The following is a 54,680-nucleotide window of genomic DNA, read 5'->3' on the forward strand; positions in this document are numbered from 1 at the left end:
TACTCGCGCGCGGCGTGGCGGGGGACCTGCAGGCGCCGGGCCAGTGCTTCTTTCACCGCCGCGGGCGCCTCCTCGGTGGTCAGCGCAGTCTTGGCCTGGCTTAAATGGTGGGCCAGAACCACGGCCAGGACATCGCCGGTCACCGGGCTCAGGCTCAGTGACTGCTCGCTCTGGTCGTTAATGGCGAAGCAGCGGGTCAGTTCCGCTTGGTTGGCGCAGCGTAGCAGCCCGCCGGCTTCACCCGGCCAGTACAGCAGCAGGCTCTGCGGTTTGTCACCGTCCTGCAGGGTCACGACCAGGCAATCATTGAGGGTGGTGCTGGTAGAGATTTGGACGCCATTGTCCATCGACGTTGTGTTGAGCACTGGATGCGCCGCGACAATACGGGAGCCCAGGCGCGGGAAGGTGTCGGGTTGATCGAGAAGGCTTTCGAGCCACCTCAATTCTTCGTTATCGATTTGCCCCAGCAGGTTCTGCAAGCGCGCGTGGGCGCGCAAGCCGTGGTAATGCGCCTGGAGCAGCGCAGCATTGGCGGCGGGGGATTGCTCCTGTTGCCAGGTGTCGGTCTTCAGTTGCTGCTCAATGGCCTGTTCCGCTTGTTGGCAGGCATCGCCAAGAGTTTGCTGATGATCCTTGAGCGCTTGCAGATCGGTTTCGGCAATGCTGGCCATTAGTGCCCGCTGGGTGTTGATCTGTTGCAGGCGGATGGAATAAGGGATGTCGAGGTTCAAGCTGCCAAAGTCGTAGAACGAACGCTGCGAGGCGTCTTCGCTGTCGGTTGATTCAAGGGCAGGCGGCAGGCTGAAGATGCTTGAACTGCGCTGCTGAGTATCGACCCAGTGGACCATCGACAGCGCAAGTTCGCCAAACTGGCGGATATCTTCGCCGGGCTTGAAGTCCAGCGCGCTCAAACGCTCATTGAGCAGGCTGTTGAACAGCGGGCTGAAACCGCCCGAAAGGCTGTCGTGGCTTTCATAGCTGACGCTGGAGGCCGTGGCGCCAATGGCCGCCTCCAGGTCCGCCTGGGACGCGTGGGTACTGAAGCCGCTGCCGGGGCGATACAGCATCAGTTGTGGTTCGTCTTCGGTTTTGAACAGCAGCGCTCCTGGCATTACCTGGTCGTCTATCGCGACGGTCTGGATCTCGATACCTTGCTGGCTATGCCATTCAGGGTTGTCGAGCACCTCTTTGACCGCGCGTTGCTGTTGCCTATCGAATTTGCCGGTTGCCAGCGCCACATCCCAACTGGCCTTGAAAATATCCAGGTACTGGTTCTGGGCATGGGTACGGCGGCTGACGGCGGTATCCGAGGCCCGCGCTTGCCAGTAGCGATCCCACTGGTGTCGGACCGCCGCGGGAAGGTCCAGTTGCGCAAGCCTGGCGAGCAGTTGCGTGGGTGTCAGGCGCAAGGTCGGATGATCGGGGCCCTGAGCGGTCACCCGGGCGTGCTGGTCAAGATCAGCGGGCGGCTGGGGATACTGGCGCGTGTGTAGCGCCAGGGCGACCAGGCTGACATCGCTGTCATGTGTATCGGAGATACGAAATCGCAGGGCAGTGCTCAGTGGATCGACACCCAGCTGTTCGCGTACTACGTCCTGTAGTGTCTGGTAAACGCCGGGTGCTTGTGCAAGCAAGGTGGTGAAAGTATCGCGATGGTCTTTCCAGCGTTTGCTGGCATCTGCCAGCAACGCAGTGTCGTGGTTTATGACTGAAATGAAATCCACAGGAGAGTGAGGGGCGGGAATTTCTGGCAAGTCGCTCATGGGGTATCCCAAACGTGAAGTTATGGCCGGAAATGGCGTTCACATTGGGCGCGAGGCGTTGCCGCTAGATGCGGTACATAGGTACTGCGGATAACCGTCGGGCGACATTCATCAAACTGTCACGCAACTGTGGCAGCGCGCTTGAACGAATTTCATCAGACTCGCGCTCTACTGGGGATTTGCATTCTGGTGTTTCGCTCATGCGGGCTTTGGTTTTTTTTCTGGCGCTGATGTGCGCCATTCCTTCTTTTGCAGCGTCGCGTTGCGACGTCAACGTGCCCACTGAACGGGTCGAGCTGGCGCAGGTCAGCCTGGCTTACCAGAGCATCGGGCGTGATTCGGACCCGGTCTTGCTGCTGGTCATGGGCCTGGGCGGGCAACTGATCCACTGGCCCGATGAAGTGGTGGTGGCCCTGTGTCAGCAGGGCTTTCGGGTGATCCGCTACGATAACCGTGATGTCGGCCTGTCCAGCTGGAACCAGGCGCCAGACGACGCCAACCTGACCTTCGAAGTGCTGCGCTACAAGCTGGGTTTGCCGGTGGCCGCGCCTTACACCCTGAGCGACATGGCCGAAGACGGCCTGGGGTTGATGGATGCCCTGCAGGTGGAGCGCTTTCATGTACTGGGCGTGAGCATGGGCGGCATGATCGCCCAGCATCTGGCGGCGCTGGCACCGCAGCGGGTCGAGAGCCTGACCCTGATCATGTCCAGTTCCGGTGCCCAGGGCCTGCCGGCACCAAGCCCGGCGCTGGTGCAGTTGCTGGCCAGGCGCGGCGCGCCGAATCGCGAGGTGGCGCTTGAGCAGCAGGCCGACTTGCTGGCCGCCTTAGGCAGCCCCGAGGTCAAGGATGATCGCCAGGCGCTGCTTGAGCAGGCCGCGATCGCCTACGACCGCGCCTTCAACCCCGAAGGGGTCAAGCGCCAGATCATGGCGATCCTCGCCGAACAGAGCCGGGTTGAGCTGCTCAACAACCTGCGCCTGCCGACCCTGGTGGTGCATGGCACCGCCGACCCGCTGCTGCCGGTGATGCATGGCGTACACCTGGCAGCGCACATCAAGGGCAGCCAGCTACGCCTGATTCCAGGGTTGGCGCATCGCTTTCAGGAGCAGTTCAAAGGGCCGTTGCTGGGTGCGGTGTTGCCGTATCTGAACACGCAGCGCCTGGCCGATACCCATGTGGCGGTGTATTGAGACTGCTGCTGCCCTGAACAGGTCAATGCAATCTGACCCAGACACTCACCAGCACCGTCGCCGCCACCAGCCAGGCCAGGGTCGCCAGGGCCAGCGAAGTTTCCAGGCGCAGGCGCTCGACCAGCAGGTACAGCGTCGCCAGGTAAACGAAGTAGGGGATGATCGACCACGCACTGAACAGGATGGTGGTCTTCAGGTCCTCCAGTGAACGCCCCTTGCCGACGATGTAGTGGGCGATCAGGGCGAAGGTCGGGAACAACGGCACCAGGCCGGCTATGTAGTAGTTGCGGGTCTTGGCCAGGGCGGCAAGGATCACCACCACGGCCGCACCCAGGCAGGCTTTGAGGATCAGGTCCACGTTTTGTTCCGTTTCTGCGGCCGGTCAGCCCAGGCCATACTTTTTCACTTTGTCGAACAGCGTGGTCTTGGCCATGCCCAGCTCCTGGCTGGCCTGGCTGAGGTTGCCGCCGGTACGTTGCAGGGCATCGCCGAGCAGGTTGCGCTCGAAGGCCTCGACCGCTTCGGCAAAGCCCAGGCCCTGGTTGGCGCTGGCACCGGCCTTTTTGAATGCCGGCAAACCCAGGGCATAGCGCTCGGCGACGTTGCGCAGTTCGCGCACGTTGCCTGGCCAGTCGTGGGCCATGAGCCGCGACAGGGTCTGGCTGTCCAGTTGCGGGACTTCCCGGTCGAAGCGCAATGACGACTGCTGCAGGAAATGTTCGAACAGTTGCAGGATGTCTTCGCGACGCTCGCGCAGTGGCGGCAGTTCCAGGGTCACCACGTTCAGGCGGTAGTACAGGTCGCTGCGAAATTGCCCGCTCTGGCCCAGGGTGTCGAGGTCGGACTTGGTCGCGGCGATAACCCGGCAGTCCACGGCAATGCTCTGGTTCGAGCCCAGGCGCTCCAGGGTGCGCTCCTGCAGCACGCGCAGCAGCTTGATCTGCAGGTTCAGCGGCATGCTTTCAACCTCGTCGAGGAACAGCGTGCCGCCGTTGGCGTGCTCGATCTTGCCGATCCGGCGTTTGCCGGCGCCGGTAAAAGCGTTGGCTTCGTGGCCGAAGATTTCGCTCTCGAACAGGTTCTCCGGCAGGCCGCCGCAGTTCAGGGCCACGAACGGCGCGCCCTGGCGGCGGCTGAAATCGTGCAGGCAACGGGCGACCAGCTCCTTGCCGGTGCCGGTCTCGCCTTCGATCAGCACATTGGCCGAAGTATCGGCGACGTTGGCGATCAGTTCACGCAGGTTCTGCATGGCCGGCGAGCGGCCGATGATTCGCCCTTCAAGGGTACTCTGCCCGGCCAGTTGCCGGCGCAGGGCAAACACTTCGCGGGACAGCCCGCGCTGCTCCAGGGCACGGCGCACCACTTCGACCAGGCGCTCCGGGGCGAAGGGTTTTTCCATGAAGTCGTAGGCGCCGTTGCGCATGGCGCCGACCGCCATGTCGATATCGCCGTGGCCGGTGATCAGCACCACCGGCAGGCTGCGGTCGCGGGCCTTGAGGCGGCTGAGCAGTTCCAGGCCATCGATGCCGGGCAGGCGTATGTCGCTGACAACGATGCCGGCAAAGTCATCGCCGATGCGCTGCAGGGCCTCTTCGGCGCTGCCAACGCCTTCGCAGGCAATGTCTTCCAGGGCCAGCGCCTGCTGGCAGCCGAGCAGCACATGCGGGTCGTCTTCGACGATCAGGACAGTTAGGGGCGCTTGGTTCATAGGGACTCGGCTGATTCTGTGGGGGCATTGACCAGCGGCAGGCCGAGCACGAACGCAGTGCCGCCGCTGGCGGGGTGTTCGACGCTGAGGCTGCCCTTGGCGGCGGCGGCGAGGCTGGCAGACAAGGTCAGGCCCAGGCCCAGGCCGTGCTCTCCCGGTTTGGTGGTGAAAAACGGTTCAAACAGGTGCTTGCGCGCTTCGTCATCGATGCCGTGACCGTTGTCGCGCACGCGCAGGCGGTACTTGTCGCCCTGCAGCTCGCCTTCCAGCCACAACTGCGGCATGGGTTGCGCGGCCATGGCATCGAGGGCGTTGCCGATCAGGTTGACCAGGATCTGCTCCAGGCGGGTCTGGTCGATGGCCAGCTTCTGGTCTTCGTAGTTGCTGTGCAACTGCAGGTGACAGCCGGCGATGCGGTTGCCCAGCACCTGCAGGCTGGCCTCGACGGCCTTGCCTAGCGAGGCCTTGCCGCTGTCTTCGCCACGGCGGGCGAAGGAGCGCAGGCTGGCGGTGATGCGGCCCATGCGGTCAATCAGGTCGTTCATGGTGCGCAGGTTGGTGCTGACGGTTTCCAGCGCGCCGCGTTCGAGGAAGCGCACGCTGTTGCCCGACAAAGTGCGCAGGGCCGCCAGCGGCTGGTTCAGTTCGTGGGCGATGCTGGTCGACATCTGGCCGATGGCGGCCAGCTTGCCGGCCTGGACCAACTCGTCCTGGGCGTGGCGCAGGGTCTGCTCGGCATGCCGGCGTTCGCGGATCTGGCCCTTGAGCCGGTCGTTGCTGGCGCGCAGGTCGGCGGTGCGTTCGGCGATCTTGCGCTCCAGCTGGCTGTTGGCTTCTTCCAGCGCTTCACGGGCGGCCAGGCGCGTGGCGATCACCTTGCGTCGTTCGTTCCAGGCAATCAGCAGGATCGCCAGCAGGGCAAAGGCGACGCCGACCAGGATGCCCTGGACCATGGATTCGCGGCGTAGATCCTGCAGCGGCGTGAGCAGGGTGAAGTGCCAGGGGGTGTCGCTCAGGCGCCGGGTTTGCGCCAGGTACGCCACTTCGCGGCGGCCATCGCCGAGTTCGGCATTGGCCGGGAAGCTCAGCTTCTCGACGCCGTCGGCGATTTTCTCCCGCGACAGCGGCTCCAGTTCATTCAGCGGCCACCAGTAGTACTGCAGGCTGCGCGCCAGGCGTTCCTTGATTTCCGGGGTCAGCGGGCGCACCGACTTGAGCCGCCGTGCCGGGTCGCTGGAAAGGATGATGATGCCGTTCTCGTCGCTGACGAACGCCTCCAGGCGAGCCCGTTGCCAGCGCTCTTCCATGGCCTCAAGGCGCACCTTGATCACCGCCACGCCGATGATCTTGCCGTGTTCTTCCAGGCCGTGGGCGAGGAAATAACCCGGCTCCCCGGTGGTGCTGCCGATGCCATAGAAGCGCCCCGGCTGGCCGCGCACGGCGTCCTGGAAATAGGCACGGAACGACAGGTCTTCGCCGAGGAAGCTGTCGACATCGCGCCAGTTGCTGGTGGCCTGGACCCGGCCGCTGGTGTCGAGGACGAAGATCGCCCGGCTGCGGCTGCGGCGGTTCAGGCCTTCAAGGTATTCGTTGACCGCCTGGCGGTGTTCGCCATCGGTTTCGGTGAGCAGGCTGGAAACGCTGTTTTCAAGCTCCAGCAGGCTTGGCAGGTAGGTGTACTTGCTGATCTCGCTCTCGACCGCGCGCGCGTGCAGCTCGAGCTGTCGCTCGCCGTTTTCGCTCAAGGTGCGGATGCCGTTGTGTTCGCTGATCATGAAGCCGGCCACGCCCAGGCCGATCATCAGCAGGATGATCAGTGGCGGTAACAGCAGCTGGCGAATCAGACGGGGTTTCACGGCAAGGGCAGGCTTGGCAGGGCGAAAGAGCGTAGGGTCGCATTTCATCACAGTAGCCTTGGTACGGCCAGCACGCTCTGCCGGCGTACACCGGACAGAGCGTGATGATCACCTCAGTGTTGCAGGATCTTGCTGAGGAAGTGCTGGGTACGCTCGTCGCGCACGCTCTGGTCACCAAAGAACTCTTCCTTGGTGCAGTCTTCGATGATGTTGCCCTTGTCCATGAAGATCACCCGGTTGGCGACCTTGCGGGCAAAGCCCATTTCATGGGTCACGCACATCATGGTCATGCCTTCGTTGGCCAGCTGGACCATGACGTCGAGTACTTCGCTGACCATTTCCGGGTCCAGTGCCGAGGTCGGTTCGTCGAACAGCATGATGATCGGGTCCATGGCCAGGGCGCGGGCAATCGCCACGCGCTGTTGCTGACCACCGGAGAGCTGGCCCGGGTGCTTGTGGGCATGCGCCGAGAGGCCGACCCGCTCAAGCAGTTGCAGGCCCTTCTTGGTGGCTTCTTCCTTGCTGCGGCCGAGCACCTTGATCTGCGCGATGGTCAGGTTTTCGGTGATGGTCAGGTGCGGGAACAGTTCGAAGTGCTGGAACACCATGCCGACCCGCGAACGCAGCTTCGGCAGGTTGGTCTTGGGATCGGCAATCGAGGTACCGTCGACCACGATGTCACCCTTCTGGAAGGGTTCCAGGGCGTTGACGCACTTGATCAGGGTCGATTTGCCCGAGCCCGACGGACCGCAGACGACAACCACCTCGCCTTTCTTGACCTCGGTGTTGCAGTCGGTCAGAACCTGGAAGTCCCCGTACCACTTGTTGACGTTCTTGATGGAGATCATACGGTTATCCTTTTCTGCAGACGCTTGACCAGGAAGGAAGCGGAGAAGCTGATGACGAAGTACACGGCGCCGGCAAATACCAGGAACTCGTTGGAGCGCCCGATGATGTCGCCACTGGCCCGTGCCGAGTTGAGGAAGTCGACCAGGCCGACGGTGTAGACCAGCGAGGTATCCTGGAACAGGATGATGCTCTGCTGCAGCAGCAGCGGGGTCATCTTGCGAAACGCCTGGGGCAGGATGATCAAGCGCATGGTCTGGCCGTAGGTCATCCCCAGGGCCTGGGCGGCGCCCATCTGGCCCTTGGCGATCGACTGCACGCCGGCGCGGACGATTTCACAGAAATACGCCGCCTCGAACATCATGAACGCCACGACGCAGGAGGTGAACGCCCCGATCGGGGTGTCTTCGCCAGTGATCCAGCGCAGCACGAACGGTACCGCCAGGTAGAACCAGGTGATCACCAGCAGCAGCGGGATGGAGCGAAAGTAGTTGACATAGGCGCCGGCCACGTTCGACAGCAGCTTGTTCGACGACAGGCGCATCAGGGCCAGGATGGTGCCCAGTACGATACCGCCGACAACGCCCATGACCATCAGCTGCAGGGTCATGAGCATGCCGTTCCACAGGCCCGGCAGGGCAGGAATGATTCCACTGAAGTCCATTATTTACCCCCCACGGAGATCAGGCCGGGCACGGCGACTTTCTTCTCGACCAGGCGCATCAGCAACATCAGGCCCATGTTCAGGGTGAAGTAGATCAGGGTCGCCAGGGTGAAGGCTTCAAACAGGTTGGCCGAGAACTCGGCGGTCTGTTTGGTTTGCGCCAGCAGCTCCATCAGGCCGATCAGCGAGGCCACCGAGGAGTTCTTGAACACGTTCAGAAATTCCGAGGTCAGCGGCGGAATGATGATCCGGTAGGCTTGCGGCAGCAGCACGTTCCAGTACACCTGCGGCAAGCTGAAGCCCATGGCGCGGGCGGCGGCTTCCTGGCCGCGGGGCAGCGCCTGAATGCCGGTACGCACCTGCTCGCAAACACGCGCGGCAGTGAACAGGCCCAGGCAGACGATCACGCTGATCAACGCCGAGGTGGTCGGGTTGAGGTCCTGCTTGTACCACTCCTGCAGGTTCTCTGGCAGCAGGTCGGGTACCAGGAAGTACCAGATGAACAGCTGCACCAGCAGCGGTACGTTACGAAAGAGTTCCACGTAGGCGGTGGCAATGCCCGACACCAGACGGTTTGGCACGGTACGCATGACGCCGAGTATCGAACCCAGCAGCAAGGCAATGATCCAGGCGGCGATGGCAATGGCGATGGTCCAGCCCAGGCCGGTGATGTACCAGTCCAGATAGGTTTCGCTGCCCACGCCAGTGGACTTGAAGAATACGCCCCAGTCCCAGTTGTAATTCATCGGGATCTCCCCTCAGATCAGTTTTTCACGGGCACCTTCGAGCATCCGGGGGTGCGCGAGGCACCCTCGGATGAAAGGTTAGACACTAACTAGCTGGGGATCAGGACTTCTTTTCGTCTGCAGCTTTGTCGGTAGGATTGGCGATCAACGCCTTGAGCTCGTCGCTCATCGGGAACTGCAGGTTCAGGCCTTTAGGCGGGACTGGCTGGTTGAACCACTTGTCGTAGATCTTGTTGATCTCGCCCGACTTGTAGAGGTTGACGATGGCCTTGTCGACCGCAGCCTTGAACGCCGGGTCTTCCTTGCGGACCATGCAGCCGTAGATTTCATAGGACTGCGGCGTACCGACGATGGCCCAGCCCTTCGGGTTCTTGGCCTTGGCCATTTCACCGGCGAGCAGTGCGTCATCCATCATGAAAGCCACGGCGCGGCCGGACTCAAGCATCTGGAACGACTCGCCATGGTCCTTGGCCGAGATGACGTTCATCTTCATCTGCTTGTCGGCGTTCATGGCCTTGAGGATGCGCTCGGAAGTGGTACCGGCGGTGGTCACCACGTTCTTGCCGGCCAGGTCCGCGAAGTCCTTGTACTTGGCGTTTTCCGGCTTGCCGCCTTCTGCTTTGGTCAGCAGGCGGGTGCCGACTTCGAAGATGCCGACCGAGAAGGCCACTTGCTGCTGGCGCTCGACGTTGTTGGTGGTCGAGCCACACTCGACGTCAACGGTGCCGTTCTGGACCAGCGGGATACGGGTCTGGGAGGTAACGAGGTTGTATTTGACTTGCAGGTCCGGCTTGTTCAGGTCCTTTTTCAGGGCCTCGACGATTGCCAGCTGAATGTCATGGGAGTAACCGACGGGTTTGCCCGAAGCGTCGGCGATGTAGGAGAACGGAATGGAAGCGTCGCGGTGCCCCAGGGTAATGGTGCCCGACTCGTTGATCTTTTTCAGGGTGCCGGTCAGTTCGGCAGCGAAGGCTGGCGCGCTGATCAAAGCGGCCGCAACAGCGGCGCCCAACAGATGGGGAACGATACGCATCAAAATTTCCTCGACGTTGTTTTTTTTATGGAGCCGTTGGCCGGCTCTTTCGTTCAGCGAACACTGCAGTGAAGCGTTTTGCGCATTCGGGTACTGAGTGTAGAGCATGACTCGTGCCAAGCCGTGATTTCGATCATAACGCCATGAAAAATCGGGGGATTAATCTTTTTTGACGGTTTGCGGAAGGTAGGATTCGTCCGGATGGCCGAATGGGAGGGTGTTTAGTGTTCGGAAATCCGAATGAATGGGTTCATCGCGGGGCTTTGCCCCGCGATGATGTTCAGCGATCAGGCCGCCTGAACCCGCGCGCGGTTCAGTTCAAGGCGCTGCAGGTAATCCTGCAACGCCTGTTGTTCGGCGGCGGTAGTGAACAGCCCCAGCTTGCTCCGGCGCCAGAGGATGTCGTCGGCATTCACCGCCCATTCCTCGCTGCACAGGTAATCCACCTCGCGGGTGAACAAGCCGCCGCCAATCGCTTCACCCAGGTCTTGCGGGCCCTGTACGCCTTCGAGCAGGCGCCAGACGCGGCTACCGTAGGTGCGTGCCCAGCGCTTGGCAATCTCCACCGGCAACCAGCCACAGCGGGCCAGGATGGCATCCACCAGCGCCTGCGGGGTGCTCATGTCTTCACCGCCCGGCAGGGGAGCGCTGGCGGTCCAGCTGCCGCGCATCTGGGTGAAGAACGGCGCCAGTTCGCTCATGGCCGACTCGGCCAGTTTGCGGTAGGTGGTCAGCTTGCCGCCGAACACCGACAGCAGCGGTGCTTCGCCGGTGCTGGCCGACAGCGCCAGGGTGTAATCGCGGGTGACGGCCGACGGGTTGTCGGATTCGTCGTTGCACAGTGGGCGAACACCGGCATAAGTGTGGAGGATATCGGCGCGGCTGAGCTGGTGGTTGAAGTGCTCGTTGACCACTTTCAGCAGGTAATCGGTCTCGCCCTCGGTGATAGCTACCTTGGCCGGGTCGCCGGTGTACTCGCGGTCGGTGGTGCCGATCAGGGTGAAGCGTTCCAGGTACGGAATGGCGAAGACGATGCGCTGGTCTTCGTTCTGCAGAATGTAGGCATGTTCGCCGTCGTACAGCTTCGGCACGATCAGGTGGCTGCCCTGGATCAGGCGGATGCCGTACGGTGCATCGAGCTTGAGGTCGTCCTGGATAAACTTGGCCACCCACGGGCCCGCGGCATTGACCAGCGCGCGGGCCTTGATCGACTGCTGGCTGCCATCGGCGTTTTCCAGTTGCACGTTCCACACCCCATCGACCCGGCGGGCGCTGATGCAGCGCGTGCGGGTCCGGATGTCGGCGCCTTTTTCGCGGGCGGCCATGGCGTTGAGCACCACCAGGCGGGCGTCATCGACCGCGCAGTCGGCATATTCGAAGCCACGGGTAATCGCCGGTTTGAGCGGGTTGCCCGGGCCAAAACGCAGGCTGCGCGACGCACCGAGCTGCTTGCGCTTGCCCAGGTTGTCGTAGAGGAACAGGCCGGCGCGGATCATCCAGGCCGGGCGCAGGTGTGGGCGGTGCGGCAGCACGAAGCGCATCGGCTTGACGATGTGCGGCGCCTTGGCCAACAGCACTTCGCGCTCGGCCAGAGCCTCACGCACCAGGCGGAATTCGTAATGCTCGAGGTAGCGCAGGCCGCCGTGGATCAGCTTGCTGCTGGCCGAGGAGGTATGGCTGGCCAGGTCGTCCTTTTCGCAAAGGAACACCGAAAGACCGCGTCCGGCTGCATCGGCGGCAATCCCCACACCGTTGATGCCACCGCCGATTACAGCGAGGTCATAGATTTCGGCAAGGGCGGGCGATGGCAAGCTGGATTGGGACACGGGTGGCCTCCTGAAGGTCTTTCCGACATCGAATCTGAACATTAATGTTCACTTTCGAAAATACTAGCGCAACAGAATGCGGCTCGCCAGTCACTTCCCATAGAAAATACTGATCAGATGACAAATAAATGAAAAATAACGAACATTCGAGCTGCCACCGTTGCGGTGGCAGCGTGCGCCGGCTCAGACCACTTCGAGGCGGATCTTGTACTGGTTGAGCAATTGGCTGAGGGCGGGGACCGGCGCCTGGTCGGTCACCAGGCAGTCGATCAGGCTGATCGAGCCCAGGCGCACCATGGCATTACGGCCGAACTTGCTCGAGTCGGCGGCCAGGATCACCTGGCGGGCATTGGCGATGATCGCCTGGGAGACACGCACTTCCTGGTAGTCGAAATCCAGCAGGCTGCCGTCCTCGTCGATGCCGCTGATACCGACCAGGGCGAAATCGACCTTGAACTGGTTGATGAAGTCGACACTGGCCTGGCCGACCACGCCGCCGTCACGGCGCACGTTGCCGCCGGCCAGCAACACTTCGAAATCGTCCTTGGCACTGAGGATCGACGCCACGTGCAGGTTGTTGGTGATGATTTTCAGGTGGTTGTGGTTGAGCAGGGCGCGGGCGATGGATTCGGTAGTGGTACCGATATTGATGAACAGCGAAGCGTGGTCGGGAATCTGCGCGGCAATCGCTTCGGCGATGCGCTGCTTTTCATCGCGCATCTGATCGGCGCGCATGGCATAGGCGGTGTTTTCGATGCTGGAATCGTAGGCCGCGCCCCCGTGGTAGCGGCGCAGCAGATTGACCTCCGCCAGCTGGTTGATATCACGGCGGATGGTTTGCGGGGTGACGACGAACAGCTGCGCCATTTCTTCGATACTGACATAACCGCGTTCGCGGACCAGTTCGAGGATTTGTTGTTGGCGAGGGGGCAGATTCATGGGCGGTCCTTTGGGGCAGCCGGGCAAATTGCGCCATGAAAACAGCTCAAGCTACAAGCTGCAAGCCACAAGATGATTCGCGTCTTACGCACTTGCAGCTTGTAGCTTACAGCTTGCGTCTACTGCCTACTCTTCGTGCGGTTCCCAGTCGCGGGTGCGATCCACGGCCTTCAGCCAGCCGGCATACAGCTTCTCTTTGGCCACTTCGTCCAGTTGCGGAGTGAACTCGCGCTCGATGATCGCCTTGCCGCGCAGTTCATCCAGGCCGCTCCAGAAACCGCAGGCCAGGCCCGCCAGGTAGGCGGCGCCGAGGGCGGTGGTTTCGCGCATTTGCGGGCGCTCGACACAAGTGCCGAGGATGTCGGCCTGGAACTGCATGAGGAAATTGTTGGCGACAGCGCCGCCGTCAACCCGCAGTTCGCTCAGGCGCTGGCCGCAATCCTGCTGCATGGCGTCGAGCACGTCGCGGGTCTGGTAGGCGATCGACTCCAGCGCCGCGCGGATGATGTGATCGACCTTGACCCCGCGGGTCAGGCCGAACAGCGCGCCGCGGGCGTACGGGTCCCAGTACGGAGCGCCGAGACCGGTGAAGGCCGGCACCAGGTATACGCCGTTGCTGTCCTTGACCTTGCTGGCGAAGTACTCGGTGTCGTGGGCATCGTTGACGATCTTCAGTTCGTCACGCAGCCACTGAACGGTAGAGCCGCCGTTGAACACCGCGCCTTCCAGGGCGTAGGCCACTTCGCCGCGCGGGCCGCAGGCGATGGTGGTGAGCAGGCCGTGGGAGGAGGTCACTGCCTTGTCGCCGGTGTTCATCAGCAGGAAACAGCCGGTGCCGTAGGTGTTCTTGGCCTGGCCGGGCTCCACGCACATCTGGCCGAACAGCGCGGCCTGCTGGTCGCCAGCGATACCGGCAATGGCGATACCGCTCTTGGTGCGGCCGTAGACTTGCGAGGAGCTGCGCACCTCGGGCAGCATCTGCCGAGGGATGTTCAGCACCTCGAGCATCTTCTCGTCCCACTCCAGGGTGTGGATGTTGAAGAGCATGGTGCGCGAGGCGTTGGTGTAGTCAGTGACGTGCACTTTGCCGCCGGAGAATTTCCAGATCAGCCAGCTGTCGACGGTGCCGAACAGCAGGTCGCCACGCTCGGCGCGCTCGCGGGCGCCTTCAACGTTGTCGAGAATCCACTTGAGCTTGGTGCCGGAGAAGTAGGGGTCGGTGACCAGGCCGGTGGTTTCGCGGATGTAGTCCTGCAGGCCGTCACGCTTGAGCTGCTCGCAGATCTCGGTGCTGCGCCGGCATTGCCAGACGATGGCGTTGTACACCGGGCGGCCGGTCTCCTTGTCCCAGACCACGGTGGTTTCACGCTGGTTGGTGATACCGATGGCGGCGACCTGGTCATGGCTCAGGCCAGCCTGGGCCAGGGCTTCGACCATGGTCGCGCTCTGAGTGGCGAAGATTTCCATCGGGTCGTGCTCGACCCAGCCGGCTTGAGGGTAATGCTGTGCGAATTCGCGCTGCGAGGTGCCAACCACGTTGGCGTCACGGTCGAAAATGATGGCCCGCGAACTGGTCGTGCCCTGGTCCAGGGCAATGATGTAGTTCTTGTTCTGGGTGTCTGTCATGTCGTTGGCCTTGCACTAAATGGGGTAGAGATCAGGGTGGGGCGAGCCTGGCTCGCCACCGCAGGCATCAGGATGCCTGGGTCTTGCCCTGAGGGTTGGCGTCGGTCTGGGCGTTTTCGCTCTCGGCAACCGGCAGGTTGCGGGCGATCACGCCGCGGTACAGGGCGGCCCCAAGGCTCGCTCCTATGATCGGCGCAAAAATCGGAATCAGGAAATAGGGAATATCACGACCGCCAGTAAAGGCGACTTCGCCCCAGCCGGCGAGGAAAGTCATCAGCTTGGGCCCAAAGTCCCGCGCCGGGTTCATCGCAAAGCCGGTCAGCGGGCCCATGGCGCTGCCGATCACGGCAATCAGCAGGCCGATCAGCAGGGGTGCCATGGCGCCACGCGGCAAGCCGTTGTTGTCGTCGGTCAGGGCCATGATCACCGCCATCAGTACGGCGGTGATGATCACTTCGACCAGGAAGGCCTGGCTGGTGGACAGCGCCGGGTGCGGGTAGGTGGAAAACACCGAGGCCAGCTCAAGGCTGGCCTGGCTGCCGCGGATCATTGCGTGGGCCTGTTCGAAATCGAAGAACAGGTTGCTGTACAGCGTGTAAACCAACGCCGCGCCACAGAAGGCGCCGGCGATCTGGGCAACGATGTAGAACGGTAGTTTGTGCTTCTCGAAACCGGCGAACAGGCACAGGGCGATGCTCACGGCCGGGTTCAGGTGCGCGCCGGACACCCCGGCGGTGAGGTAAATCGCCATGCTCACGCCGACGCCCCAGATGATGCTGATTTCCCACAGGCCGAAGCTGGCACCCGCAACCTTGAGCGCAGCAACGCAGCCAGTGCCGAAAAAGATCAGCAGTGCGGTGCCGAGAAATTCGGCCATGCACTGGCTTGAAAGTGTTGGTTGTCGCAGAGCAGTCGTCATTCGTTACCTCGGTTCTTGTTGTTGTGAGGCGCAGTGAGCGCTCGACAAAAACCCGACAGAAATCCCCATTTCGGTCGGGCGGCGGCAGGAAATGCACCTTATCGGGGCATAGCTATATTCAGAATCGAAAAAATATAGACAAGAAACGCTTATGTCAAAGGTCGAAAGTGAACCACCGTTCACAATCTGACTATTGGTGGCGCTGATGGGCGTTGGTTGCGCCTGGGCTTTTGCCCTAAAGTAACCGGCGAAATGGCATTCACCCTTCTGCTTGGAGTCCTGCATGACCCCCGCCCTGGATCTGCTGAAAAAGGTTCGCGCCGAACACCACATCCACAGTTACGAACATGACCCCAAGGCTGCGTCCTACGGCCTGGAGGCGGCGGAAAAGCTCAACCTAGAGCCCGCACGGGTGTTCAAGACCTTGCTCGCCAGCAGTGAAAAGGGTGAGTTGCTGGTAGCGGTAGTGCCGGTAGTCGGTAGTCTGGATCTGAAAGGCCTGGCCCATGCGGCCGGGGTGAAGAAGTGCGAGATGGCCGATCCGGCGGCGGCGCAGCGTTCGACCGGTTACCTGTTGGGCGGGATCAGCCCCTTGGGACAGAAAAAGCGCCTGCGCACTTTTATTGATGAAACCGCTCAAACCTTTGAAACAATTTTCGTCAGCGCTGGCCGCCGCGGCCTGGAAGTCGAGCTAGCTGCGGCAGTGCTGGCCGAGCATACCCAGGGTAAATTCGCCGCCATTGGCCGCGACTGACATCTGTATGCTCAAAATCGCTTGATTCTGTCTCTGTCGGCCGAGGCTGTCTGGCGGGCATGCTCTGCGGCCCGCCACTCTGAGATTCACCTCATGCCGCTTGAATTCCATCAGGTCGATGCCTTCAGCGACCGTCCTTTCGCTGGCAACCCGGCCATGGTCTATCGCCTCGACAGCTGGCTCGCCGATGAGCTGATGCAGCAGATTGCCGCCGAACACAACCTGGCCGAGACCGCGTTCGTCGTCCCCCATGCCGAAGGCTGGCAGATCCGCTGGTTTACCCCGAGCACCGAAGTGCCGCTGTGTGGCCATGCAACCCTGGCCAGCGCTCATGTGCTGTGGGAGGTCTATAAAGAGCCGGGTGAGCGCTTGTTGTTCCAGAGCAAGTCCGGTCCGCTGAGCGTCAGCCGTGACGGTCCGCGCCTGCAACTGGATTTCCCCCGGGTCGAGCCACAGCCGTTGAATGAAGCGGTAGCGGTGGCCGAAGCACTGGGCTGCCCGGTGCTGGAAGTGTGGAAAACCAGTGAGCTGCTGGTTCGGGTCGAATCCGAGCAGGTGTTGCGTGCCTGTACCCCGGACATGACGGCACTGGCGCAATTGCCGGGGCTGGGGGTGATCGTTACCGCGCCGGGTATCGAACACGATTTTGTTTCGCGCTACTTTGCGCCGGGTATCGGCATTCCTGAAGATCCGGTGACCGGCTCTACCCATTGCAGCCTGATCCCATACTGGGCGCAGCGCCTGGGCAAGAATCAGCTGCGGGCGTTCCAGTGTTCGAGTCGCGGCGGCGAATTGTTCTGCCGGCTGGAGGGGGAACGGGTGAAGATTGCTGGGTATGCCAGGCTGGTGGCCAGTGGGACTTTGATGCTTTGAAAGCATCGCGGGGCAAGCCAGCGCCTACATTGACCTTTGTAGGAGCGGGCTTGCCCCGCGATTGGCCCTGCATCAGACCGCCGAGCTATACCGCCGAACGCCGTTCTCCGGCACCGGCAACTGCGCTGCGACACTGCCAGGCACGGCAAACACCACCAGGTGATCCGCCGCCACTTCGATCCCCACTTCGCTGCCGACCTGATGGTCATTGTGGCTCGGGAAAATCGCTTCCAGCTGGCTGCCGGTCGGCAGTTGCAGGCGGTAGAGGGTCGAGGCGCCGAGGAAACTCTTGCCGACGATCAGCGCTTTGAGCTCGCTGTCCGGTGCATGAATGATGTCGTCCGGACGCAGCAGCACATCCACGGCGCTGCCGGGCGTCAGGGTATAGGCGCGGTTGCCGCGCAGCTCGCCGAGCTCGGTGCGTACCGACTCCGGGCTGGTCAGCTGGCCACGAATGAAATAGCCCTGGCCGATGAAGCTGGCCACGAACGGTGTCAGTGGTTCGTGGTAGAGGTTGTAGGGGGTATCCCACTGCTCCAGACGACCTTCCTTGAACACCCCGACGTGATCGCTGACGGCAAAGGCTTCTTCCTGGTCGTGGGTGACCAGGATTGCGCTGGTGCCGCGGCTTTTGAGGATGTCGCGCACCTCGTGGCTCAGGCGTCGGCGCAGCTCGACATCGAGGTTGGAGAACGGCTCGTCGAGCAGCAGCAGTTGCGGCTCGGGCGCCAGCGCGCGGGCCAGGGCCACGCGTTGCTGCTGGCCACCGGAAAGCTCGTGCGGGTAGCGTTTGCCCAGGCCGCCGAGCTTGACCAGCTCGAGCATCTCGTCGACCACCTGGCGCTGCTGCGGGTGCTTGCCGATGCCGAAGGCGATGTTCTCGGCCACAGTCAGGTGCGGGAACAGCGCGTAGTCCTGGAACACCATGCCAATCCGGCGTTTCTCCGGTGCCAGGGTGAACCCGGCTTTGGAGATGACTTCGCCGCCCAGCTGGATTTCGCCCTCGTGCACCGGCTCGAAACCGGCGATGGCGCGCAGGGTGGTGGTCTTGCCGCAGCCGGAGGAGCCCAGCAGACAACCGATGTCGCCGGCGTTCAGGTGCAGGTTGAGGTTCTGGACGATGCGCTGCTCGCCATAGCCACAGGCGAGCTCGCGCAGGTTAAGCAGTAAAGGTTGACTCATGCGTGGTGATAGGCCGGTTCAACAAGAAATTCGAGAAGCGCCTTCTGTGCATGCAAGCGGTTTTCGGCCTGGTCCCAGGCGACCGAACGGGGGTCGTCGAGCAGGTCCAGGCTGATTTCCTCGCCGCGATGGGCGGGCAGGCAGTGCATGAACAGGGCATCGGGTGCTGCCAGGTCGAGCAGTTCGCGGGTTACCTGGTAAGGCGCGAACAAGGCCAGGCGCCGTGCAGTTTCCTCTTCCTGACCCATGGAAGTCCAGACATCGGTGCTCACCAGGTGGGCGCCCTGCAGGGCTTCTTTGGGTTCACGGAAGATTTGCACGCGGTCACCGGCCTGGGCCAGGAACTGCGGATTGGGCTCGAATTCGGCCGGGCAGGCGATGCGCAGCTGGAAGTCGAACTGGATGGCCGCTTCTATATAGCTGTTGCACATGTTGTTGCCGTCGCCGATCCAGGCCACGGTCTTGCCCTGGATGGCGCCGCGGTGCTCGAGGAAGGTCTGCATGTCGGCCAGCAGCTGGCACGGGTGCAGATCGTCGGACAGGCCGTTGATCACCGGTACGCGTGAATTGGCGGCGAATTCGGTCAGGGTGCTGTGGGCAAAGGTGCGGATCATCACCGCATCGAGCATACGCGACATGACGATGGCGCAATCGCCGATCGGCTCGCCGCGGCCCAGCTGTGTGTCCCGTGGCGAGAGGAAGATGGCCTGGCCGCCGAGCTGGATCATGCCGGCTTCGAACGACAGGCGGGTGCGGGTCGAGGACTTCTCGAAGATCATCCCCAGCACGCGATTTTTCAGCGGTTCGAACAGTACGCCGCGGTTACGCAGGTCCTTCAGCTCGATACCTCGACGGATCACACTGAGCAGTTCTTCGGGTGTGAAATCCATCAGGGAGAGAAAGTGCCTAGCGCTCATGTTTGACTACCTTTTTGCAACAGACCGCAGATCAGCCATACCGGTTTTTTTTAACAACGGAAGTGACCTGCGGCGAAAGCCGCACGGGGCGACGAATTAGGGGAAGACGCAATACTATAATTAAATGTCGCGTCATACCAAGAGGGGGTTTCGTCGCCGATGTTTCAGGCAGTGTCGTAACCCATTGGGCTGAAGCTTTTTTTATACGCTGCACAAGGGTTTTACACTGCCTGCCAGCGCCTTGGCAAACCCGGTAGCGGGCCTGCGCTGAATCGCCTTGCCTGATGGACGAAGATTCACGCGACGAACCTCACTGGCCGCAAGCTCGGGTCAGGCTCATAGTCGGTTGATCCCAGACACCCGAGCAAGAGGTGGCCATGAACAAGACCCAGCATCACCGTGCCTGTCATCTGTGCGAAGCCATCTGCGGCTTGACCCTGGAAATCACCCACGAGCCCGACGCCCCACTGCGTATCAGCTCGATCAAGGGCGACCCCGAAGACAGCTTCAGTCGCGGCCACATCTGCCCCAAGGCGGTGGCCCTGCAGGATATCCAGAACGATCCTGATCGCTTGCGCGCGCCGCACAAGCGCGTCGGTGACAGTTGGCAAGCCATCAGTTGGGAGGAGGCCTTTACACTGGCCGCGCAAAAGCTCTGGGCCATCCAGCAGGCCCATGGGCAGAACGCCGTGGCGGTCTACCAGGGCAACCCCAGCGTGCACAACTACGGGCTGATGACCCACAGCAACTACTTCCTCGGCCTGCTCAAGACCCGCAATCGTTTCTCCGCCACCTCGGTGGACCAGCTGCCGCACCACCTGACCAGCTACCTGATGTACGGCCACGGCTTGTTGTTGCCGATCCCTGACATCGACCACACCGAGTTCATGCTGATTCTGGGCGGCAACCCGCTGGCCTCCAACGGCAGCATCATGACCGTGCCGGACGTCGAGAAACGCCTTAAGGCGATCCAGGCCCGTGGCGGCAAGTTGGTGGTGGTCGACCCGCGCCGCAGCGAGACTGCGGCGATGGCCGACCAGCATGTGTTCATTCGCCCCGGCACTGACGCGGCGCTGCTCTGTGGCCTGCTCAACACCCTGTTTGCCGAAGGCCTGACTCGCCCCTCGGCCTTGCCGGTGGATGGCCTGGACAGGGTACAAGCGGCCATTGCGCCGTTCACCGCCGAGGCCATGAGCGCCCTATGCGGTGTCGACGCCACGGTGATACGCCAGTTGGCGCGGGATTTCGCCAGCGCCGACAAGGCCGTCTGCTACGGGCGCATGGGCGTCTCGACCCAGGCCTTCGGCACCTTGTGCCACTGGCTGGTGCAGTTGCTCAACCTGGTCAGCGGCAACCTCGACCGTGTCGGTGGCGCGCTGTGTACCGAGCCTGCGGTGGATCTGGTGGCGAGTACTTCAGGCGGGCATTTCAATGCCTGGCAGAGCCGGGTCTCGGGGCTGCCCGAGTATGGCGGCGAATTGCCGGTGGCGGCCCTGGCCGAAGAGATGCTGGTTGAAGGCCAGGGGCAGGTTCGCGCGCTGGTGACGGTGGCGGGCAACCCGGTGTTGTCCACGCCCAATGGCCGCCAGCTTGAACGCGCCCTAGACGGTCTTGAGTTCATGCTCAGCATCGACCTGTACATCAACGAGACCACCCGTTACGCCGACCTGATCCTGCCGTCCACCTCGGCATTGGAGAACGATCACTACGACACCACCTTCAACCTGTTTGCGGTGCGCAATGTCAGCCGCTTCAATCGGGCCATCCTGCCCAAGCCCGAAGGTGCCTTGCATGACTGGGAAATCTTCGTCGGCCTGGCCAAGGCCTTTGCTGCCCTTAGCGACAAGCCTTTGAAACCGACCCTGCCGCCGGCACAAATGATCGATATCGGCCTGCGCCAGGGCCGCTATGGCGAGGCCTCGGCGTTCAAGCTGTCGCTTGAGACCCTCGACCAGCACCCCCATGGCATCGACCTGGGCCCGCTGCAGCCCAACCTTGCTGCACGCCTGAAGACGGCTAACCAACGGATTCAGGCCGCACCCCAGGAAATCCTCGGCGACCTGCAGCGCTTTGCCGGGCAGCCGCCGCTGGCGGCGGGTCAACTGCTGCTGATCGGGCGCCGCCATGTGCGCAGCAATAATTCATGGATGCACAACTATCATCGCCTGGTGAAAGGCAAACCCCGTCATCAGTTGTTGATGCACCCGGACGACCTGGCGGGTCGCCAGTTGCAGGATGGCCAGCGTGTGCGCGTCAGCTCGCGGGTCGGCGAAATCGAGGTCGAAGTGCAGGCCAGCAGCGACATGATGCCGGGGGTGGTCAGCCTGCCGCATGGCTTTGGCCATGCCCGTGCCGGGGTGCGCATGGAAATCGCCCAGGGCCAGCCCGGCGCCAGCGCCAACGACCTCACCGATGAGCGCCAGCTCGATGCGGTGTCGGGTAATGCGGCGCTTAACGGCGTGCCAGTGCAGGTGGTTGCGGCCTGATATCGGCAAGGCCGAGCGTCCTGCTCGGCTTTCCGATACAATGCGTCACCGTGCCGACAACCAGGTCGGAAAGTTCAGCCGCGAGGTGCTTCATGGATATCATCGAAACAATCAAAGAGCAGATTGCCAACAACACCATTCTGCTTTACATGAAAGGCTCGCCGAATGCCCCGCAGTGCGGTTTTTCGGCCAAGGCGGCGCAAGCCGTGATGGGTTGCGGCGAGAAATTCGCTTACGTGGATATCCTGCAGAATCCGGAAATCCGCGCCAACCTGCCAAAATACGCCAACTGGCCGACCTTCCCACAGCTGTGGGTTGCCGGCGAGCTGGTCGGCGGTTCCGACATCATGGCTGAGATGTTTGCCAACGGCGAACTGCAGACCCTGATCAAGGACGCTGCAGCCAAGGCTGAGGCGGCCAAGGCCTGACCCCAGGTTTGGTCAAAAAAAGCCCCGCAGTGCGGGGCTTTTTTGTGCCTGTAGGGCAGGGCAGCGAACTTACTCGCCCATCTGCGACTGCAGGTAGTTCTCCAGGGAGACTTTGTCGATCAGGCTCAGCTGGGTTTCCAGCCAGTCGATGTGCTCTTCCTCGGCTTCGAGGATGTCTTCGAGCAGCTCACGGCTGCCGAAGTCGCCGACGGTCTCACAGTGGGCGATGGCGGCCTTGAGGTCGACCAGGCCTTTTTGCTCGATCTTCAGGTCGCACTCGAGCATTTCCTTGGTGTGTTCACCAATCAGCAACTTGCCCAGGTCCTGGACGTTGGGAATGCCTTCGAGGAACAGAATACGCTTGATCAGTTTGTCAGCGTGTTTCATCTCTTCGATGGATTCTTTGTACTCGTGCTTGCCGAGCTTCTCCAGACCCCAGTCTTCGTACATGCGCGCATGCAGGAAGTATTGGTTGATTGCGACCAGCTCGTTTCCGAGGATCTTGTTGAGATGCTGGATGACGCTAACGTCGCCTTTCATGATGGGGTCCTGCCCTGTAAGTGTGTCTATAAAGGCAAGTCTGAGCCCCGCAACTTCTACTGTCAAACCTAAGTTATTGAATAATAAATGAAAATTAATCGGAATAAGAATGTTTGTGTTCCGCGTTAAACCCCTAACTACTTGAATTACAGGCATAAAAAAACCGGACACTGGGTCCGGTTCTTGGAATTCGTTGAATTATGCTGCAGTAAATTCTACAGGATAGGGCAGGGCAGCCTGGCTGACCTGAAGCTCGGTGAGGGTTTCGCGCACCACCTGCTTGGCCAGGCAGGCACATTTGCCACACTGGCTGGCCACGTTGGTGGCGCTTCTGACTTCCTTGTAGCTGCAGCATCCTTCATAGATCGCATCGCGGATCTGTCCGTCGGTCACACCAACACAAAGACACACATACATAGGGCTGACCATCGCTGGTTAAGGCTCAATGCGAAGAAGCTTAATGTTAATGAGAATGCTTGTCAAAACTCTTTCTGTAATAGGCGAACTAGAGCGACCGACGGCAGATTGTCGAGCGTTCGGACTGAAATTCGGCGAGCGGCGCCGGGCGGTGTATGATGGTCGGCCATTTCGCTGCCGGGCCAGTGCATGCTGGCCTGTGCAAGATGATTCCACCCCATCAGGAGATATCGCATGAGCGTACTCGTTGGCAAAAATGCCCCGGACTTCACCGTTCCAGCTGTTCTGGGCAACGGCGAAATCGTCGACAGCTTCAACCTGGCTTCGGCCATCAAGGGCAAGTACGGCCTGGTGTTCTTCTACCCGCTGGACTTCACCTTCGTCTGCCCGTCCGAGCTGATCGCCCTGGACCACCGCATGGCCGAATTCAAGGCGCGTAACGTTGAAGTGATCGCCGTGTCGATCGACTCGCACTTCACCCACAACGCCTGGCGCAACACCCCGATCAATGCCGGCGGCATCGGTCAGGTCCAGTACATCATGGCTGCCGACATGAAGCACGACATCGCCAAGGCCTACGACGTAGAGTCCGAAGGCGGCGTAGCTTTCCGTGGCGCGTTCCTGATCGACGACAAGGGCGTTGTCCGCTCGCAGATCGTCAACGACCTGCCACTGGGCCGTAACATGGACGAACTGCTGCGTCTGGTCGACGCCCTGCAATTCCACGAAGAGCACGGCGAAGTCTGCCCTGCCAACTGGAAAAAAGGCGACAAGGGCATGACCGCTTCGCCAGAAGGCGTTGCTGCTTACCTGAGCGAGAACGCTGGCAAGCTGTAATTTGCCAGGCAAAAAAAACCGGCCTTGATGGCCGGTTTTTTTATGCGCGGTGCACAGGCTTCAGTCGTTGAAGTCCTGCCAGCCGCCCATTTCTTTCCAGCGGTTGACGATGCCGCAGAACAGCTCGGCAGTCTTCTCGGTGTCGTAACGCGCCGAGTGCGCCTCACGGCCATCGAAGTCGATGTCGGCGCTCTGGCAGGCCCGCGCCAGCACGGTCTGGCCATAGGCAAGGCCGGCCAGGGTGGCGGTGTCGAAGCTTGAGAACGGATGAAACGGGTTGCGCTTCATGTCGTGGCGGGCCACGGCGGCATTGAGGAAGCCCAGGTCGAAGCTGCTGTTGTGGCCGACCAGGATCGCCCGTTTGCAGCCATTGGCCTTGAGCGCCTTGCGCACGCCACGGAAGATGTCGGTCAGTGCCGACTCTTCGCTGACGGCCATGCGCAGCGGGTGATCGAGCTTGATCCCGGTGAACTCCAGAGCCGCTTGCTCGATGTTGGCGCCTTCGAACGGCTCGACGCGGAAGAAATAGGTGTGTTCCGGGAACAGGAAGCCCTTTTCATCCATGCCGATGGTGACCGCGGCGATTTCCAGCAGGGCGTCGGTGGCGCTGTTGAAACCGCCGGTCTCGACGTCGACCACTACCGGCAGGTAACCGCGAAAGCGTTCAGCCATCGGGTGGCGCGGACCGCCGCCATGACCTTCCTGGTCGTCTTCGTACTGATCTTCGCTCACGCAGTTTCCTCCAGCAGGCGCCAGCGCAGTTGCTCACCGGCGCGCAGCGGGATAACGGTCTGCTCGCCGAACGGCAAGCTGCTTGGGGCGGTCCAGCTGTCGCGGACCAGGGTAATCGTATCGGTGTTGGCCGGTAGGCCATAGAAGCTTGGGCCGTGCAGGCTGGCGAAGCCTTCGAGCTTGTCCAGCGCGTTACGCTGCTCGAATGCCTCGGCGTACAGCTCGATCGCGGCATAGGCGGTGTAGCAGCCGGCACAGCCACAGGCGGCTTCCTTGGCGTGCTGGGCATGGGGCGCCGAGTCGGTACCGAGGAAGAACTTGCTGCTGCCGCTGGTGGCGGCGTCCAGCAAAGCCACCTGGTGGGTGTTGCGCTTGAGGATCGGCAGGCAATAGAAGTGCGGACGAATGCCGCCCACCAGCATGTGGTTGCGGTTGTACAGCAGGTGCTGGGCAGTGATGGTCGCGCCGACGTTGGCCGGGGCCTCGTTGACGAACTGCACGGCTTCGCTGGTGGTGATGTGTTCGAACACCACCTTGAGGGTCGGGAAGCGCTCGACCACACGGCGCAGGTGCTCGTCGATGAACAGCTTCTCGCGGTCGAACACGTCGATCTCGGGGCGCGTTACTTCACCGTGCACCAGCAGTGGCATGCCGACCTCGGCCATGGCTTCGAGCACCGGGAAGATCTTGTCGACACTGGTGACGCCGGAATCGGAGTTGGTCGTCGCGCCGGCTGGATACATCTTGGCGGCATGGACAAAACCGGTGGCCTTGGCCGCGCGGATTTCCTCGGGCTGGGTGCGGTCGGTGAGGTACAGCACCATCAGCGGCTCGAAACGGCTGCCGGCAGGGCGTGCGGCAAGGATGCGCTCACGGTAGGCACCGGCTTGGGCGGCGTTGCGCACCGGTGGTACCAGGTTGGGCATGATGATTGCGCGGGCAAAGGTGCGCGCAACGTCACCGACGGTATGCGGCAATACAGCGCCATCACGAAGATGGATGTGCCAGTCGTCGGGACGCAGGAGGGTCAGGCGGTCGGACATTGGGGATTCCAGGCGGGTCGAACTCAAGGTGAATGCTACCGGAAAAGCCGGTTACGAGCACTCGCTATCAAGTTTTGCCGCGACCGACCGATAGCGTGCAGGTATACCGTGAAAATCTGTGGAGCCGCCCGTGCGCCAGCGTTATCTAGCCCTGCTCAGTGTGTTTGCCAGCATGCCCGCCATGGCACTCACTTTCCAGACCCGTCTGGAGAACGTCGAGTGGAAGGTCGAAGGCGATCAGTTCGAATGTCGGCTGGTTCAACCCATTGCCGATTTCGGCAGCGGCGAGTTCGTTCGCCGGGCCGGCGAGCAGCCAACTTTCCAGCTTCGCTCAAGCAGTAACGTCCTCGGTGCCGGTTCCGCCACCCTGCTGGCGGCGGCCGCGCCGTGGCAGCCCGGACGTGGCGATATCAACCTGGGCGCGGTGCGCATGGCCCGCAGCGGCGTGCTTTTTACCAGTTCCCAGGGCCAGGCCAGCCGCTTGATCAACGGCCTGCTCGATGGCCGCAGCACCGTGGTGCGCAACTACGCCGGTGAAGCCGGGCGGACCATGGAAGTGCGGGTGTTGCCGGTCAAGTTCAGCAAGGCCTACGGCGACTATCAGGCCTGCGCGGCAAAACTTTTGCCGATGAATTATGACCAGGTGCGTCAGGCGCGGGTCGGCTTCCCGGGCGGCGGCATTGACCTGGATGCCGATGCCCGGGCACGCCTGGACGTGATCCTCGACTTCCTCAAGGCCGACCCCACTGTTAACCATATCGAACTCGACGGCCACTCCGACAACAGCGGCAACCGCCTGACCAACCGCGACCTGTCGCGGCGCCGGGCACTGGCGGTGATGGAGTACCTCAAGGCCCACGGTATTCCCGAAGAGCAGATCACCGTGCGCTTCCATGGCGAGCGTTATCCGCTGGCGCGCAACAACAGCGCAGCCAACCGCGCGCGCAACCGACGGGTGAATATTCAGCTTGATCGGGTTACGCCTGTCGAAAAACCGCTGGAAAAGCCCGTTGAACCTGCAGCCAAACCACCGGCCGCACCTGCTGCCGCAGCCAGTACCGCGAAGCCCGTCGCCACGTCCTGAGGTGCGACCGTCCGTCGCGCTCTCGACAGTTCCTGTCGCTTTGTCGTCACAAGCTGTCGCCCCACTGTAAATTTTGTCGCAAGGCCGGTAGAATCGACGGCTTTCCGTACAACCCCGTGGAGTGATGGCATGGCGGACGTAAAAAAGGTCGTACTGGCGTATTCCGGCGGCCTTGATACTTCGGTGATTCTCAAGTGGCTGCAGGATACCTACAACTGTGAAGTGGTGACCTTCACCGCTGACCTTGGACAAGGCGAAGAGGTCGAACCGGCCCGCGCCAAGGCCCAGGCCATGGGCGTCAAGGAAATCTACATCGATGACCTGCGCGAAGAGTTCGTACGCGACTTCGTGTTCCCGATGTTCCGCGCCAACACCGTCTACGAGGGCGAGTACCTGCTGGGTACTTCCATCGCTCGTCCGCTGATCGCCAAGCGTCTGATCGAAATCGCCAACGAAACCGGCGCCGATGCCATTTCCCATGGCGCCACCGGTAAAGGTAACGACCAGGTCCGTTTCGAGCTGGGCGCCTACGCCCTCAAGCCAGGCGTCAAGGTCATCGCGCCGTGGCGTGAATGGGACCTGCTGTCCCGTGAAAAACTGATGGACTACGCCGAGAAGCACGGCATCCCGATCGAGCGTCACGGCAAGAAGAAGTCGCCGTACTCGATGGACGCCAACCTGCTGCACATCTCGTATGAAGGCGGCGTGCTGGAAGATACCTGGACCGAGCACGAAGAAGACATGTGGCGCTGGACCAAGTCGCCAGAAACCGCTCCGGACGTGCCGACCTACCTGGAACTGACCTACCGCAACGGCGACATCGTTGCTCTGGACGGCGTTGAAATGTCGCCGGCCACGGTGCTGGCCACCCTCAACCGCATCGGCGGCGAGAACGGTATCGGTCGTCTGGACATCGTCGAAAACCGTTACGTCGGCATGAAGTCCCGCGGCTGCTACGAAACTCCAGGCGGCACCATCATGCTGCGCGCCCACCGGGCGATCGAGTCGATCACCCTGGACCGCGAAGTCGCTCACCTCAAAGATGAGCTGATGGTCAAGTACGCCAGCCTGATCTATACCGGCTACTGGTGGAGCCCTGAGCGTCTGATGCTGCAACAGATGATCGACGCTTCGCAGGTCAACGTGAACGGTGTCGTGCGCCTGAAGCTGTACAAAGGCAACGTCATCGTCACCGGCCGCAAGTCCGACGATTCGCTGTTCGACGCCAACATCGCCACCTTCGAAGAAGATGGCGGCGCCTATAACCAGGCCGACGCAGCGGGCTTCATCAAGCTCAATGCCCTGCGCATGCGTATTGCTGCGAACAAGGGCCGCAAGCTGGTCTGAAGCTTGTTGTGCAGAAGAACCCCGGCCTGTGCCGGGGTTTTTTTTGCCTGAAGATTAGTGTGCCGGACCATTCAACGGCCGCGTCAGCAACACGGTTTGCCTCCTGCTTTCGAGATTGCACAAAATCCATTTGCTGTCCGGTGCGGGCGGGGATTTGAGTGCGTGCAAGGCGAAGTAGCTTATCAAGTCAGCCGCTGCGGGGCCGCGCAGGGTAATCGTGATGGTAGTGCATCCGCTATTAATGGCGGGTACTTTCGCTGTTTCGATTGCTTTCGGAGTTTCTATGGGGCGGTCGGCTGGAGTATCAACCGGACTGGTAGTAACAAGGGCGGGTACTGGAGGCTCAAGAGTAGTTTTTGCATCGGCAGTGTCAGGTGTTGGAATAACGCCTGGTGTCGGTTCGTTCAACTCAGGTGAGTAAAGGGATTTGTAGTTGAAGTTAAGGGTCAGGAAGAACAATACCGTGAGGAAGAACGGAAAACCCACCAGGAACCAGGTATAAATACCCTGGCTGTCTTCACCCAGAAATGGCAGCGAGGCTAGCGCCGAGGCTTCGATGATGCCGGCGAAAATCGCAATGATCGTCAAAGGGCTTTTCGGCTCGATTTTGCTCATCCAGGATTCCCATGTGCCCACCGGGGCAAGTTCGCAGTAGCTGCGAGGTTTACATGGGCTGCGCCATGCCAGGCAGCATGCTGTGTTTCTCGGTTGGGTAATGTGTCCAGTGCTGATATGTAACGATTATACACAAATTGCAATATTGGTTTTATCAAACAGGTCTATAGGATATTTCCTTCAGGTAATAAGGCTAGGTTTTATAGGTTATTTTATTCTCTGGTGCTACCGTGATAGAGAAAGTTTTTTACGGCCTTTACACGGTCTGCAATTACCAGCGAGATGTTGATTCCTTAAAGAATTATTGGTATTTCCCGCTTGTAGGATAATTCTTTAATGGTTGTAGGTTGTGTCCTTGTGTGCATTTGCTTGTTAATGGCGCAATACAATATGTCGTGTAACTAGGCTATTGTGCTGGCTCAAAAAATAGAACAGCGAACAATTGGATTTTGCCCATGAATAAAGTCCTGATCGTGGATGATCATCCGGTCATTCGCCTGGCTGTACGCATGTTGATGGAGCGGCATGGTTATGAAGTCATTGCCGAGACGGATAACGGCGTGGACGCATTGCAGCTGGCACGCGAGCATGGTCCGGATATCGTTATCCTGGACATCGGCATCCCCAAACTTGACGGCCTTGAGGTGATCGCCCGGCTGACCGCCAACAATGCCAGCATCAAAGTGCTGGTATTGACCTCGCAGGCGCCCGGGCATTTTTCCATGCGCTGCATGCAGGCAGGGGCTGCGGGCTATGTCTGCAAGCAGCAGGACCTGACCGAGTTGCTTAGCGCTATCAAGGCAGTGCTTTCCGGGTATAGCTACTTCCCCAACCAGGCGCTGCATTCGGTTCGCTCGAACCTGGGCGGCGCCAGCGAGGCGGACATGGTCGAGCGTTTGTCAGGCCGGGAGATGATGGTGCTGCAGCAACTGGCCCGCGGAAAAACCAACAAGGAGATTGCCGATGGCATGTTCCTCAGCAACAAGACGGTGAGTACCTACAAAACGCGATTATTGCTCAAACTCAATGCTCGCTCGTTGGTTGACCTGATCGAACTGGCCCAGCGCAACGGGCTTGTTTGAAATGCCCAGAAACAACAAAGCCTCCATCAAGGAGGCTTTTGTGATCTGTCGGTATCGATCCTTCAGAGGTCGAAGTCGTAATCGGCCAGCTGTTTTTGCAAGCGACGCTCTTCCAGCAGGTTGTCGATGGTGCGGCGTTTGCTCAGGTTGGTTTTTGCCACTTCAACCGGGACCTCGTCGTCTGCGTCTTCAGTGACGATGTCATCATCTACAACCAGGTCTTCTTTATCGGTGCTCATAAGTCACTCCAAGCCAAGAGGGCCATTGGCGCACCTTATAGCGAGAAATTTTGACCGGGTAAAAAAGATTTTTTCAATCGACCAAGCTGTCTTTTCACTATCGGCTCAATCGTCCGAAGTTTTCTGCTTGTACTCGCACAAATCTTCGATCCGGCAACTACCGCAACGGGGTTTGCGCGCCTGGCACACATAGCGCCCGTGCAGGATCAACCAATGGTGGGCGTCAAGCAGGTACGGCTTGGGCACGAACTTCATCAAGGCCTTTTCAACTTCCAGAACGGTCTTGCCCGGGGCAATGCCGGTGCGGTTGCTGACCCGGAAAATATGCGTATCAACGGCCATGGCCAGTTGCCGAAAGGCGGTGTTGAGCACCACGTTGGCGGTCTTGCGGCCAACCCCGGGTAGTGCTTCAAGCGCTTCTCGGGTTTCTGGTACCTGGCTGCCATGTTGCTCCATCAGCAGGCGACAGGTTTCGATGACGTTTTTCGCCTTGCTGTTGTACAGGCCGATGGTCTTGATGTATTCCGACAGGCCGTCAACACCCAGGGCATGGATGGCTTGCGGGGTATTGGCGACCGGGTACAGTTTGGCCGTGGCCTTGTTCACGCTGACGTCGGTAGCCTGTGCCGAGAGGATGACCGCAATCAGCAGTTCGAAAGGATTGGTGTAGGCCAGCTCGGTTTTCGGCTCGGGGTTGTCTTCATGCAACCTGCGAAAAATTTCCAGGCGTTTGGCAGCATTCATGGGGTCAAAGCGTTCCTTGACGACGGGAAAGGGCTCGCCGTTGGCAAACCCGGTTATACAGGGCGAGTATCAGGCCCAGAAGGATCAGGGCGCCGGGCAACATGCCGGCCAGGCGCAGGTTGGCAAACTCACTGAGCAGCTGGCGCGTGAACCCCGCGGCCATGCACAGCGCAGCAAATGCTGCCAGTGTGGTAGCTGCGGTACGCCAGCGGGCACTGTTACCCAGGGCCAGCTCGAACAGCAGGCATTGTACGGCGATCAATGCCGGATAGCGGCCCAGCTCCAGTGCCAGCGGCAGGGCCCAGGCGCGCAAGCCTAGCTCAAGGCAGGTGACCAGCAGGGCGGCCATCAGCACGCTTGCGAACAGGCGGGCGTCAGCGTCCAGCTGTTTGCGCAGGGGTGTCATGCACAGACGGTGCAGGCCGACGGCCAGCAGGCTTAACAGCGCCATGGTGCTGGCCTGCAGCAATGTCTGGGTGGCGCCCAGCACGGGCGCCAGGCTTATTGCAGCGAGCCATTGCCTATTCATCCGCACCTGCGCTTAGCAACTGTTGGCGATGCTCGTCGAAATAGCGCAAGGCATCGTGGGTGGCTTGAATGACGGCGCGGGAGGTGACGGTGGCACCGGCCAACTGATCGAACTGGCCGTTGTCACGCTTGAGCGCCCAGGCTGAATCAGGCGTGTTTTGCCGGCTGTTGCCGATAAAGCCTTGCAGCCAGGTGTTGCCGGGTTCCACCAGCTTGCCGCCCAGGCCTGGCGTCTCCTGTTGTTGCAGCACCTTGACGCCGATCAGGCGACCCCCCTCATCAATGGCAATCAGCAGGTCCAGCGGGCCGCCGTAACCCTGGCTCTGGCTGTGCAGCACAACGGCGCTCGGCTGGCCTTTCAAGGTTGCCAGATAGCCTGCGAGCAGCCGGCTGTGGTCCAGGTTGGTGGCGCCCAGAGTCAGGGGCTGTTGCAGCGGTTGGTTGTCGTAGGCCTGCTGCGCCAGCACGCTTAGCCAGCGTTGGGCCTTGAGTTGCTGCTCGGCGGCAGTGATGCGCGCGGTGGTGAACTGTTGCCAAAGCACCGTGCCACCCACGGCCAGCACGGCAAGGCTCAGTAGCAGCGCGGTGGTGCGAATCGACGAGGTGCTCATGATGTTTGCCCGCGTTCTGCCCAGCGCTCCAGGGATGGAACACAAAGATTCATCAGCAGGACCGCGAAGGCGGCGCCGTCGGGGTAGCTGCCCCAGGTTCTGATCAGGTAGATGAGCAAGCCTGCGCCGACGCCAAACAGCAGCTTGGCCTTCGGGCTTTTCGCTCCTGAAACCGGCTCGGTGACAATGAAGAACGCCACCAGCATGGTCGAACCGGACAGCAGGTGCAGCAACGGCGAGCCGTTTGAGTCCGAGCCCGAGCCGTTCCAGCACAGCAGGCTGGCCACGAACAGGCTGGCCAGCAGGCCGAGCGGCGCATGCCAACTGATGACCTTGCGTTGCACCAGAAGCAAGCCGCCGAGCAAAAAGGCCAGGTTGACGAATTCGCTGCCGCGACCGCCAAGGTGGCCGAAGCCTGGATGACTGGCGAACAATTCATCGATGGTCAGGCTGCGGTTGTTGCGCAGGCCGTCGAGTACCGTGGCTTGCGCCCAGGCGTCGGGCTGGTTGCCCAAATCAAGGCCGAACACTTGCTGCAGCGTGTCGGTCAGGCCTAGTACCTGGGTGACCGGCCACTGGGTCATGTGCTGCGGGAACGACAGCAACACCAGCGCATAGCCGAGCATCGCCGGGTTGAACAGGTTCTTGCCGACGCCGCCGTACAGTTGCTTGCCCAGGGCAATGGCACTGCTGGCGGCAATTGCTGGCAGCCACCAGGGCGCGTAGGCGGGCAGTGCCGCTGTCAGCAGCACCGCAGTCACCAGGGCGCTGCCGTCGTTCAGCGCGGGCAGGCCTGGCCGTTGTTGCAGTCGCAGCAGCGCCGCTTCAGTCGCCAGCGCCGCAACGGCGCACAGCAGCAGGTTCAGCAGCAGCCCCCAGCCATGCAGCCACAGCAGGGTCAGCAACCCGGGTGCGCTGGCCAGCAGCACCATGGCCATGGTGCTGCGCAGGCGCTCGCTGCTATCAGCCGTGGCCATTGGCGGCCGCCGGTTGCAGTGCTTGCAGGCGAGCCTGGGCCTGTTGCGCTTCGTGCTCAAGTTCAGCCAATTGTGCTTGCTGGGCCTGGTTCGGCGCCTCGCCAAAGGCGCTTCGGGCCTTGCTCAGTTGCGCCCGGCTCATGGCGGCGGCGATTTTTGCCTGCTTCAGCGCTGCATCGGCGGCCGCGGCTTTCTGCGCCTTGACCCGTTCGATGGCGGCCTTGATCGGGTCGTCGACAGTGGCGCCCGGCGTGGTGATTGTGGCAGTGGCCGCACGCTGGCTGCGGGCCAGGCGGTCGGCCTGCTTGCGGGCTTCTTCGCGCTGCAGGCGGTTGTTGCGCTGCTCGAAGCGCCGCCGCGCCTGGTTACGCTTGTGGCTGCGGGCCTCGAGGGTCTGGGTGTCTTCGGCCCGGCCGCCGACAATCGGCACGATGTTGCTGTTGGCGGTCAATGGCAGCAGGTCGATGCAGTCCACCGGGCAGGGCGCCACGCACAGGTCGCAGCCGGTGCATTCGGCGCTGATCACAGTGTGCATCAGCTTGGCCGCACCGATGATGGCGTCCACCGGGCAGGCCTGGATGCATTTGGTGCAGCCGATACATTCGGCTTCACGGATATAGGCGACTTGCGCCGGTGCACGGCCGCGCTCGTGGTCGAGTTCGATCACCGGCACGTGCAACAGCTTGGCCAAGGCTGCGATGGTTTCGCCGCCTCCGGGTGGGCATTTGTTGATCGCTTCGCCCGCCGCCAGGCCTTCGGCGTAAGGCCGGCAACCAGGATGGCCACATTTGCCGCATTGGGTCTGCGGCAACAGGGCGTCGATGCGTTGAATCAAGCTCATGGGTTGAATAGTCCGTTGAATCCGAGAAACGCCATGGCCATGATCCCGGCGCCGATCAGCTCGATCGGCAGGCCGCGAAAGGCCAGGGGGATGTCATCGTGGTCGCTGCGCTGGCGCAGGTCGCTGAACAGGCCCAGGGCCAGCCAGAACCCCAGGCCACCGCCCAGGCTCCAGCCCAGGGTTTGCAAAATCCCATAGCTGCCTTCACTGGCTTGCAGGCTCAAGCCTAGCAGCGCCAGGTTACCCACCATCAGGGGCAACAAACCGTCGAAGGGCAGGGTTGGCAGCAGGCGTGTCAGCACTGCGAGCAGCGGCTTGATCGGTAACACGCACAGCGCCAGGAACACGAACAGGCGCAGGTATTCAAGCTGCAGGGGCAGCAACGCCAGGTGATAAATCAGTTGCCCAAGCCCGACCGCCACTACCAGCGACACCAGGGTCGCCAGGCCCAACGCATGCACCTGGCGCCGATCCGGATCGGTGTCGCTGCGCAGCAAGGGGTCGATGGCCAGCCCCTGGTGCAGGACCAGGTTATTGATCAGCGCAGCGCTGACCAGGGCCAGGAAGAATTCGCTCATGAGGGGGCCGAATGCTGAGGCTGTCCGCCATTATCCGGCAATGACGCGAAGATGAGAACGCCCCGGCCGCAATCGGCCGGGGCGTGAGCCTTACTTGATGCGCTGGCCCGGCTTGGCGCCGCTGTCAGGGCTGAGCAGGTAAATTTCTTCACCGCCGGGGCCTGCGGCCATGACCATGCCTTCGGAGATGCCGAAACGCATTTTGCGCGGCTTGAGGTTGGCGATCATCATGGTCAGGCGACCTTCGAGCTTGGCCGGGTCCGGGTACGCCGACTTGATGCCGGAGAACACGTTGCGTTGCTCGTCACCGATGTCCAGGGTCAGGCGCAGCAGCTTGTCGGCGCCCTCGACGGCTTCGGCCTTGAGGATCAGGGCCACCCGAAGGTCGACCGCGGCGAAGGTGTCGAAGTCGATCTCGGCCGACAGCGGATCCTTGGCCAGTTCGCCATTGCCGGTGACAACGCTGGTCTGGCTGGCGGCCAGGTCTTCCTTGGAAGCGGCGGTCATGGCTTCGACCTTGGCCGGGTCGATGCGGCTCATCAGCGCCTTGAACGGGTTGAGCTGATGGTTGCTCAGGCGGGTCTGGTGATCGGCCCAGGTCAGTGGCGCGACATTGAGGAACGCCTCGGCGTCGGCGGCCAGCACCGGCAGCACCGGCTTGAGGAAGATTACCAGCTGGCGGAACAGGTTAATGCCCTGGGCGCAGATCGCCTGGACTTCGTCCTGCTTGCCTTCCTGCTTGGCCAGCGACCACGGCGCCTTGTCGGCGATCCAGGCGTTGGCGCGGTCGGCCAGGGCCATGATTTCGCGCATGGCACGGGCAAAGTCGCGGCCTTCGTAGGCTTCGGCAATACCCGGGGCGGCAGCGAGGAAGGCCTCGGTCAGTTCCGGTGCGGCGTCGCCGGCCACCATGACGCCGTCGTTACCCTTGTGGATGAAGCCTGCACAGCGGCTGGCGATGTTGACTACCTTGCCAACCAGGTCGGAGTTGACCTTCTGGATGAAGTCTTCAAGGTTCAGGTCGAGGTCGTCGACGCCGCGGCCCAGTTTGGAGGCGTAGTAGTAACGCAGGTATTCCGGCGCCAGGTGATCCAGGTAGGTGCGGGCCTTGATGAAGGTGCCGCGCGACTTGGACATCTTCGAACCGTTGACGGTCAGGTAGCCGTGCACGTTGATGCCGGTCGGCTTGCGGTAGCCGGCGCCTTCGAGCATGGCTGGCCAGAACAGGGCGTGGAAGTTGACGATGTCCTTGCCGATGAAGTGGTACAGCTCGGCTTTCGAATCCTTGTTCCAGAACGCGTCGAAGTCCAGCTCCGGGCGGCGGGCGCACAGGTTCTTGAAGCTGGCCATGTAGCCGATCGGGGCGTCCAGCCAGACGTAGAAGTACTTGCCCGGCTCGTCGGGAATCTCGAAGCCGAAGTACGGCGCATCACGGGAGATGTCCCATTCCTGCAGGCCGGCATCCAGCCATTCGGCGATCTTGTTGGCCACCGCGTCCTGCAGGGTACCGCTGCGGGTCCACTGCTGGAGCATGGCCTGGAAGTCTGGCAGCTTGAAGAAGAAGTGTTGCGAATCCTTGAGCACCGGGGTGGCGCCGGAAATCGCCGACTTGGGGTTCTTCAGCTCGGTTGGTGCGTAGGTGGCGCCGCATTTTTCGCAGTTGTCGCCGTACTGGTCTTCAGCCGCGCACTTGGGGCAGGTGCCCTTGATGAAGCGGTCGGCCAGGAACATTTTTTTGTCCGGGTCGAAATACTGGGTGATCGAGCGGGTAGCGATGTGCCCGGCGTCACGCAGCTTGAGGTAGATCTGGCTCGACAGTTCGCGGTTTTCTTCGGCGTGGGTCGAGTGGAAGTTGTCGAAGTCGACCAGAAAGTCGGCGAAATCCCCGCTGTGCTCGGCCTGGACGGCGGCAATCAGTTGCTCGGGGGTGATGCCTTCTTTCTCGGCGCGCAGCATGATGGCCGAGCCGTGGGCGTCGTCAGCGCAGACATAAATGCACTGGTTGCCGCGAAGCTTCTGGAAGCGCACCCACATGTCTGTCTGGATGTACTCGAGCATATGGCCAAGGTGAATGGAACCATTGGCATAGGGCAGGGCGCTGGTGACGAGAATCTGACGTGGCTCGGACATGGGGGCTCGGCTACTTTTTTCGGCTACTTGAGATGAAACGGTGATCGGCCACTATAAAACGCCGGGAAATATATTTCACCCCATGGACGTATCTGAAGAGGGATGACGGGTTAGCATAGTGGTCTGTTTTGCTCAGTCTTTATCACGGGAGTCTCCATGAGTGCCGTCACTCGCGCAGCCGTCGAAGCCGTTCTTCGCCAGTACACCGACCCATACCTGAACCAGGACCCGGTCAGCGCCGGCTGTGTCCAGGCCATTGATATCCAGGGCGATCGCGTCAGCGTGCAGCTGCAACTGGGCTATGCCGCCGGCCTGTTCAAAAATGGCTGGGCGCAGGTGCTGCAAACGGCTGTCGAAGGTCTCGACGGGGTTACCTCGGCGCGGGTCGAAATCAACTGCGTGATCGCCGCACACAAGGCCCAGGCGCAGATCCCGGGCCTGGCCAACGTCAAGAACATCATCGCCGTGGCCTCCGGCAAGGGCGGTGTCGGCAAATCGACCACCGCCGCCAACCTGGCCCTGGCCCTGGCTCGCGAAGGCGCGCGGGTAGGCATTCTCGATGCCGACATCTATGGCCCGAGCCAGGGCGTGATGTTCGGTATCGCCGAAGGCACCCGCCCGCAGATTCGCGAGCAAAAGTGGTTCGTGCCGCTCAAGGCCCACGGTGTCGAGGTCATGTCCATGGCTTTCCTGACCGACGACAACACGCCGATGGTCTGGCGCGGTCCGATGGTCTCCGGGGCCTTGCTGCAACTGGTGACCCAGACCGCCTGGGACGATCTCGACTATCTGGTGATCGACATGCCGCCTGGCACCGGCGACATCCAGCTGACCCTGGCGCAGAAAGTCCCGGTGGCCGGCTCGGTGATCGTTACCACCCCGCAAGACCTGGCGCTGCTTGACGCCAAGAAGGGCGTGGAGATGTTCCGCAAGGTCAATATCCCGGTGCTGGGCGTGGTCGAGAACATGGCCGTGCACATCTGTTCGAACTGCGGCCATGCCGAGCATCTGTTCGGTGAGGGCGGTGGCGAGAAGCTGGCGGCGCAGTACGGTGTCGAACTGCTGGCCTCGTTGCCGCTGTCGATGCTGATCCGCGAACAGGCCGACAGCGGCAAGCCGACGGCGATTGCCGAGCCGGAAAGCCAGATCGCCATGGTCTACCAGGAGCTGGCCCGTCAGGTCGGTGCACGGATCGTGTTGCAGGAAGCGGCGGCGCCGGCGATGCCGAATATCACTATCAGCGAGGACTGAGGTGATTTTCGCGGGGCAAGCCCGCTCCTACCGTAGGAGCGGGCTTGCCCCGCGATGAGGTCAAAATCCAGGGCATAAAAAAAGCCCCACCTGTTAAGGGCGGGGCTTTCTTCAAGCTGTAAAGCGGAAGTTAGATAACTTCTACTTCTTCAGCCTGCATGCCTTTCTGACCGCGGGTAGCGATGAAAGAGACCGCTTGGCCTTCTTTCAGGCTTTTGAAACCGTCAGCTTTGATGGCTTTGAAGTGTACGAACAGGTCGTCACCGGATTGTGGGGTGATGAAGCCGAAGCCTTTTTCATCGTTGAACCACTTAACGGTACCGGTTTGGCGATTGGACATGGTCTGTCTCCTTGGACAAAGTTAACTACGACTCAGGAAACGCCCTGGCCGAGACTGAGTGCAAAGAGGCAGAAAATTCATGAAGATGGGTTGATCGAAATCTTGCATCAGGTAGATATTCTCAGTGACACGTGCAGCACAGTGGCGTCACCTTAACCCTTTTTCCAGAACGTGCCAATGGTCTTGTGACGCTTTCTCATAATTCATGACTGACGGTGCCTCGCGCTCCCGTGCAGGCCCCGTGGTACGGGGATCCGACGGTTGATGCTGCATGGAACTTTGAACCCGGCGCCGGGCCCGGTAAGATGCGCCACAGAATTTTTTCACCACGCAATTTCAGGACACCCCGCCATGAGCATCAAATCGGACAAGTGGATTCGCCGCATGGCGCAGGAACAGGGCATGATCGAGCCGTTCGTCGAGCGCCAGGTGCGCGGTGAGAGCGACAACCGGCTGATCTCCTTCGGCGTCTCCAGCTACGGCTACGACGTGCGCTGCGCCGACGAATTCAAGGTGTTCACCAACATCAACTCGGCGACCGTCGATCCGAAAAACTTCGACGCCGGCAGCTTTGTCGACGTCAAGAGCGACGTCTGCATCATCCCGCCGAACTCCTTCGCCCTGGCCCGCACCGTCGAATACTTCCGTATCCCGCGCAACGTGCTGACCATCTGCCTGGGCAAGAGCACCTACGCCCGCTGCGGCATCATTGTCAACGTCACCCCGCTTGAGCCCGAGTGGGAAGGTCACGTGACCCTGGAGTTCTCCAACACCACCACGCTGCCGGCGAAAATCTACGCCAACGAAGGCGTGGCGCAGATGCTCTTCCTCGAATCCGACGAAGAATGCGAAGTGTCCTATAAGGATCGTGGCGGTAAATACCAGGGCCAGCGCGGCGTTACCCTGCCACGCACCTGAGGCGACAAGGCGAGGGAATTCCTTGCCTGCGGCGTACTCCAATGAGTTGAATTGTTCCGCCCGGCAACACGCCAGGCGGACGTCAACCAGGAGCCGCCCATGAAACTCGACCCGACCATCAGTGCCAAGCTGGCCGTGCTGCAGCCCAACAGCGTTGGGATGTTGGCCTGGTCGCTGCTGGCCCATCCGCACCCGCACATCCTCCACGCAGGCGGCGTGCCCGGTCAGCCTGATCCAGACACGCCTATCCCTGCACAGCCGGGTGATACCCCGCCGATGGAGCCGGGTGAGCCCACTCTGCCTGACGAGCCGCCACCGGCCCCCGTCGCCTGACTGCTACTTGAGGTTGCCGCTGAGAAACTGACGCAGGCGTTCGCTTTTTGGATTGCCCAGTACCTCGTCCGGCGGCCCTTGCTCCTCCACCAACCCCTGGTGGAGGAACATCACCTGGCTCGCCACCTTGCGTGCGAAGGCCATTTCGTGGGTCACCATGATCATGGTCCGGCCCTCTTCGGCCAGGCCCTGAATCACCCGCAACACTTCGCCGACCAGCTCCGGGTCCAGTGCCGAAGTCGGCTCGTCGAACAGCATGACTTCCGGCTCCATGGCCAGTGCCCGGGCGATAGCCACCCGTTGCTGCTGGCCGCCGGAGAGAAATGCCGGGTATTGATCGGCCACCCGCGGTGCCAGGCCGACTTTGTCCAGGTAGCGCCGGGCGCGTTCTTCGGCCTCGTGCTTGCTCACGCCCAGCACCCGTCGCGGCGCCATGGCGATGTTGTCCAGCACGCTCAGGTGGCTCCACAGGTTGAAGTGCTGGAACACCATGGCCAGGCGCGTGCGCAGGCGCTGCAGCTCGTCCGGATCGGTGACGTGCAGGCCATGATGGTCCTGGGTCATGTGCACCGGCTTGCCATCGAGGGTCATGCTGCCTTCGTTGGGTTGCTCGAGGAAGTTGATGCAGCGCAGGAAGGTACTCTTGCCCGAGCCGCTGGCGCCGATCAGGCAGATCACGTCGCCGGTCCTGGCCTTGAGCGATACGCCTTTGAGCACATGGTGCTCGCCGTAGCGTTTGTGCAGGTCTTCGATGGTCAGTTTGTACATGCGCAGGCTCTAAAGGTAAGGGGTCAAGGCGACAGCAGGTAGCCGCTGCGGTAGGCCTGGTTGCCGGCCACATGGGCGATGACCATGCCGGCGGTGGCCATGCGCCGCAGCGAGCGGGCATAGAGCAGGCCGGGCTGGCTGTTGCGCACCGGGGTGACCCGGTCGCTGAGTGGGTCGATAACTTCGGCGATCAGTTGGTCCGCTTGCAGGTACTGGCCCGGCTTGGCGTGGAACACCAACAGGCCGCCCAGCGGCGTTGCCACCGGTTCCACCCCGGCCAGCGGCGTTGCCGGGTAGCTGAGGGCGGGCAAGGTGGCAGGTTCGCCTTCAATGGCGCCGTAACGGGTCAGGTACTCGAGAATCGCCGTGCAGTCCTGTTCCGCCAACGGATGGCTGACATCGCCCTGGCCACGCAATTCGACGGTCACCGAAAAGCTGCCCTGGGGGATCGGGAACTGCTTGGCGAAGCGCTGCTGCAATTGCCACCAGACCAGGGTGAAACATTCATCGAAGGACTGCCCGCCCGAGTCGGTGGCCAGCAGGCTGGCCTGGGCGCCCAGGTAGCGCGACAGCGGTTCGACCTGCGGCCAGGCTTCGGGCGTGGTGTACAGGTGCGCCACGGCTTCGAAGTCGCAATGCAGGTCGAGCACCATCTCGGCGTCGCAGGCCAGGCGTTGCAGGGTCAGGCGCTGGGATTGCAGCGGGGTGTGGGCGGCATGGGCATCCAGGGCGCGGCGCAGGCTTTCGCGGATCAGGGCAATGTTGTGCTGCGGGTCCTGGGTCAGGTGATCGGCAATCTGGTCGCCGATCTGGTCGCTCAAGTCAACGAAGTGGCGGTTGAAGTTCTCGCCGCTTTGCAGCTCGTAACGGCCCAGCGGCACATCCATCAGTACCTGTTCCAGGCCTACCGGGTTGGCGATCGGCACCAGCACGATTTCGCGGCGCAGCAGGCCCTGGGCCTCAAGTTCGGTCAGGCGTTGCTTGAGGTGCCAGGCCACCAGCATGCCGGGCAGTTCATCGGCATGCAGCGAGGCCTGGATGTAGATTTTGCCGGCGCCGCGGGGGCCGAAGTGAAAGCTGTGGATCTGGCGGGCAATGCCTGGAACCGGTGCCAGAATGTCATGGGTCGAGTGATGCATATCAGTCCTAGTGTGTCGGTCCTAGAAAAGCCAGCCAGCGACGTTCGGCGATGCGAAACAGCCCTACCAGGGCGAAGGTCACGCACAGGTAGATCAGCGCGGCGATGCCGAACGACTGAAAGGTCAGAAATGTGGCCGAGTTGGCGTCGCGGGCGACCTTGAGGATGTCCGGCACGGTGGCGGTGAAGGCCACCGTGGTGGAGTGCAGCATCAGGATCACTTCGTTGCTGTAGTAGGGCAGCGAGCGGCGCAGCGCCGACGGCATGATGATATAAGCATAAAGTTTCCAGCCGCGCAGGCCATAGGCCTTGGCGGCCTCGACTTCACCATGGTTCATGCTGCGGATCGCCCCGGCGAAAATCTCCGTGGTGTAGGCGCAGGTGTTGAGGGCAAAGGCGAGGATGGTGCAGTTCATCGCATCGCGAAAAAAGCTGTCGAGCAGCGGCTGCGCGCGCACCGCTTCCAGGCTGTAGATCCCGGTGTAGCAGATCAGCAACTGGATATACAGCGGCGTGCCGCGGAACAGGTAGGTATAGAACTGCACGGGCCAGCGAACCCAGAAGCGCGGCGAAACCCGCGCAATAGACAACGGGATCGAAACCACGAAGCCAATCGCCAGGGCTGCGGTGAGCAACCACAGGGTCATGGCCAGGCCGGTGATGTGGGTGCCGTCGGTGTAGAGGAAGGCACGCCAGTATTCCTGCAAGAGCTCGATCATCGGATGGCCTCCCGGGTGCCGACGTTGTAGCGCCGTTCCAGCCAGCGCAGGGCGACGTTGGAGGCGCTGGTGATCAACAGGTAGATGAACGCCGCGACCATCAGGAAGTAGAACAGCTGGTAGCTGCTCTTGCCGGCGTCCTGGGCGGCCTTGACCAGGTCGGCCAGGCCGATGATCGACACCAGAGCAGTGGCCTTGAGCATCACCATCCAGTTGTTGCCGATGCCGGGCAGGGCGAAGCGCATCATTTGCGGAAAGACCACGAAGCGAAAGCGTTGCAGGCGCTTGAGGCCGTAAGCAGTGGCCGCTTCGACCTGGCCGCGCGGCACGGCGAGAATTGCGCCGCGAAAGGTTTCGGTGAAATAGGCGCCGTAGATGAAGCCCAGGGTGATGACCCCGGCGGCGAATGGGTCGATCTCGATGTATTCCCACTCCATGGCGTCGGTGAGGCTGGTCAGCCAGGTTTGCAGGCTGTAGAAAATCAGCAGCATCAGCACCAGGTCAGGCACGCCGCGAATCAGCGTGGTGTAGGCCTGGGCGATCAGGCGTAGCGGGCGCAGCGGCGAGAGCTTGGCACTGGCGCCGAGCAGGCCCAGGCCAACGCTGACCAGCAGCGACATGAAGGACAGTTTGAGGGTCATCCAGGTGCCCTGCAGCAGCAAGGGGCCGAAGCCCTTCAAGCTGAATGCCGAGAGCCCCAGGAACTGCAGCAGGTCTTCGAACATGAAGCGAACCTATGCCAGTGGACGCGATCATGCGGGAACCGGCGTTTGCCGGTTCCCGCAGTGGTTATTTGCCGCTGTAGAGGTTCAGGTCACCGAAGTGCTTTTTCTGGATCGTGGCGTAGGTGCCGTCGTCGTGTAACGCTTTGATACCTTTGTCCAGGAGTGCCTTGAGCTCAGTGTTACCTTTTTTGATACCGACTGCGGTCTTGGACGGCAGCAATTCGCTGTCGACCGGCTCACTGACTTCATAGTCGGCGCCTTGTGGCGACTTGAGAAAGCCCAGTTCGGCCTGGAGCATGTCCTGGATCGAGGCATCCAGGCGTCCGGAGGTCAGGTCGGAATAGACCTGGTCCTGGTTCTGGTAGGCCTGGGTCTTGACCCCGGCCTTGTCCAGCACGGCCTTGGCGTAGGCTTCCTGGATGGTGCCTTGCTCGTAGCCGACAGTCTTGCCCTTGAGCGAGGCCGGGTCGGCGGTCAGGCCTGCACCTTTCTTGAACACCAGGCCGGTAGGGCCGGAGAACAGCTCGCTGGAGAAGTCGATGACTTTTTCCCGTGCCGGGGTAACGGTCATCGACGAGATCACGCCGTCGAACTTGTTGGCCTTGAGCCCCGGAATCATGCCGTCAAAGTCACTTTCCACCCACTTGCACTTGACCTTGAGCTCAGCACAGATGGCATTGCCCAGGTCGATGTCGAAGCCCACCAGGGAACCGTCGGCGGCTTTCGATTCGAACGGTGCATAAGACGGATCGACGCCGAAGCGCAGCTCCTTGTATTCCTTGGCCAGGGTGTTCCCCGCAGCCAGACACAACGCGAGTGCGGAAAGCGTCAGCCATGCTTTTTTCATTGTGTGTCCTTGGATTCGCAAAGTGTTGGGGTGGCAAAGGGCCGTTACCGGTCGATGCCAGACAACACAGTGATAGCAAGTTTCACACCATATTCCAGGCCAGCCCCACATTCAGTGGGAACTGGCCTTGCCTGCGAGGGGCCGCAGCGCGGCCCCGAACAGCCTCAGTAACGCGCATCCACCGGCTTGCCGCCGTTGGGCCAGTCCTTGACCTTGTCCGGGAAGTCCGGCCGTGGCTGTTGCGAGAACCAGGCCGCGACGTCCACTGCCTCCTGATCACTCAAGCCGCCCTGGCCCAGGGGGAATTTCTCGTGAAAGCCGATCGGCATGTTGCGTTTGACGAACGCCGCAGCGGTATAGGTGCGGGCCATGCCGGCGCCGATGTTGAACGACTGATCGCCCCACAGTGGTGGGTACACCAGGCTGCCGTCTTCTCGGGCCAGGCCCTCGCCATTGCTGCCATGGCACACCGCGCACTGCTCGGCATACACCTGCTTGCCGTTGTCCAGGTCTGGCTTGATCGCCGTGTCGATCTTGCCGACCCCGCGCCCGGCCACCTTGTCGCCCGGCTGGGTGTTCATCTTCATCCAGTCGAAATAGGCCACCATCGCCTGCATGTCCGCCGATTGTGGCGGTATCGGCTTGCCGTTCATCGAACGCCGGAAGCAGCCGTTGATGCGCTCTTCAAGGGTGACTTCCTTGCCCGCCCGCGGAGCGTAGCTGGGGAAGAACGCCGAGACGCCGACAAACGGCGAGCCGTCGGCCACGGTGCCGGCGTTGAGGTGACAGCTGGTGCAGTTCAGCGCGTTGCCGACGTTGTCCGGCAACAGCTCGCGGGTTTGCAGGTGCAAGCGCATGCCGCGGATCACCTGGTCGGCGTTGGCTGCGGCGAGCAGGTTGGCCAGGCGCGGGGTTTCAAAGGCGCTGGAGTCGGTGGTCTGCGGATTGAGCTGGTCACGCAGGGTTTTCACCTGCTTGGCAGTGATCGGCGAGCTGTTGTTGCCCCAGCGACCGCGCACGAAGGTGAGGATCTCGGCGATCTCTTGATCGGCCAGGCGGGCGAAGCCGGGCATGGTGTAAACCCGTGAATGGGTGGCGGTTTGCGCGGTTTCCCAGCCGGTGAGGGTGATGTGCAGCAGCGAGGTCGGGTTGGCCGAGGCGATGCTCGGGTTGCCGGCCAGTGGCGGGAACAGGCCCGGGACCCCACGCCCGTCCGGGCGGTGGCAATCGCTGCAGAACTGGGTGTAGCCCAGGCCGCCGCGGCTGCTGAACAGGTCATCCGGGGCAACGGTTGCGGCCAGCGGAACATCCGGCATCGGCAGGTCATCCTTGCCCGGCGGCAGCGATTTCAGGTAGCTGGCGATAGCCACCAGGTCGCCGTCGCTAAAGTGCTGGGTACTGTGATGAATGACGTCGGCCATGTTGCCCGACACCGTGGCAAAGCGGTTCTGCCCGGTCTTGAGCAATTGCACGGTGTCTTGCACGGTCCACAGGTTGCGCAGGCTCAGGGCCTGCCAGTGCTCTACGGTTTCACCGGCAAGGAAGTGCTTGCCGCTGCGGCCGGCGTCGCTCATGGCCTTTTCCTGGAAGGCGATGCCGCGTGGGGTATGGCAGGCACCACAATGGCCCAGGCCCTGCACCAGGTAGGCGCCCCGATTGAGCACTTCGTCCTTGGCGGGATCGGGCTCGAAGGGCTCGCTGTCGACGAAGGCGAAGTTCCACAGAGACAGGCCCCAGCGCATGTTGAACGGCCAGCTCATGTCCGCTTCCTGGTTGGACTGGCTGATCGGCGTCACGCCCTGCATCAGGTAGGCGTACAGGGCGCGCATGTCCGCTTCGCTCATTTTCGCGTAGGACGGGTAGGGCATTGCCGGGTACAGGTTGGTGCCGTCCGGGGTCACGCCTTCGCGCATGGCCTTGTCGAACTGCTCGAAGCTGTAGCGGCCGATGCCAGTGTCCGGGTCGGGGGTGATGTTGCTTGAGTAGATGGTGCCCATCGGTGTTTTCAGTTGCAGGCCACCGGCCATTTCCGGTGCTTGCGGTGCGGTGTGGCAAGCAATGCAGTCGCCGAGCTGGGCGATGTATTTGCCTCGGGCAAGCAGTTCGCTGTCGGCCGCCGCTGCCGGGGGCGGCTCGCTGGCGAATACGGAGAACGAGAACACGGTCGTGGCCACCAGGGCCAGACGGGAGAAGGCAGATGCCATTGCATTATTCCTTTAGTCACCTGGCCTGGGGTGGTCCCCTGGGCGCAGGGCTGCAATCGTTTTTATGGTTCATCAGGCAGAGGCGGGTAACGAAACCTGCCTCAGTTTCGTTGTAAGGGATTTGCTGGCGGGGGCTGTTGATATGGATCAGCGCAGCCGGCATTGCACCGGCTGCGCATGTGGATTGCGCGGTTTTACCTGCCCGGCACCAGGGTCAGGCGCTTGTTGCCGTAGGCGCGGTCGAAGTTTTGTGGTTGCAGCGGCAGGCTCATGTAGCGGCCCTTGAACCAAGCATCCAGACCATCGGCAAAGTGCGGGCTGGCCGGGTTGCCGGACTGGCCGCTGCTGCTTTGCAGTTGCAGCGGTTCAATCTGACCGAAGTCCACCACCATGCGCAGTGACGGTGCCAGTTGTGCGTTGAAGTCCTTGCCCCAGGCGTAGGGCGCAAGGTTCAGGGTGCTGTGGTCGCCGCCCGTGGCCAGCGGGCCGCGACTGACCGCGTCACCCAGGCCATGAAAAGTCGGCGCCGGCCAGCGGTACTGGTGCAGTTTGCCCCATTGCCAGGCGCGCTGATTATTGCCCAGTTGCGCTTCGCCGGCAGTGATTGCTGCTGCCAGGCTGCGGGCGAGAATGGCCGGTTTGTCTTCTTTTTGCGCGGTGTTCTGATCGTCCCAGAACGGGCTGTCTTCGCGGCCGAGCAAGTGGTCGGCCTGGGCCGAGTACGACAGCCGGGCGTTACCGACAAAAGCCTGCCAGCTCGGGCTGGACTCAGGGCCGAGCTCGTCGAGGAAGGTCAGCTTGGCACTTTCCTGCAGGAACAGTTGGTACAGGGCGGCATCTGCCGAGGTGGTGCTCAGTCGGCCGTCGAAGGCCATCAACCGGGTGTAGGCCTCGCGTGCCTTGGTCCGTTGCTCGGCAGGCAGGGCGTCGATTGCCTGCTTCAGCGGTTGGGCCATGCCGGGGGCTTGGAACATTTTCTTCAGCTTGTCGGCAAACAGCGTGGTCTGGTCGCTTTGCATCAGCATCAGGCTGCGGCTGTCGTGCTTGCCGTTGCCGGCCAGTTGCGCCAGGCGCTCGGCACGCTCGGGGTAGTACCAGCTGTTGGACAGCTGCATGCCATAGCCTTTGGGCACGCTGCGCTGGTTGGCATTGCCGATCCAGCCTTGGGGCGGGTCCTGGTCGTAGGGGTGGAGCATCGGGTCGGCGTAGCCGTCCCAGTCGTAGCGTCCGTCCCAGCCCGGCGACGGCAGCAGGCCCTGGCCCTCGCGGCGGTTGGGGAAGCGCCCGCTGACCTGCCAGCCGATATTGCTGGCGTCGGCAAACACGAAGTTCAGCGCCGCAGCGCCAATCTCGCGGGTGTTGTCGAAGGCGCGCTCGACATTCTGCGCCCGCGACAGGTTGAAGAACGCATCCAGGCTCTGGTCGCCCTTGAGCTCGGGCATGCGCAGGGCCAGGCCCAGGCTGGCGTTCTGCGGCTGGCCGAGCAGGGTGCCGTGGCGGGTGTCGTACAGGGTTTCACGCAGCGGGCGCTGGCCCTTGATGAAGAAGGTTTCGTTGCGGGCCTGGGCTGGCAGCCATTTACCGTCGGCCTGGTACATCAGGCGGCTGCCTTCCTTGCGCAGTTTTTCCAGGAACAGGTCCTGGTTGTCGGCCATCACCGCGCTGGCGCTCCAGGCCAGCTTGCCGTTGTAGCCTGAAAGCACCAGCGGCAGGCCGGCGATGGATACGCCAGCGGCCTGGTACTTGGGCGAACGGATCTGCACCGGGCTCATCGCCCAGGCACCAAGGGTATCGCTGGCCATCAGGCTCTTGCCGCTGCGACTGCGCTGCGGGGCAATCGCCCAGTTGCTCGAGCCGGCGCTGCCGAGCAGGTTGAGTGCGGCCAGTTGCTCGCTGACTGCGGTCAACGGTGCCAGGCCCGCGAGCTGGGTGTTCAGGTTCAGGCCTTTGAGCTTGTCGGTTTCGCTCAGCGCCAGCGGTTCGTCAGGGTAGCTTGGCAGCAGCCAGGCCAGTTTGTCGGTACCGACTTTTTGCGCCAGGCCCAGGGCTGCGAGTTCTTCCTGCAGGTTGACCGACTGGCTGAAGTTGTACAGGCAGAAGATCAGCGCCGAGTCCTCGGGCTTCCAGTATTCCGGACGGTAGCCGCTTTGCGCCAATGGTGCCGGCAGCTTGTCGCGGTAGCGGAACATATAAGCGTTGACGCCACGGGCATACACCTCGAAGAAACGCTTGAGGCGTGGCGAGGCATCGGCATACAGCTGGTTGGCGCTGGCCTTGAGGTTGGCCGCGCGCATCAGGCGGTCGACTTCCAGCACGTCGGCACCGGCCATTTCCGCAAGCCGGCCTTGAGCCAGCAGGCGCATGCCAACCATCTGCCCGATGCGGTCACCGGCGTGGATATAGCCCAGGGCGAACAGCGCGTCGTGGAAGTTGTTCGATTCGATCAGCGGCATGCCCAGGGCGTTGCGGCGCACCGACACATTTTGTGCCAGGCCTTTGAGCGGTTGCACGCCCGTGGCAGGCAGCACGCTGTCGCGCTGGCCGGCCATCTGGCAGCCACCCAGGCTGAGCAGCCCGAGCATCGCAGCGGCTACGCCGAACCGGGGGGTAAAAGGGGGAAGGGCTGGCGCGGCCATGATCAGGCTCCTGCAGGGCGTGGCGGTAAAAGGCGCTACGTTAGTGAGCGCGATCACACCATGCAAGCGGGGCGCAGCCTTTATTTTCACCAGCTGACGAGGCGTCGGGCCGGCAGGGGAGCTAGCGGTCGCGCCGGCGTACTGCGCAAGCGCCGACCACTAGCAAAAGGCCGCGATCAGGCGCCGTGGCACTTCTTGAACTTCTTGCTGCTGCCGCATGGGCACGGATCGTTGCGGCCGACGTCCTTCAGGGCGTTGCGCACCGGCTCCTGGTGGCCGTGGTTGCAGTGCGGGCCGTGTACATGGCCATGGTCATGGTCGTGATGATCATGATCGTGGTTGCAGTCAGGGCCATGGACATGGGGTTGCTGGGTCATCTTGGGTTACTCCGGAATAAGATCGCCGGGAATTATCTCACCACTGCGCGACAAGTGCAGGTCGCGGGCGAAGAATAATCCGCTGCTCATCTCACCTTCCAGGCGATAGCGCAGTGGGCCTTCGCTGCCTTTGAGCAGTTTGGCCAGGGGTTTGACCTGCTGCCAGAGGTTGGTGCGCACCGGGATCTTGAAGGTGCGCCGCGCGTGCGGGCCGACACTGCGCCACAGGCTGGCCTCGCCTTCGGTCAACGGCAGGTCGTTGATCAGCACCTTGTAGCCCAGGTAACGGATGAACAGACGGCTGTCGTTGGGGTTGTCGACCTGGACATGCAGTACGAATTCCTGCTGCAGCAGGCGCATCTTCAGCGGTTCAACCTTGAGCAGATGCACCTGTGGGTCCTGGTAGTCGCTGTCCAGCCAGCTGGCGCAGCCCGCCAGTTGCAGGAGCAGAACGCTGATCAGCAGCAGGCGGGCCATCAGCTCAGCTACCCAGGTAACTGGAGCAGCACTTCTTGAACTTCTGCCCGCTTTCGCATGGGCAGGGATCGTTGCGCGTGGCCTTGAGGCCGACGGTCGGGTCAATGAAGTACCAGCGGCCGTGGTTCTGCACGAAGGCCGAGCGTTCGCGATGGCAATGCTCGCCATCGCTGTCGTGCCAGCGAGCGGTAAAGGTGACAAAGGCATGTTCGGGCTTGCCGCCGAACACCTCGGCGCCTTCGACTTCAAGGCCCAGCCAGGTGCTCTGCTGGCTCCAGTTGCGGATCGCCTCGCGGTCGAGCCCGGCTTGCTGCGCTGGCAGGGTGGTGGTCACCAGATAGTCGACCAGCCCCAGCACGTAGGCGCTGTAGCGCGAACGCATCAGGGTCTGCGCGTCGGGGGCGGGGAGCCCAGCGTGATAATGCCCGCAGCAGGTATCGAGCAGATCGCCGCTACCGCAAGGACAAACCGAGACACTCATTGCTTCACCACCAGTACTTGCCAAAATTTTCCGGGTTGGCCCAGAACTTGGCGTTGAGCCAGTCCGGGACCTGCTTGTATTCACGTAGATCATAGGTGAACAGGTTCAAAACCTGCGCATCGCGCTGGAATTTTTCACTGGCTTGCAGGGCCAGGGCGAAGAAGTCGGTTTCTTGCCAGCCGCAGGCGCTCAAGTCGGCCAGCACCGCCACGCGGCTGGCATTGAGGTTGCGGATGCCGCCGAGCAATTGCAGGCCATCGCGTTTGCTCAGGTGCTCGAGGCAATCGACCAGCAGCGCCAGGTCGAAGCGTTGCGCCGCAAGCTCGGCCGGCAGAGCGCCGGGGTTGGCCACGGCGATTTGCGCCTGCGGGTGCGCCTGGGCGAAAGCCTCCAGGGCCGGAAAGCGCTCGCCTATCAATAGCAGGCGCTGCGGCGCATAGCGATCAAGCAGGGCGGCCAGGGCCTGTTGCGGGGTGCGCTGGGAAAAACCGTCCATCATCGGGAATCCTCGGTCAGATGGGGCAAGACTAACGGTCTGGCGCCACTTGGCATAGTGCCGCGGCGCCGCATCATGGCCTATTGCTGGCGGATATCAATGAGGCGGTCTTTACTCCCAGAGCATCGGTTTTGCACCGATTCCCCCTAGGAGATGCAACAAAATGAGCATAGTACGCACAGCATTACCTCTGGTTCTGCTAACCAGCGTGTTGACTGGTTGTGCAGGTTTGCAAAAAACCGACTGGCCGAAGTGTGCTGCCGTCGGGGGCGTAGGCGGCGCAGCCTTGGGCGCTATCGAGAGCTCCAGCTGGGCAGGCTGGGGCGCGCTGCTCGGCGCGGGCATGGCCGCCGGTTATTGCTGGGCCCATGGCGATGGCGATGAAGACGGCGATGGCGTGCCGGACAGCCGCGACAAGTGCCCGGGCACGCCACGTGGCGTGCAGGTCGATGCCAATGGATGCCCGCCGGAGCCTGTCGCCGTGGTCGAAGAAGTCGCCGTGGTCAAGGAAGAGGTCATTGTCATTCGCGATGTTCACTTCGAGTTCGATTCGGCCAAGCTGACCGCAACCGACAAGGAGCGCCTCAATACCATTGCCACGCGCCTGAAAAACGAAGCGGCGAGCGCGCGCTTGAGTGTCACTGGCCACACCGACAGCAAAGGCTCCGATGCCTACAACCAGAAACTCTCGGAGCGCCGCGCGCATTCGGTCACCGAATACCTGATCGAGAGCGGCGTGCCACGTGCCAGCTTCGTCTCGGTGCGCGGTGCCGGTGAGACCCAGCCGGTTGCCGACAACGCCACTGCCGATGGCCGGGCGCAGAACCGTCGTACGGAAATTCGCATCGAGCGCTGAAGCGCCAGCGGCCTGCGGCTTGAGAAGTACCGCAGGCCGGTCTTTACTCCTGTGTGACCGGTAGAGGCCGGTGACACAGGAGCAATTCTCATGAGTGTTCTCTTCAAGGCCACACTGCCGGTCCTTCTGGCCGCAAGCCTGCTCTCCGGTTGTGCGACCCACAGCGATGGCAGCGCCCCACTCAATCAAAGGACCTGGCCTATCTGCAGCTTGCTTGGCGGTCTGGTCGGTGGCGGTCTGGGTGCCATCGAAAGTTCCGCCTGGGCAGCCGGTGCCGGTGCTGCCGGCGCGATTGCCGGCGGCCTGATCTGTTATGCCCAGGACGGTGACGAGGATGAAGACGGCGTGTTCGACCGTCGCGACCTCTGCCCCGACACGCCGGCCAACACCCCGGTCAGCCATACCGGTTGCCCGCTGCCGCAATACCCAGCGAGCCAGAAAGCGCCGGAGCCTGCACCGACCTCGGAAGTGATTACCCTCAGCGACCAGGGCGCGGTGATGTTCGCCTTTGACTCGGCGCAGTTGACCAGCGCGGCCCAACAGCAGTTGCAGGCGCTGACCAGCAAGCTCAATGGCGCCAATGTAACCAGCGTCAAAGTCGTCGGCCATACCGACAGCCAGGGCTCGGACGCCTACAACCAGGCGCTGTCCGAACGGCGAGCCAGCAGTGTTGCCGAGTACCTGATCAGCCAGGGCCTGTCGCCCGCCAAGGTCACCAGCCAGGGCCAGGGTGAAAGCCAGCCGGTTGCCGATAACGACACTGATGCCGGGCGGGCGCAGAACCGCAGGGTGGAACTGCACCTTAATTGATCGGGCCACTGACACAAGGACTGGCACAAGGAGCGTGTCAGCCGTTACTGTTGCAGGCGATGCCAGCACCCCTGGCATCGCCACCGAAAAATAACAACGGGGGGCGCCTATGCAAGGGTTACTGGGGCTGGCCAAGGCCCTGACCGTGGTGTTCTGGTGGGTGGTACTGGTCAATTTGCTGATACCGCTGGAGCACCCCTTCCACCTGCTGATCAATGCCGCCGGTGCCGCCCTGCTTGGCCTGCACTTGCTGGAAGTATTGATGTTCAATGGTTGCCTGCGTGAGCGCAGCCATCGTTGGTTCGATCGCTTGCAGATCCTGCTGGTCGGTATTTTTCATGTTCTTTCAATTCCGGCACCCCGCAAGGAAGCTGCTAATGCGTAAATTGATCATTCTGGCTGCGTTGTTCAGCCCCCTGGCCCTGGCCGACGCCATCAGCGTGGCGGCCCATTCGGTGCTGCGCCTGCCAAACAAGGCCAGCGTCGTGCATTTGCAGCGCCTGGAGGTTGCTGATTCCGCCACCCTGGTGCTGCCCGCCAGCCTGGTCGATCTCAGGATCGATGAGTTGCACCTGGGCCAGGAGGCGCGAATTGCCATCGTGCCGGCCGAAACCACCCTGCAGCTTGAAGTGCAACGGGCCAGCTTCGGCGAGGGCAGCCAGATCGTTGCCCATGGTGCCCCGGGCACTTACGAAAAAGCGGCAAAGGCCGGGCGCAACCTGGAATTGCAACTGCATGAGCTCAAAGCCTCGACCCTGGCCATTGATGCCCGTGGCGGCGCCGGTGCGCCGGGTTATGTCGGCCTTGATGGCGCCAATGGCAAGCCGGGGGGCTGCACCTGGGGCCAGGCCAGCCGCGGCGCCAATGGCGACAACGGTGGCAATGGCCATGACGGCGCGCCGGGTGGCCGGGTGCGGCTGGCGTTGCCGGCAGGTTTTCCTGCTGAGCGCATCGTGGTCCAGCTTGATGGCGGTGCGCCAGGCGTGGCGGGTGCAGCCGGCAAGCCGGGGGCCGGTGGCGCAAGCAAGGGCTGCCTGGTGTACAGCACTGCGGGTGGTGCGGCAGGCAAACCTGGGGCTGCGGGTCAGCCGGGAGCGGCGGGTGCAGTTGGAGAGTTGATCTTGCAGCGCCTGTAAAAGCACGCGCCGGCCCCTGTTGGAGCCGGCTTTGCCGGCGACGGGCTGCAAAGCAGCCCCTTGACCTGGTTCACCACAGCACCCCACCCGACAGCACCACCGCAATCCCCAGCACCAGGTTGAGCCCGACCATCCGCCGAATCCTCGCCATCACCGCCGCACCCGCCGGCCAGTCCTCAGCCTGCACCGCCTGGCGCAGTTCCGGGAACAGCAACGACTGGACACGAAAGAACACGGCAAACATCGCAATCGCACCGCCGATCATCACCTGGACATGCCGTGGCGTGGTCTCGAAGCTGGCAAAACGGGTGTTGACCATGAACATGCCGCTGATCGCCAGCACCGCGATTGCGATCCATACCCAGCCAAAAAAACGCTGAAACACTTCTACCCACAGGCGTAGGCGAGCGGGGCCTTCCAGGGCTGCAACCGCCGCCGGGCGCAGGATCAGCCAGGCAAAGAACATCCCCCCGACCCACACCAGGGCGGCCAGAACATGCAGGCTGTAAGACAGGGCAAAGACGGGCATGGGGATCTCCATTCGGCGCAAAGGGCAATAGCGGGGTATGATAGCGACCCAATCGAAACACTGAAAATTTATCCAGCCCTTCGGGCGCCCGACACCATGATCAGCAACGAACTCAAAACCACGATTCAGGGCGCCTATTCGCGTTTTCTCGAAGCCAAGAGCCTCAAGCCGCGCTACGGCCAGCGTCTGATGATTGCCGAAGTGGCCAAGGTGCTCGGCGATATCGACTGTGACGACGAAGGCCGGCGCGTCGGTGAACCAGCGGTGGTCGCGGTCGAGGCCGGCACCGGTACTGGCAAGACAGTGGCCTACAGCCTGGCCTCGATTCCGGCGGCCAAGGCGGCCGGCAAGCGCCTGGTGATCGCCACCGCCACGGTTGCCCTGCAGGAGCAGATCGTCTTCAAGGACCTGCCCGACCTGATGCGCAACAGCGGCCTCAATTTCAGCTTCGCCCTGGCCAAGGGCCGTGGCCGCTACTTGTGCCTGTCGAAACTCGACGTGCTGCTGCAGGAAGGCCAGGCGCAATCGGCCACTGCCCAGCTGTTCGAGGAAGAAGGCTTCCGGATCGAGGTCGACGAGGCCAGCCAGAAGCTCTTTACCAGCATGATCGAAAAGCTCGCCGGCAACCGCTGGGATGGCGATCGTGACAGCTGGCCCCAGGCTCTGGAAGACCAGGACTGGGCGCGCCTGACCACCGACCACAGCCAGTGCACCGGGCGCCATTGCCCGAACTTCGGCCAGTGCACCTTCTACAAGGCCCGCGAAGGCATGGGCAAGGTCGATGTAATCGTCACCAACCACGACATGGTTCTCGCCGACCTGGCCCTGGGCGGCGGCGCCGTGCTGCCGGACCCGCGCGACACCATTTATGTATTCGACGAAGGCCACCACCTGCCCGACAAGGCCATCGGCCATTTCGCCCATTACACCCGTTTGCGCTCGACTGCCGACTGGCTCGAGCAAACCGCCAAGAACCTGACCAAGCTGCTGGCCCAGCATCCGCTGCCGGGCGACCTGGGCAAATTTATCGAGCAGGTGCCGGAGCTGGCCCGTGAGATCAAGGCCCAGCAGCAGTTCATGTTCAGCGCCTGCGAGCAGGTTGCCGATTTCCGCCCGGGCGAAGACATGGAAGGCCGTGAGCGGCCTCGTCATCGTTTCGAAGGCGGCGTGGTGCCTGAGCACATGCGCGAGATGGGCATCGAGCTGAAAAAGGGCTTTTCGCGCCTCAGCGACCTGTTCACCCGCCTGACCGAGCTGCTCAAGGAAGGCATGGATGGCGAGGTCAATATCGGCATCGCCAGCCATCAGGCCGAGGAGTGGTACCCGCTGTTCGGCAGCCTGCTGATGCGCGCCCAGGGCAACTGGGAGTTGTGGACCGCCTTCACCGCCGAAGACCCGGAAGACAGCCCGCCCATGGCCCGCTGGCTGACCCTGGCCGAAAGCGGCGCGTTGTTCGATATCGAGGTCAATGCCAGCCCGATCCTTGCCGCCGAAATGCTTCGGCGCAACCTGTGGAACGTCGCCCACGGCGCCCT

General features: G+C 62.1%; 56 protein-coding genes and 1 pseudogene (2 of these 57 cut by a window edge). 17 read left to right on the top strand and 40 right to left on the bottom strand.

What is annotated here, in order from left to right:
* A protein-coding gene (locus tag ACIOVF_RS10745; RefSeq protein ID WP_401289320.1) for a dermonecrotic toxin domain-containing protein crosses the window boundary here: on the bottom strand, positions 1-1,763 show its 5' portion. Its footprint begins 3,649 nt before the window's first position; the window shows 1,763 of its 5,412 coding nt (coding positions 1-1,763); it begins with the start codon at positions 1,761-1,763; its stop codon lies beyond the left edge, outside the window.
* A gap of 200 nt (positions 1,764-1,963) precedes the next feature.
* Here ACIOVF_RS10745 and ACIOVF_RS10750 point away from each other — a divergent pair, with 200 nt between their 5' ends.
* Positions 1,964-2,956 (top strand): alpha/beta fold hydrolase, encoded by a 993-nt coding sequence (locus ACIOVF_RS10750; RefSeq protein WP_045197698.1) that lies wholly within the window; start codon positions 1,964-1,966, stop codon positions 2,954-2,956.
* Between the two features lie 22 nt (positions 2,957-2,978).
* Here the strand turns inward: ACIOVF_RS10750 and ACIOVF_RS10755 are convergent, their stop codons facing one another.
* The 11 genes from ACIOVF_RS10755 to ACIOVF_RS10805 form a co-directional block, all read right to left on the bottom strand.
* The gene (locus ACIOVF_RS10755; protein WP_176794324.1) at positions 2,979-3,305 is read right to left on the bottom strand and encodes a GlpM family protein; all 327 of its coding nucleotides are present in this window, start codon (positions 3,303-3,305) and stop codon (positions 2,979-2,981) included.
* Positions 3,306-3,338: 33 nt separating this feature from the next.
* Complete coding sequence (locus ACIOVF_RS10760) at positions 3,339-4,664, bottom strand: sigma-54 dependent transcriptional regulator (RefSeq protein ID WP_045197702.1); 1,326 nt, start codon at positions 4,662-4,664, stop codon at positions 3,339-3,341.
* Positions 4,661-6,568: an ATP-binding protein gene (locus ACIOVF_RS10765; protein ID WP_045197704.1), complete on the bottom strand. Its 1,908-nt coding sequence runs from the start codon at positions 6,566-6,568 to the stop codon at positions 4,661-4,663. Before ACIOVF_RS10765 ends, ACIOVF_RS10760 begins: the two co-directional genes overlap by 4 nt.
* Positions 6,569-6,633: 65 nt before the next feature.
* Positions 6,634-7,368 (bottom strand): amino acid ABC transporter ATP-binding protein, encoded by a 735-nt coding sequence (locus tag ACIOVF_RS10770; protein ID WP_401289325.1) that lies wholly within the window; start codon positions 7,366-7,368, stop codon positions 6,634-6,636.
* Entirely contained in the window at positions 7,365-8,033 is a 669-nt protein-coding gene (locus ACIOVF_RS10775) for an amino acid ABC transporter permease (protein WP_176794325.1), read from the bottom strand. The genes ACIOVF_RS10770 and ACIOVF_RS10775 overlap by 4 nt, the downstream gene beginning before the upstream one ends.
* Positions 8,030-8,776, bottom strand: coding sequence for an amino acid ABC transporter permease (locus tag ACIOVF_RS10780; RefSeq protein WP_045197710.1), 747 nt, complete (start codon positions 8,774-8,776; stop codon positions 8,030-8,032). Before ACIOVF_RS10780 ends, ACIOVF_RS10775 begins: the two co-directional genes overlap by 4 nt.
* Before the next feature lie 100 nt (positions 8,777-8,876).
* A complete protein-coding gene (locus ACIOVF_RS10785; RefSeq protein WP_401289328.1) occupies positions 8,877-9,809 on the bottom strand; it encodes a glutamate/aspartate ABC transporter substrate-binding protein in 933 nt (310 codons plus the stop codon).
* Positions 9,810-10,096: 287 nt separating this feature from the next.
* Complete coding sequence (gene glpD / locus ACIOVF_RS10790; RefSeq protein ID WP_401289331.1) at positions 10,097-11,635, bottom strand: glycerol-3-phosphate dehydrogenase; 1,539 nt, start codon at positions 11,633-11,635, stop codon at positions 10,097-10,099.
* A gap of 183 nt (positions 11,636-11,818) precedes the next feature.
* Positions 11,819-12,574, bottom strand: a complete 756-nt coding sequence (locus tag ACIOVF_RS10795) for a DeoR/GlpR family transcriptional regulator (RefSeq protein WP_045197716.1) — start codon at positions 12,572-12,574, stop codon at positions 11,819-11,821.
* 126 nt (positions 12,575-12,700) lie between these two features.
* Positions 12,701-14,200 carry a glycerol kinase GlpK gene (glpK, locus tag ACIOVF_RS10800; RefSeq protein WP_401289334.1) on the bottom strand — a complete coding sequence of 500 codons (1,500 nt, stop codon included), beginning with the start codon at positions 14,198-14,200 and terminating at the stop codon, positions 12,701-12,703.
* Between the two features lie 67 nt (positions 14,201-14,267).
* Positions 14,268-15,119, bottom strand: coding sequence for an MIP/aquaporin family protein (locus ACIOVF_RS10805; RefSeq protein ID WP_045197720.1), 852 nt, complete (start codon positions 15,117-15,119; stop codon positions 14,268-14,270).
* 283 nt (positions 15,120-15,402) lie between these two features.
* Between ACIOVF_RS10805 and ybaK the strand changes: the two genes are divergently transcribed.
* The gene (gene ybaK / locus ACIOVF_RS10810; protein WP_045197722.1) at positions 15,403-15,873 is read left to right on the top strand and encodes a Cys-tRNA(Pro) deacylase; all 471 of its coding nucleotides are present in this window, start codon (positions 15,403-15,405) and stop codon (positions 15,871-15,873) included.
* A 93-nt stretch (positions 15,874-15,966) separates the two neighbouring features.
* Complete coding sequence (locus ACIOVF_RS10815) at positions 15,967-16,746, top strand: PhzF family phenazine biosynthesis protein (protein WP_045197724.1); 780 nt, start codon at positions 15,967-15,969, stop codon at positions 16,744-16,746.
* Positions 16,747-16,818: 72 nt separating this feature from the next.
* Here the strand turns inward: ACIOVF_RS10815 and ACIOVF_RS10820 are convergent, their stop codons facing one another.
* Positions 16,819-17,928, bottom strand: a complete 1,110-nt coding sequence (locus ACIOVF_RS10820) for an ABC transporter ATP-binding protein (RefSeq protein ID WP_045197726.1) — start codon at positions 17,926-17,928, stop codon at positions 16,819-16,821.
* Complete coding sequence (gene argF, locus ACIOVF_RS10825) at positions 17,925-18,845, bottom strand: ornithine carbamoyltransferase (protein WP_045197728.1); 921 nt, start codon at positions 18,843-18,845, stop codon at positions 17,925-17,927. The genes ACIOVF_RS10820 and argF overlap by 4 nt, the downstream gene beginning before the upstream one ends.
* A gap of 377 nt (positions 18,846-19,222) precedes the next feature.
* Here argF and ACIOVF_RS10830 point away from each other — a divergent pair, with 377 nt between their 5' ends.
* The gene (locus ACIOVF_RS10830) at positions 19,223-21,331 is read left to right on the top strand and encodes a molybdopterin oxidoreductase family protein (protein WP_401289340.1); all 2,109 of its coding nucleotides are present in this window, start codon (positions 19,223-19,225) and stop codon (positions 21,329-21,331) included.
* Between the two features lie 92 nt (positions 21,332-21,423).
* Entirely contained in the window at positions 21,424-21,759 is a 336-nt protein-coding gene (gene grxD, locus ACIOVF_RS10835; protein WP_045197731.1) for a Grx4 family monothiol glutaredoxin, read from the top strand.
* 69 nt (positions 21,760-21,828) lie between these two features.
* On the opposite strand, the gene bfr is transcribed toward grxD, so the two are convergent.
* Both bfr and ACIOVF_RS10845 read right to left on the bottom strand, forming a co-directional pair.
* Positions 21,829-22,299 carry a bacterioferritin gene (gene bfr / locus ACIOVF_RS10840; RefSeq protein ID WP_045197734.1) on the bottom strand — a complete coding sequence of 157 codons (471 nt, stop codon included), beginning with the start codon at positions 22,297-22,299 and terminating at the stop codon, positions 21,829-21,831.
* A 198-nt stretch (positions 22,300-22,497) separates the two neighbouring features.
* Positions 22,498-22,716, bottom strand: a complete 219-nt coding sequence (locus ACIOVF_RS10845) for a bacterioferritin-associated ferredoxin (RefSeq protein ID WP_010221037.1) — start codon at positions 22,714-22,716, stop codon at positions 22,498-22,500.
* A 234-nt stretch (positions 22,717-22,950) separates the two neighbouring features.
* Here ACIOVF_RS10845 and ACIOVF_RS10850 point away from each other — a divergent pair, with 234 nt between their 5' ends.
* The gene (locus tag ACIOVF_RS10850; protein ID WP_010221038.1) at positions 22,951-23,553 is read left to right on the top strand and encodes a peroxiredoxin; all 603 of its coding nucleotides are present in this window, start codon (positions 22,951-22,953) and stop codon (positions 23,551-23,553) included.
* Positions 23,554-23,613: 60 nt separating this feature from the next.
* Here ACIOVF_RS10850 and rnt read toward each other — a convergent pair whose 3' ends face one another.
* Both rnt and pyrC read right to left on the bottom strand, forming a co-directional pair.
* Entirely contained in the window at positions 23,614-24,225 is a 612-nt protein-coding gene (gene rnt, locus ACIOVF_RS10855; protein ID WP_267954172.1) for a ribonuclease T, read from the bottom strand.
* A 56-nt stretch (positions 24,226-24,281) separates the two neighbouring features.
* Positions 24,282-25,328, bottom strand: a complete 1,047-nt coding sequence (pyrC, locus tag ACIOVF_RS10860; protein WP_093380133.1) for a dihydroorotase — start codon at positions 25,326-25,328, stop codon at positions 24,282-24,284.
* 130 nt (positions 25,329-25,458) lie between these two features.
* On the opposite strand from pyrC, the gene ACIOVF_RS10865 reads away from it, so the two are divergent.
* Together ACIOVF_RS10865 and ACIOVF_RS10870 are read left to right on the top strand one after the other, a co-directional pair.
* A complete protein-coding gene (locus ACIOVF_RS10865; RefSeq protein WP_045197739.1) occupies positions 25,459-26,412 on the top strand; it encodes an OmpA family protein in 954 nt (317 codons plus the stop codon).
* 129 nt (positions 26,413-26,541) lie between these two features.
* Positions 26,542-27,759 carry an argininosuccinate synthase gene (locus tag ACIOVF_RS10870; protein WP_038999115.1) on the top strand — a complete coding sequence of 406 codons (1,218 nt, stop codon included), beginning with the start codon at positions 26,542-26,544 and terminating at the stop codon, positions 27,757-27,759.
* Between the two features lie 54 nt (positions 27,760-27,813).
* Here the strand turns inward: ACIOVF_RS10870 and ACIOVF_RS10875 are convergent, their stop codons facing one another.
* A complete protein-coding gene (locus ACIOVF_RS10875) occupies positions 27,814-28,374 on the bottom strand; it encodes a hypothetical protein (protein ID WP_401289349.1) in 561 nt (186 codons plus the stop codon).
* A 455-nt stretch (positions 28,375-28,829) separates the two neighbouring features.
* On the opposite strand from ACIOVF_RS10875, the gene ACIOVF_RS10880 reads away from it, so the two are divergent.
* Positions 28,830-29,456, top strand: coding sequence for a response regulator transcription factor (locus ACIOVF_RS10880; RefSeq protein WP_045197743.1), 627 nt, complete (start codon positions 28,830-28,832; stop codon positions 29,454-29,456).
* 62 nt (positions 29,457-29,518) lie between these two features.
* Here ACIOVF_RS10880 and ACIOVF_RS10885 read toward each other — a convergent pair whose 3' ends face one another.
* The 8 genes and pseudogenes from ACIOVF_RS10885 to metG all read right to left on the bottom strand — a co-directional run bounded on the left by ACIOVF_RS10885 (position 29,519) and on the right by metG (position 36,104).
* Positions 29,519-29,695: a PA3496 family putative envelope integrity protein gene (locus ACIOVF_RS10885; protein WP_045197746.1), complete on the bottom strand. Its 177-nt coding sequence runs from the start codon at positions 29,693-29,695 to the stop codon at positions 29,519-29,521.
* Between the two features lie 105 nt (positions 29,696-29,800).
* Positions 29,801-30,439 (bottom strand): endonuclease III, encoded by a 639-nt coding sequence (gene nth, locus ACIOVF_RS10890; protein WP_045197747.1) that lies wholly within the window; start codon positions 30,437-30,439, stop codon positions 29,801-29,803.
* A gap of 4 nt (positions 30,440-30,443) precedes the next feature.
* Positions 30,444-30,968, bottom strand: a complete 525-nt coding sequence (locus ACIOVF_RS10895; RefSeq protein ID WP_045197749.1) for an Rnf-Nqr domain containing protein — start codon at positions 30,966-30,968, stop codon at positions 30,444-30,446.
* Positions 30,961-31,578: an RnfABCDGE type electron transport complex subunit G gene (locus ACIOVF_RS10900; protein WP_401289354.1), complete on the bottom strand. Its 618-nt coding sequence runs from the start codon at positions 31,576-31,578 to the stop codon at positions 30,961-30,963. Before ACIOVF_RS10900 ends, ACIOVF_RS10895 begins: the two co-directional genes overlap by 8 nt.
* Complete coding sequence (locus ACIOVF_RS10905) at positions 31,575-32,555, bottom strand: RnfABCDGE type electron transport complex subunit D (protein WP_093380146.1); 981 nt, start codon at positions 32,553-32,555, stop codon at positions 31,575-31,577. Before ACIOVF_RS10905 ends, ACIOVF_RS10900 begins: the two co-directional genes overlap by 4 nt.
* 4 nt (positions 32,556-32,559) lie before the next feature.
* A pseudogene (gene rsxB, locus ACIOVF_RS10910) lies at positions 32,560-33,396 on the bottom strand (electron transport complex subunit RsxB); the annotation flags it as partial.
* Positions 33,393-33,974, bottom strand: a complete 582-nt coding sequence (locus tag ACIOVF_RS10915; RefSeq protein WP_045197758.1) for an Rnf-Nqr domain containing protein — start codon at positions 33,972-33,974, stop codon at positions 33,393-33,395. The gene ACIOVF_RS10915 and the pseudogene rsxB, both read right to left, overlap by 4 nt.
* 90 nt (positions 33,975-34,064) lie before the next feature.
* Positions 34,065-36,104, bottom strand: a complete 2,040-nt coding sequence (gene metG / locus ACIOVF_RS10920; protein ID WP_045197760.1) for a methionine--tRNA ligase — start codon at positions 36,102-36,104, stop codon at positions 34,065-34,067.
* A gap of 156 nt (positions 36,105-36,260) precedes the next feature.
* Here metG and apbC point away from each other — a divergent pair, with 156 nt between their 5' ends.
* The gene (gene apbC, locus ACIOVF_RS10925) at positions 36,261-37,355 is read left to right on the top strand and encodes an iron-sulfur cluster carrier protein ApbC (RefSeq protein WP_045197762.1); all 1,095 of its coding nucleotides are present in this window, start codon (positions 36,261-36,263) and stop codon (positions 37,353-37,355) included.
* 130 nt (positions 37,356-37,485) lie between these two features.
* Here apbC and ACIOVF_RS10930 read toward each other — a convergent pair whose 3' ends face one another.
* A complete protein-coding gene (locus ACIOVF_RS10930; protein ID WP_010221054.1) occupies positions 37,486-37,695 on the bottom strand; it encodes a cold-shock protein in 210 nt (69 codons plus the stop codon).
* Positions 37,696-38,046: 351 nt separating this feature from the next.
* Between ACIOVF_RS10930 and dcd the strand changes: the two genes are divergently transcribed.
* Complete coding sequence (dcd, locus tag ACIOVF_RS10935) at positions 38,047-38,613, top strand: dCTP deaminase (protein ID WP_401289359.1); 567 nt, start codon at positions 38,047-38,049, stop codon at positions 38,611-38,613.
* A gap of 99 nt (positions 38,614-38,712) precedes the next feature.
* Complete coding sequence (locus tag ACIOVF_RS10940) at positions 38,713-38,946, top strand: hypothetical protein (RefSeq protein WP_045197764.1); 234 nt, start codon at positions 38,713-38,715, stop codon at positions 38,944-38,946.
* Between the two features lie 3 nt (positions 38,947-38,949).
* Here ACIOVF_RS10940 and ACIOVF_RS10945 read toward each other — a convergent pair whose 3' ends face one another.
* The 11 genes from ACIOVF_RS10945 to ACIOVF_RS10995 all read right to left on the bottom strand — a co-directional run bounded on the left by ACIOVF_RS10945 (position 38,950) and on the right by ACIOVF_RS10995 (position 49,817).
* A complete protein-coding gene (locus ACIOVF_RS10945) occupies positions 38,950-39,714 on the bottom strand; it encodes an ABC transporter ATP-binding protein (RefSeq protein ID WP_045197766.1) in 765 nt (254 codons plus the stop codon).
* Positions 39,715-39,737: 23 nt separating this feature from the next.
* Positions 39,738-40,853: a succinylglutamate desuccinylase/aspartoacylase family protein gene (locus ACIOVF_RS10950; RefSeq protein WP_093380152.1), complete on the bottom strand. Its 1,116-nt coding sequence runs from the start codon at positions 40,851-40,853 to the stop codon at positions 39,738-39,740.
* Between the two features lie 7 nt (positions 40,854-40,860).
* Positions 40,861-41,571 carry an ABC transporter permease gene (locus ACIOVF_RS10955; protein ID WP_038999132.1) on the bottom strand — a complete coding sequence of 237 codons (711 nt, stop codon included), beginning with the start codon at positions 41,569-41,571 and terminating at the stop codon, positions 40,861-40,863.
* On the bottom strand, positions 41,568-42,296 hold the full coding sequence (locus ACIOVF_RS10960) for an ABC transporter permease (RefSeq protein ID WP_045197771.1): 729 nt from the start codon (positions 42,294-42,296) through the stop codon (positions 41,568-41,570). Before ACIOVF_RS10960 ends, ACIOVF_RS10955 begins: the two co-directional genes overlap by 4 nt.
* A 64-nt stretch (positions 42,297-42,360) precedes the next feature.
* On the bottom strand, positions 42,361-43,143 hold the full coding sequence (locus tag ACIOVF_RS10965; RefSeq protein ID WP_045197773.1) for a transporter substrate-binding domain-containing protein: 783 nt from the start codon (positions 43,141-43,143) through the stop codon (positions 42,361-42,363).
* Between the two features lie 164 nt (positions 43,144-43,307).
* A complete protein-coding gene (locus ACIOVF_RS10970; protein WP_045197775.1) occupies positions 43,308-45,347 on the bottom strand; it encodes a c-type cytochrome in 2,040 nt (679 codons plus the stop codon).
* Positions 45,348-45,541: 194 nt separating this feature from the next.
* The gene (locus ACIOVF_RS10975) at positions 45,542-47,983 is read right to left on the bottom strand and encodes a penicillin acylase family protein (RefSeq protein ID WP_045197777.1); all 2,442 of its coding nucleotides are present in this window, start codon (positions 47,981-47,983) and stop codon (positions 45,542-45,544) included.
* A gap of 176 nt (positions 47,984-48,159) precedes the next feature.
* The gene (locus ACIOVF_RS10980) at positions 48,160-48,360 is read right to left on the bottom strand and encodes an SEC-C metal-binding domain-containing protein (RefSeq protein ID WP_010221064.1); all 201 of its coding nucleotides are present in this window, start codon (positions 48,358-48,360) and stop codon (positions 48,160-48,162) included.
* 6 nt (positions 48,361-48,366) lie between these two features.
* A complete protein-coding gene (locus ACIOVF_RS10985; RefSeq protein WP_045197779.1) occupies positions 48,367-48,837 on the bottom strand; it encodes an LEA type 2 family protein in 471 nt (156 codons plus the stop codon).
* Between the two features lie 4 nt (positions 48,838-48,841).
* Complete coding sequence (locus ACIOVF_RS10990; protein ID WP_045197781.1) at positions 48,842-49,318, bottom strand: YchJ family protein; 477 nt, start codon at positions 49,316-49,318, stop codon at positions 48,842-48,844.
* Between the two features lie 4 nt (positions 49,319-49,322).
* Complete coding sequence (locus tag ACIOVF_RS10995; RefSeq protein WP_045197783.1) at positions 49,323-49,817, bottom strand: DUF6231 family protein; 495 nt, start codon at positions 49,815-49,817, stop codon at positions 49,323-49,325.
* Positions 49,818-49,977: 160 nt separating this feature from the next.
* On the opposite strand from ACIOVF_RS10995, the gene ACIOVF_RS11000 reads away from it, so the two are divergent.
* The 4 genes from ACIOVF_RS11000 to ACIOVF_RS11015 all read left to right on the top strand — a co-directional run bounded on the left by ACIOVF_RS11000 (position 49,978) and on the right by ACIOVF_RS11015 (position 52,616).
* Positions 49,978-50,670, top strand: a complete 693-nt coding sequence (locus ACIOVF_RS11000) for an OmpA family protein (RefSeq protein WP_045197785.1) — start codon at positions 49,978-49,980, stop codon at positions 50,668-50,670.
* A 90-nt stretch (positions 50,671-50,760) separates the two neighbouring features.
* A complete protein-coding gene (locus tag ACIOVF_RS11005) occupies positions 50,761-51,480 on the top strand; it encodes an OmpA family protein (protein ID WP_093380174.1) in 720 nt (239 codons plus the stop codon).
* Between the two features lie 109 nt (positions 51,481-51,589).
* Positions 51,590-51,865: a DUF1145 domain-containing protein gene (locus ACIOVF_RS11010; RefSeq protein WP_045197789.1), complete on the top strand. Its 276-nt coding sequence runs from the start codon at positions 51,590-51,592 to the stop codon at positions 51,863-51,865.
* Complete coding sequence (locus ACIOVF_RS11015; protein ID WP_213603447.1) at positions 51,858-52,616, top strand: collagen-like protein; 759 nt, start codon at positions 51,858-51,860, stop codon at positions 52,614-52,616. The genes ACIOVF_RS11010 and ACIOVF_RS11015 overlap by 8 nt, the downstream gene beginning before the upstream one ends.
* A gap of 70 nt (positions 52,617-52,686) precedes the next feature.
* On the opposite strand, the gene ACIOVF_RS11020 is transcribed toward ACIOVF_RS11015, so the two are convergent.
* The gene (locus ACIOVF_RS11020) at positions 52,687-53,145 is read right to left on the bottom strand and encodes a CopD family protein (RefSeq protein ID WP_401289372.1); all 459 of its coding nucleotides are present in this window, start codon (positions 53,143-53,145) and stop codon (positions 52,687-52,689) included.
* Between the two features lie 96 nt (positions 53,146-53,241).
* Between ACIOVF_RS11020 and dinG the strand changes: the two genes are divergently transcribed.
* On the top strand, positions 53,242-54,680 hold the 5' portion of the coding sequence (dinG, locus tag ACIOVF_RS11025) for an ATP-dependent DNA helicase DinG (RefSeq protein WP_045197794.1). The gene runs 706 nt beyond the window's last position; only the first 1,439 of its 2,145 coding nucleotides appear in the window; the start codon lies at positions 53,242-53,244; the stop codon falls past the right edge of the window.

The sequence above is a fragment of the Pseudomonas sp. NPDC087612 genome (assembly GCF_044743505.1).
Taxonomy (GTDB): Bacteria; Pseudomonadota; Gammaproteobacteria; order Pseudomonadales; family Pseudomonadaceae; genus Aquipseudomonas.

Bases quoted from the DNA above. Each gene is read 5' to 3' on its own strand.
- grxD (WP_045197731.1), top strand. From the start codon at position 21,424: ATGGATATCATCGAAACAATCAAAGAGCAGATTGCCAACAACACCATT.
- ACIOVF_RS11010 (WP_045197789.1), top strand. From the start codon at position 51,590: ATGCAAGGGTTACTGGGGCTGGCCAAGGCCCTGACCGTGGTGTTCTGG.
- ACIOVF_RS10785 (WP_401289328.1), bottom strand. From the start codon at position 9,809: ATGCGTATCGTTCCCCATCTGTTGGGCGCCGCTGTTGCGGCCGCTTTG.
- ACIOVF_RS10945 (WP_045197766.1), bottom strand. From the start codon at position 39,714: ATGTACAAACTGACCATCGAAGACCTGCACAAACGCTACGGCGAGCAC.
- ACIOVF_RS10985 (WP_045197779.1), bottom strand. From the start codon at position 48,837: ATGGCCCGCCTGCTGCTGATCAGCGTTCTGCTCCTGCAACTGGCGGGC.
- ACIOVF_RS10845 (WP_010221037.1), bottom strand. From the start codon at position 22,716: ATGTATGTGTGTCTTTGTGTTGGTGTGACCGACGGACAGATCCGCGAT.
- ACIOVF_RS10960 (WP_045197771.1), bottom strand. From the start codon at position 42,296: ATGTTCGAAGACCTGCTGCAGTTCCTGGGGCTCTCGGCATTCAGCTTG.
- ACIOVF_RS10990 (WP_045197781.1), bottom strand. From the start codon at position 49,318: ATGAGTGTCTCGGTTTGTCCTTGCGGTAGCGGCGATCTGCTCGATACC.
- ACIOVF_RS10965 (WP_045197773.1), bottom strand. From the start codon at position 43,143: ATGAAAAAAGCATGGCTGACGCTTTCCGCACTCGCGTTGTGTCTGGCT.
- ACIOVF_RS10940 (WP_045197764.1), top strand. From the start codon at position 38,713: ATGAAACTCGACCCGACCATCAGTGCCAAGCTGGCCGTGCTGCAGCCC.
- ACIOVF_RS10900 (WP_401289354.1), bottom strand. From the start codon at position 31,578: ATGAGCACCTCGTCGATTCGCACCACCGCGCTGCTACTGAGCCTTGCC.
- ACIOVF_RS10795 (WP_045197716.1), bottom strand. From the start codon at position 12,574: ATGAATCTGCCCCCTCGCCAACAACAAATCCTCGAACTGGTCCGCGAA.
- rnt (WP_267954172.1), bottom strand. From the start codon at position 24,225: ATGGCTGAACGCTTTCGCGGTTACCTGCCGGTAGTGGTCGACGTCGAG.
- ACIOVF_RS10880 (WP_045197743.1), top strand. From the start codon at position 28,830: ATGAATAAAGTCCTGATCGTGGATGATCATCCGGTCATTCGCCTGGCT.
- ACIOVF_RS10895 (WP_045197749.1), bottom strand. From the start codon at position 30,968: ATGAATAGGCAATGGCTCGCTGCAATAAGCCTGGCGCCCGTGCTGGGC.
- ACIOVF_RS10950 (WP_093380152.1), bottom strand. From the start codon at position 40,853: ATGCATCACTCGACCCATGACATTCTGGCACCGGTTCCAGGCATTGCC.
- ACIOVF_RS10980 (WP_010221064.1), bottom strand. From the start codon at position 48,360: ATGACCCAGCAACCCCATGTCCATGGCCCTGACTGCAACCACGATCAT.
- ACIOVF_RS11015 (WP_213603447.1), top strand. From the start codon at position 51,858: ATGCGTAAATTGATCATTCTGGCTGCGTTGTTCAGCCCCCTGGCCCTG.
- ACIOVF_RS10975 (WP_045197777.1), bottom strand. From the start codon at position 47,983: ATGGCCGCGCCAGCCCTTCCCCCTTTTACCCCCCGGTTCGGCGTAGCC.
- apbC (WP_045197762.1), top strand. From the start codon at position 36,261: ATGAGTGCCGTCACTCGCGCAGCCGTCGAAGCCGTTCTTCGCCAGTAC.
- ACIOVF_RS11020 (WP_401289372.1), bottom strand. From the start codon at position 53,145: ATGCCCGTCTTTGCCCTGTCTTACAGCCTGCATGTTCTGGCCGCCCTG.
- ACIOVF_RS10915 (WP_045197758.1), bottom strand. From the start codon at position 33,974: ATGAGCGAATTCTTCCTGGCCCTGGTCAGCGCTGCGCTGATCAATAAC.
- pyrC (WP_093380133.1), bottom strand. From the start codon at position 25,328: ATGTCCGACCGCCTGACCCTCCTGCGTCCCGACGACTGGCACATCCAT.
- ACIOVF_RS10830 (WP_401289340.1), top strand. From the start codon at position 19,223: ATGAACAAGACCCAGCATCACCGTGCCTGTCATCTGTGCGAAGCCATC.
- ACIOVF_RS10870 (WP_038999115.1), top strand. From the start codon at position 26,542: ATGGCGGACGTAAAAAAGGTCGTACTGGCGTATTCCGGCGGCCTTGAT.
- ACIOVF_RS10850 (WP_010221038.1), top strand. From the start codon at position 22,951: ATGAGCGTACTCGTTGGCAAAAATGCCCCGGACTTCACCGTTCCAGCT.
- ACIOVF_RS10970 (WP_045197775.1), bottom strand. From the start codon at position 45,347: ATGGCATCTGCCTTCTCCCGTCTGGCCCTGGTGGCCACGACCGTGTTC.
- ACIOVF_RS10820 (WP_045197726.1), bottom strand. From the start codon at position 17,928: ATGAGTCAACCTTTACTGCTTAACCTGCGCGAGCTCGCCTGTGGCTAT.
- ACIOVF_RS10760 (WP_045197702.1), bottom strand. From the start codon at position 4,664: ATGAACCAAGCGCCCCTAACTGTCCTGATCGTCGAAGACGACCCGCAT.
- ACIOVF_RS11000 (WP_045197785.1), top strand. From the start codon at position 49,978: ATGAGCATAGTACGCACAGCATTACCTCTGGTTCTGCTAACCAGCGTG.
- ACIOVF_RS10875 (WP_401289349.1), bottom strand. From the start codon at position 28,374: ATGAGCAAAATCGAGCCGAAAAGCCCTTTGACGATCATTGCGATTTTC.
- metG (WP_045197760.1), bottom strand. From the start codon at position 36,104: ATGTCCGAGCCACGTCAGATTCTCGTCACCAGCGCCCTGCCCTATGCC.
- ACIOVF_RS10765 (WP_045197704.1), bottom strand. From the start codon at position 6,568: ATGAAATGCGACCCTACGCTCTTTCGCCCTGCCAAGCCTGCCCTTGCC.
- ACIOVF_RS10905 (WP_093380146.1), bottom strand. From the start codon at position 32,555: ATGGCCACGGCTGATAGCAGCGAGCGCCTGCGCAGCACCATGGCCATG.
- ybaK (WP_045197722.1), top strand. From the start codon at position 15,403: ATGACCCCCGCCCTGGATCTGCTGAAAAAGGTTCGCGCCGAACACCAC.
- ACIOVF_RS10750 (WP_045197698.1), top strand. From the start codon at position 1,964: ATGCGGGCTTTGGTTTTTTTTCTGGCGCTGATGTGCGCCATTCCTTCT.
- dcd (WP_401289359.1), top strand. From the start codon at position 38,047: ATGAGCATCAAATCGGACAAGTGGATTCGCCGCATGGCGCAGGAACAG.
- ACIOVF_RS10885 (WP_045197746.1), bottom strand. From the start codon at position 29,695: ATGAGCACCGATAAAGAAGACCTGGTTGTAGATGATGACATCGTCACT.
- bfr (WP_045197734.1), bottom strand. From the start codon at position 22,299: ATGAAAGGCGACGTTAGCGTCATCCAGCATCTCAACAAGATCCTCGGA.
- ACIOVF_RS10780 (WP_045197710.1), bottom strand. From the start codon at position 8,776: ATGAATTACAACTGGGACTGGGGCGTATTCTTCAAGTCCACTGGCGTG.
- ACIOVF_RS10770 (WP_401289325.1), bottom strand. From the start codon at position 7,368: ATGATCTCCATCAAGAACGTCAACAAGTGGTACGGGGACTTCCAGGTT.
- ACIOVF_RS10815 (WP_045197724.1), top strand. From the start codon at position 15,967: ATGCCGCTTGAATTCCATCAGGTCGATGCCTTCAGCGACCGTCCTTTC.
- glpK (WP_401289334.1), bottom strand. From the start codon at position 14,200: ATGACAGACACCCAGAACAAGAACTACATCATTGCCCTGGACCAGGGC.
- argF (WP_045197728.1), bottom strand. From the start codon at position 18,845: ATGAGCGCTAGGCACTTTCTCTCCCTGATGGATTTCACACCCGAAGAA.
- ACIOVF_RS10995 (WP_045197783.1), bottom strand. From the start codon at position 49,817: ATGATGGACGGTTTTTCCCAGCGCACCCCGCAACAGGCCCTGGCCGCC.
- ACIOVF_RS10805 (WP_045197720.1), bottom strand. From the start codon at position 15,119: ATGACGACTGCTCTGCGACAACCAACACTTTCAAGCCAGTGCATGGCC.
- ACIOVF_RS10955 (WP_038999132.1), bottom strand. From the start codon at position 41,571: ATGATCGAGCTCTTGCAGGAATACTGGCGTGCCTTCCTCTACACCGAC.
- ACIOVF_RS10930 (WP_010221054.1), bottom strand. From the start codon at position 37,695: ATGTCCAATCGCCAAACCGGTACCGTTAAGTGGTTCAACGATGAAAAA.
- ACIOVF_RS11005 (WP_093380174.1), top strand. From the start codon at position 50,761: ATGAGTGTTCTCTTCAAGGCCACACTGCCGGTCCTTCTGGCCGCAAGC.
- nth (WP_045197747.1), bottom strand. From the start codon at position 30,439: ATGAATGCTGCCAAACGCCTGGAAATTTTTCGCAGGTTGCATGAAGAC.